Origin of the sequence: Idiomarina xiamenensis 10-D-4, assembly GCF_000299895.1 — a bacterium.
Taxonomy (GTDB): domain Bacteria; phylum Pseudomonadota; class Gammaproteobacteria; order Enterobacterales; family Alteromonadaceae; genus Idiomarina; species Idiomarina xiamenensis.
This window is the reverse complement of the sequence record NZ_AMRG01000010.1, coordinates 1-57,671: the sequence shown is the minus strand read 5'-3', so window position 1 is coordinate 57,671 and position 57,671 is coordinate 1. Positions and strand designations below refer to the sequence as shown.

Genomic DNA, 57,671 nt, shown 5'->3' with positions numbered 1-57,671 from the left:
CACGCTTTTCTTTATCGAGTAACTTATAGTTTGCCTGTAATTTCACCAGTCGCGGATCGGTCATATGAGTTATCTTTCCCTCATCTTGATCGAGCTTTTCGAAAAACGCTTGGTAAGGTACGCCTAAACTTAATAATAAGCGCCGCGTTAAATCCACCGACGGTTGCTGATCGCCACGCTCAATACGCGAGAGATTACCACCATCGGTTCCCGCTCTATGCGCCACGTCTTCTAATGTGAAGCCCGCCGCTCTTCGATATTCTCTTAATAACTCACCGACTTTCATTCTCGATACACTTTTCCCGTAATCTGAAATATAGATTCCAGTACAACTGCAGATTCTGCAAAGCGGAAACGCAATAAAGAAAAAGTCTTTTTTGCGTTTCCGCATTACCGATTCGTAGAGGAAACAAGTAAGTAACTGCTTTTCGGTATACAATATTGTTATTGACATTATGCGTATATGCATACTAATGTTGCGTATACGCATAAATAACGTTGTTAATCATGACTTATCGGCAGACATTGCTTTATATCCTGAGCGCCATGAACAAGCAGGATATTGGAGTGCGCTTTCAACCCATCGTCAGCACCTTTCAAAACCAGACGATATGGTCCTATGAAGCTTTAATGTGGTGGCCTGACGCTATTGATAAGGGCTATCATACCGAGCAAATCATTGAGCTTATTGAGGCTCATCAGTTAACTTTTGATTTTGATTTGTATATTTTCGAATGCGTTTTGAAACAACTCACTCATTGGCAACTGACTGGCCAGTCAACACCCCGTATATCGATTAATTTATGTCCCGACTCAATAGCCAACAGCAACTTTATTCCAGCTGCTCATCGATTATTAGCACAATATGCCAACATCCAACCACAGTGGTTATCTTTTGAATTAACCGAGCGTGTATCATGGCGCAATTACCAGATCATGCAGCACAACTTAACTGCAGTTAAAAACCTCGGCATTCGTATCGGCATTGACGACTTTATGACCGGCTACGCCAATTTTTCTACGCTTATAGATGATACGGTTGATTACCTGAAGATAGATCGTTCGGTGATTGCACAAATTGAAAACAGCGAGAATACCCGTATCTTCTTAAGTGGGTTTCTTGAGCTTGCCAAACGCTTAGGTAAGGCGGTAGTCGCTGAAGGTGTGGAGAATAATCAACAGTTCAACTTTTTACAGCAATGCGGTTACCGTAAATATCAAGGTTATTACTTTGCAAAACCACTATTAGCCGATGAAGTTTGGGAGTTTACGCACTTTTGGGATCAGCAAGATCATGACTTATCGTTGCTCAATCAGGTTCATCTTCACAGCAACGTTATGCAGGGTTATCTTAACTGATCCCAGACGTAATACGCGTTACTGACTTAGCGCCTCCAACACGTCGGCAGCGAACTGATGTTCTTGAAAGCTTGGTTTAGCGGCTAAGTCGTAACCACGTCGCACAATGATCAGTTGCTTAGATGGGATAACAAATAAAAACTGACCCCGATTGCCGCGGGCAGCGATGGTATCATCAGGCAAATCGGCAAAGCGCTGGTTATATAACCACCATTGTGCACCATAACCTGGGATCGGTTGTCCCTGACTGTTCTGTTCCGGAGGCTGTGCCGGTGCCGCTGCACTGACGTAAGCCAGCCAATCCTTTGGCAGTATTTGTTCCCCCTGCCATTGACCCCGCTGCAAATATAATAAGCCTAAGCGCGCCAGATCCCGTGAGGTTGTCCAGACCTGCGAGGACATCACATAATCGCCCTGCCAATCGCTTTCTAAATGGGTATGCTGCATGCCAATTTTGTTCAACAACGCATTGTGCGGAAAAGCCAAGTAAGCTTCGACGTTATCGAACCGCTCGCGCAAGCTGCGCATGGCTAACAAGGTATCGTTGTTAGCGTACTTCCAGCGCGTACCGGGCGCAGCCTCTAACGACCGCGCCAACGCGGTATCAACCAAGGCACCGCCACCAACATATAAACGGTCGGTACGGTTACCAGCAATATTGCTGTCTAATCCTGAACTCATATGCAGTAAGTGCTCGACGCTAATTGCGCCACGCGGGTCTAGCGCATGCGACCAACGCTGGATAGCCGTCGGCGCTTTCACATCAATCAGTGCTTGCTGCACCGCCGCACCAACCACCGACACCGCGATACTTTTAGCCACTGACCACGTACGCTGTGAGGTTTCCGGCGTAAAGCCAGGCTGATAGCGTTCGGCGATAATGGCATCGGGAGTTGCAATAAGCACCGCAGAAGTCCGCGCCCCGGCACCATAAGCTTTGCTAAACGCCTTATCGATAACCTTGTCTAAAGCCTGATTGCCACTGCTACCATTGACCTCGGCACGCTGCTGCCAGGGTTCGCCAGTATCAGTTGCTGGCTGTTCGTCGGCGGCGATTTGTGGCAAGAAGTGGGCTTTACTCAAGCTCGCTCCAACCGGCAACTGCACACAACCTAACTGTGGTCGCCATAATGCAATACGTGGTGGCATCTGCTCGCTATAAGTCACTGTAACGCGCTTATGTTGATGGTCGACTTGTGCGTCGAACTGCTTCACCCGCTCGCTCAGCGCCGGATAAATACCGGTTAATTCATCTCGCTCAATGGCCTCTAAAGACTTACCGGCGTTAAATACCGCACTGCAGGTAAACGCCGCGCGATAACCAGCGGCATAAGCATCAACGGTGGCGGGCATTTTCTCGGCAACCTGAGCCAGCGCTGGCAATGTCACCGGCAAACTCAACGCGCTCGCCAACAACCACCGTAAGCCGTAACGACCAGCCTGATTTACCATCACTATCCCCTCTTAATTTGGGAGCTATGCAGTGGCCTTAGGCGCACTACACACTCAATAATTGTTGGCCAACAAGGCCTACGCTAAAACCAGCAACCGCACCCAATGTCGGTAACCAATGTCTGGGCATCGACGCTTTTGGCGCGATGTCCTGAAAAACTAAATAAATAATGCCACCACCGGCAAATGTCATAATAGCCGCAGTCACTTCCGTAGCATCACGTAAGGTGTAGTAGCCCAGCAATGCCGCCAACGGCCCCAGCAAGCTCATCAGCGCAAGTAAGGTTAACACCCGACCCGAACTGCGTGCTGCCTGACCCTGCGTACTTTTACCGCGTAATTCGGCAAAGGCGTTGAAGCCCTCAGGCAGATTCTGCGCGCCAATAAATAAAGCCAGTAAAATTCCTGTCTGCGGCGAAACCGCAAATACCGCCCCTAAAGACAAGGCTTCAGGAATAAAATCCATTAACATGGCTAAAAACTGGGCGTTATTACTGCCACGCCGAGCCAAATAAATATCTAACGCGCAAAAGGCCGCGCCACCGGCCAATAAACACAATAGCATTAGGCCTAAAGGCAACGACTCAAGCCCCTCGGGTAACAACGCGTAAACCACCGCAGCGAGTAAAATACCGCCGCCGAAGGCAACGATGGCATGCCGCAACTCTTCGCCGCGGCGATGCTGGTCCCGGTCAAAAAGACTGGCAAAAAAGCCGCCAATAACGGCACATAAGCCGGCAACCCAAGTCATCAATATAATCGTCAGCAACGTCATCGCAATTCCTTTTGTGTTGGCGAGCACGTCCACTCCACCCTACCGAACGGTAGTCAAAACCAACTCCGTTCAGTGTAACCCGCTTAATCTTCACTGCAAGCGCTAAGCCGAGAACGGGCTTATGATTGGCGTTGGTAAACTCGTATCTGAAAATCGACACTTAGCGCTAACTCGGTTAACAACGATAAGCGTTGCAACCCGGTTTGGCTGGCGCGATGACGGTGCGGCGTCATACTCAGTAAATGCTGGATAGCGCTGTTGGAGGTTAATTTAACGCTGTAATACAAACGTTGTTGCTGCAACAATTGAAAGCCCGCAGGCGCACTATCCTCAGGCGCGGCTTTATTGATGATTTGTGGGTAAATAATCTGCCGTAATTGCTGCAAGTGCTGCTCGCCGGTATCGACTTGTATATAGATGCCTGCCGATTTTAGAACACGCGCAAACTCGCGATAAACCGGAAAGCCAAATAACGATAGCAAGCCATCAATACTTTCATCGTGTATTGGCAGATTCGCATTGCTCGCCACTAACCAGCGTATATCGGGATTTTTATCGGTTGCCGCAGCGGCCTGCACCGCCAATTTAGAAATATCGACGCCATAACCTCGCTGATGACCATCACTAGCAGCCACGATGCCCGATAAGTAATAGCCTTCGCCGCAACCAGCATCAAGCAAACGATAAGCACCGCGGTTAACCGTAGTCGCCTGATGAGCCGCTAATAGCCGTGCTATCTCATCGCGTAATGGTCGATAATGGCCGAGCGCTAAAAACTGGCGTCGTGCCATCACCATATCGCGACTATCGCCCGGTTGCTTTGATCGCTTTTGTTGTACTGGCAGTAAATGAATATAGCCTTGCCGTGCGCGGTCAAAGCTGTGCCCCTGCTGACAACACCATTGTCGTTGTTGCGCATCAACTTGCAGCGCGTGCTGGCAGAGAGGGCATCGTAAGATATCGTCAAGCGCAGAATATTGGCCGACGGCATTGTCATTTGGCATAGCAGGACCCTGCGAATAAACGAGTTAACGAGCTGGTGCAATCAGTCGGCGGAATGTTAACATGAACAACGGATCACGGACAGATCAGGACGGTTAACAACACTATGTGGAAGCGTGTAGGCATCAGTCTAGCGGTCTTGTTTGGCGGCATTATATTGCTGTCGGCCGCCGCTGTTGTTTACGGTTACTACGTTCTGTTACCCAGTTATCTGAACCAGCTTGGCGTCAGCAACCTACAGTGGTCGTTGCAAAGTGCTGGCTGGCGTCACCTTTACCTCAAACGGCTGGCGTTTGATTATCAACAAGGCGCTTGGCAAACGCCGGTTGAACTGAACAATTTACGCTTAACTTGGCAATGGCCACAACAAGGCTGGCAACCTCAACTACAAGCCGTTGAAGCCTCACGGTTACAGCTAGCCTTGAGCCACTCGGCGGCAGCCACCGCCGACCAAGGTAACGCTTCATCTGGCTGGCAATGGCCTAGCAACTGGCACTTACCCGAGGTCTTACCCCATAAACTGTCGATTGCGCAGCTGCAGCTCAGCCTGCCCTGCCAACCTACGACACAAGTCAATGACGACCGCTGTCACTATCAAGCGTCATTACATGTTATCCGACGCTCAACCGGCGCAGCGCAATTACAAGCTCAGCTTAACGTTAACCCGCACACTCCAGCGAAAACAACGGTTTCAGCGCTGCCGCAGTTAACCGTGATGCTAAATTATCAAGTTGTCGATACGCTGCCCACCATTGCGATTGACGTTGACCTCGAGCAACAGCTCACGCTCAAGCTGCAACAACAGCTCGCCAATCGCGCAAATGCTGAGTATCAGCTAGATGGCAGTAGCCAATTGCGGCTGTTGCCACCGCAACCAGAATTAGTTGAACACCTGCAACGCTGGCAATTACCGCTGCCGGCGGCCATGGATGACTGGTTAGTCGCCGTCGATAACCCGATAAGCATCGATGCCGAATGGCATTTACAGCTACCACAAAGCCGCGTACAAGAGGCCATTAAACGGGGCTCGGCGCCACCACGCGAGGCGCTCTCCGGTGATGTGCAAATTCGTCTGGATAGCAGCAGCCCACTGACCCTTAAGCAACAGTTGGCGTCGACGCTGCAAGCGCAGATGCAACTCTCGCTAGCCTCTGGACAGCCACAATCTTATGCCATAACCGCCAGTGGGCATGTGGCCGCCGACAGTTTAGCAGCGGCTTGGCGACAGCAATTGCGTCACGCACAAATTGCCATTGACGGCGTCGACTGGCAGCTACAAAGCGAGCAACAACAGCTTGATTTTCAGCGCTGGCCACTGAGCCTTAAACTGACGACAAAAGGTGCTAGTCAACTATCACTGCAAGGCGACACCACCATCAAATTAGCTCAGCCGCTTTGGCAGCAAGGCCGCTGGCATACGCCACAACTGATGGCTGCTGAAGTTCGAGCGCAACAACTACAACTCGCTTGGCAGCAGCCACGCTGGCAGTGGCAGGACTGGCAATTAACGGCGCTTGATGGGCAGGGTTTGTTCGAATTTCAATTCGCTGCTGACGAATGGCACTTACGCAGTTTAGCTCCCGCCAGTTTACAAGCTGGATTGCAAAGTAAAGATATCGACAGCCCGCGCGTGAGTCTAAGTATACCGTCGTTAACGCTAAGCGGCGGCGGCTTTGCCAAACCAAACCCCGAACATCTACAAGCAAAATTGTTTGCCGACGTTAAACAATTGAATATAGCCGCTATTGATGCCCAAGTTAAGCCGTTAAATTGGTCGTGGCAAACACAACTAGATAGTCATCTAAGTCGCCAACAACTGACCCTTACCGGCAATCTGAGTAATAGTGCGGGGTTATCGTTGAACCATCAGCTCACGCTCGACCCTAAAACGCTGCAAATGGAATGGCAGCTCGACAAACTCTACTGGCTGGCTGGTAATGCCATTGCCAAATGGTGGCGCCATTGGCCTGCTGCATTGGTGCTGCAACGCGGTAGCAGCGCTGCCCATGGTCAATTGAGCCTGCCATTGCAAGATCCTCAGCAGTGGCAACTCAGCGCCGCTGTTAACCTAAATGATGTCGACGCGGTTTACGACACCAGTCAATTAACGCAGCTAAACGGTGACCTTGAGCTCAATCTCAATGCGCAGCAATTTACCTTGCAATCAGCAAACCTCAAAGCAGCGTCGCTGAGTCAAGGCGTCAGCAGCGGCCAGCTATTATTGGCGCTGGCTTATCAAGCACCATGGCAAGCCCCATTACAAGGACAATTGACCCTTCACGACAACCAGCTAGCCGTTTTCGGTGGTGAACTGCACGTGCCCAATCGGGTCTATGACTTAGCTCAACCGATCACCGTTAGAGTACAAATCAGCCGCTGGCAATTGGCACAAATTTTACAACAATATCCGGCCGCCGAGATGCAGGCAAATGGTGAAATATCGGGTTACCTGCCCATCCAGATTGGTGCTGGCGGCGTATCTATTGCGCAGGGTGAAGTATCTGCCTTACCTCCGGGTGGGGTGCTGCAACTGCAATCTAACAAAGCTAAGCAGTTAGCGCAGTCTAATCAGGGTGTGAAAGTTGTCGTTGAGGCGTTAGAAGACTTTCACTATTCTGTATTGACCAGCCAAATTCGTTATCAGGATGACGGCACATTGGTCTTAGGGTTGGATTTACAGGGTTATAATCCGCAATTAGAAGGCGGCCGTCCGGTAAAGTTGCGGATTAACATTGAGGAAGATCTGCCCGCTTTAATTACTGGCTTGCAACTGACGAATAGCGTCAGTGAGTTGATTCAGAAGCGAGTGCAGGAACGCGTGATGCAATTGCGCAAACAGTAATGTCATTAAATAAGCGGAAATATCGTCAAGCAGTAGCTATAACACGCTGTTGACGGGTCATAGGAAGCTAACCACAGAGGGACATATGAAATATTTACTGTTATTAACCGCCGCGGCGGTCACCACCTTATGGGGCTGTACCCCAACAGTGCAGGTGGCGGCGCCGAAAGAGCCGATCACCATCAACTTAAATGTTAAGATCGAGCATGAAATTTATATTCGTGTTGATAAAGAGTTAGATAAATTGTTCAGCGAATCCAGTGGTTTATTCTAACCATCTAGGCACTCGTTGAATGATCAATAGCGCATTACAGAAATTAATTAAGGAAATCCCCATGAAAACCACTATACAAACCTGCCTGATGGCGTTGATGTTAGTGCTTAGCCTGCCCGTTGCAGCGCAATCGATGAATTTACAACAAGCGATGTCGGCACTAAGCGAAGCCAAAACGGCTGGTACCGTTGGCGAAAAAGCTGATGGTTATTTAGGCGCTGTCACTAACTCAGCACGCGCCGAGCAAATTGTTGAGTTAATTAATGACGCTCGTCGTCAGGAATATACCCGTATTGCCGAAGAAAACAATATCGCCGTCGCAGATGTTGAAGCAATGGCAGGTAAACGCGCCATCGAGCGTACGCAATCGGGATATTACGTACAAATCAACGGCGATTGGGTTAAAAAACCGTGACCCAAAAACCGAGCAATGTGCTCAAACCGACCGCCATCGCGGCTAGCGACCCTTGCCCTTGTCGGCGAGGGTCAGCGCAACCGTTGAGCTACGCAGACTGTTGTGCGGCGCTGCATCAAGGTCAGCACTTGGCTATCGACGCCGAACAACTGATGCGATCACGCTACAGCGCATTTTACCTTCATTTGACCGATTACTTGCTGCAAAGCTGGCATCCACAAACTCGCCCAGCGCATTTAGATGGAAACGATTCTCCCGCTTGGCGGCGGCTACAAATCCTACACCACGAGATCATCAATGAAACGCAACAAAAGGTTCATTTCCGGGCGTTTTACTTAGTTCAAGGGCAACTCGATTGGTTAGAAGAAATCTCGGATTTTGAGCAGGTGGATGGCCGCTGGTTTTACCATAGCGGCAACATCCTCAATTAGCGCGTTAGTGAGCGCCTAGCCTGCTGCACCCGCTTTAGCGTTGGGTTGACGTTGCCATAACCCCCAGCAAACTAGCACTAATAACAAGCTGAACTCCAACCATTGCCAAACCCAATCGTTAAATAGCCCTTGCGGAATGCACGATAGCCAAGCGCTAGTAAAAGCGCCGACAAATAACCAAACCGCACCAGCTACAAGACGCTGACGACTGGCAGCAATGTGATGACTTAACCCAGCAGGAAAAACCCGACTACGCATGAACCACAATAGATAGAGATAGCCTAAAAATAGCCACGGCAAACTTTGCCAACTTAATTCAGTAGCGGTCAATGCGTAAGCACAATAAACGCCCAGCGCCACCGTGAGCAACGCAATACATAGCGCTACAGCGGTTTCACGACGAATGATAGGCATAACAGGTATCCTCGAAATAATGGCATAAACAATTTGCTCAGCTAAGCTCGGCTGCCAATCACCGAGCTTAGCCTATTTATTGATTAGAAAATGTAATGTGGCTAAAAACGTGAGTGCCGTGATGCTGCTTGGCGTTGCATCACGCCAAAGCGATAAATGACAATGCCGCAGCGAAGTGCAAACGCAAAAATCGTACTGTAAATAAATGTCGGCACAAACCAGCTGACGATATTGTCACTCAGTAAATCCCAGCGCGTGGTTGCCACTCCACCGTAGATATCACGAACCAAACCATCCGGATTTTCCAGCCAAAACCAAGCGCTGAAGACCAGCGATAACACGGCCGCAAATTTAAACGCTGCCACCACCGCCCATTTTATACTGCTCGCTACATGATTGAATACTTGCATAACGTGTCCCTACCCATTTTGACGCTGACGAATGGCGTTAACTAACTGCTCTTTATTCATATTGCTACGTCCGGCAATCGATAACTGCTTAGCGCGGTTATACAGTTCCTGACGCGTACGCTCGGGTAACGGCGTATTCGGATTACCACTGCCTTGTGGTGTCGCATTATCGGTGCGACCTTGTTGCTGACGCCGTTTATTGACCGTGCGCGCAGCAATTTCCTCAGCCTCATCGTTAGTTTTACCGTCATCTCGCATTTGTTGCTTAATATGCTGGTACTGACGCTCGTCTTTATCGCTCCATGCATCTGGCATTTAACACCTCCTTGTTAGTTAAATGGCTAGCTTTTCACTCTTAAGTTTACGACGCTTTTGCAAAAAAAGTTTGCTGCAAACGCTAACGTTCATGAAAAGATCACGTAAAATATTCGGGTCAAATTGATGCAGGATATTAAAATCATGTACTTATCTGCAGAAGCTATCGCGGCCATGCCCGCAGAACAAAAAACTCACTTTTTAAATCCGTTAGCGGTACGACTAAACAAGTCGTTGGGCGATGCCGGTGGCTTAAAAAATATCGGCGTGCATATTATCGAGGTTGCGCCCGGACACTTCTCTACTGAATTTCATCGCCATCACTTTGAAGAAGAATGTATCTACGTATTAGCAGGCAGTGCTCGCTTACGACAAGGCAACAATATTCATCAAGTCGGTGTCGGCGACTTTATCAGCTGTCCGATTGATGGTAGCGCGCACGACCTGTTCAATAACGGCAGCGAAACATTGCGTTGCTTGGTTATCGGGCAACGCTTGGCACAAGATGTATCAGACTATCCAGAAAAAGGTAAACGCCTATATCGCAATCTGATCGGTGCGCATAAACAGTGGGATTTAGTCGCTATAGACGACATCGAATCCATCGCACGCTAACGCTCGCCCTCCTGCACCACGGTTACTTGCGCATTGAGCGCCGCTTCGCCGTTCATCAACACCTGCAACCGAATCGGCTCGCCGCCAGCGGCGCCGGTTTAAAAATCCCATGCCAACGATAACCACAGGCGTCGACCATCTTCGACGTAACCATAGGCTTGCTCGGTAATGTCTTTGTCGAATAAGTTGTAAATACCTACACCTAATTTCCAGTCATTGTTGATGCGGTAATTAACCCCCAGATCGGCCAAGGTATAGGACGGCGCGACCAAGCTGCCACTCGAAGGACCGGTAGTTGGTTGGCTTTCCTCGCCACGGAAGTGCAGCCGAACCCAGCTTTGCCACGCGTCTGATATTTGCCAGTTAAGGTTGGTTTGTAATAAGTGCTTCGGTAATTGGTTAAGCGGCTCGCCTTGATATTGACCCGTTTTTTGCTCTGAGTCGGTAAAGGTATAGTTACCGCTCCAGCTTAGCTGGTCGTTCAGCTGTGCATTGAAAGTCAGCTCTATTCCTTGCGTAATAGCTTCGTCGACATTGATATAGGTCGTGGGGTCTGAACCAAACTCGTTAGGACCGTCGGTACATTGTGTCGCCGGGCACTGTACGCGCGAGATCTTATCGTCAAACTCGTTATAAAAGATGCTGGCAGAGGTACTAAAATCAGCCGTCCAATTGGTATACCAACCGAGTTCGTAGTTTAGCGATTTTTCTGGTGCTAAATCAGGATTACCGTAGATATTACCGCCACGGCTCACTTGCCCCCATTGCGGCTCGGTCTGACGCAAGCTCGGTGCGCGATAGCCGCTAGAAATACCACCTTTAATGACGGTATCGCCTGACAACGTATAAACACCGTATAAGCGCGGACTAAAATGACCAGAAAACTGCTCGTCGCGGTCATAGCGTAAGCCTAATGTCAGCGCAAATGCAGCATTCATTTTCCATTCATCTTCGGCAAACAACGACCATTGGTCATTGCTGATGTTTTGTAAATCACTAATACGGTTGCTGGTTTGGTCTTGCAATTCTTCTTTTAAATAAGCCGCACCAACGCTGGCACTATGAGAGAGCCCTAACGGCAACGACCACAACGTCTGAAAGTCGGTATTTTTTATGGTCATTAAGCGCGATTTGTTATCAAACTCGTCGTACTTGAGGTAGCTACGTGAACTGCCGATATCCCACAAGCCATTATGTGCGATAGAAAAGCTCTTGCTATCGTATTCAGTATAAGCGGTCGCCGGACAACTACGGCCACAGCTCTCGCCCTCGGCGAGCGGTTCGACGGTTTTACCCAGCGTCGAATCTAAGCGTTGTACAGCCTGTCCAGCCTCGAACATAAACTCGTGTTGATGAGATGGCGTCCATGCCAGTTTAGCTTTCACGTTGTCAGCCTGACGACCACGAAAGCCTTCGTAGATGTCATCTTCCTGACGCTGCGTCCACTGTCCATATAACTGTAAGCCAAGGGTATCGGGGATCAGTGTACCGGCGGTATAAAAATTAGCTTGGTAACGGTCACCCGACTCGTCCCGTTGGTGCAAGGTGGCATCGACTCGCACTTGTCCACGCCATTGCTCGGGCGTTTTCTTGGTAATGATGTTAATGACACCGCCGATGGCATCAGAACCATACAATGACGACATCGGGCCACGAATAATTTCGATACGATCGATCGCCGCTAATGGCGGTGTCCAACCGCTTTCGACACCGGGGCCATCGCTGTTGGGTCGGGTTTCACGCGACGATTGCCGCTGACCGTCGATTAAGATCAAGGTGTATTGGCTACTCATGCCGCGTAGACTAATGTCCTGACGGTCACCGCCGCCGGTTACGATAGCGCCGGGGACATCGGCCATCGCATCGGTTAAATCTTGATAAAAACGCGCCGACAACGCCTCTTGGTCGATGACGGTAATAGATGCCGGAGCATCCTTTAACTGTTGCTCAAAACCCGAAGCCGTGACCACGATCACTTCCATATCCTGCGCCATATCGGCAGCCGCGGCATAAACTGCCGGGCTGCTGGCGGTCGCTAATAGTGCGGCAACGGCGCTCGCCAGTTTTGTGCGAACCGTTCGCGTTTGCTTATCCATTGTTTACCTCTGCTTAAAGATAGGTTAATATCCAAATGATAATTATTTTCATTCGCAAGATAAACTGACAGTTCTTAACACTCAACCGAGTTATTTTTAACTCTGTTTTTAACGGCTCTTAACGTTATGAATAAAAAGTTAATGCGCACCCTATCGGTGTTCGTAAAAACGGTCGAATCGGCAAGTATGAGCAACGCCGCCAAACAGCTTTACATGACTACATCGGCGGTCAGCCAGCACATTCAAAAGCTGGAACAAGAGGTTGGGTTAGCGCTATTTAATCGCAATACGCGTACCCTAACGCTGACCGAAGCAGGCGAGATCTATTACAAAAGCAGTGTCAAACTACTAGCAACAGCCAATCAAACCGAGCAACGGCTACAGCAATTACAACAGACACCCTCGGGTGAATTAAAAGTCATTGCGCCGGTTGGTTTTGGCGGTGGCTTATTGAGTCAACCGCTGAAATATTTGATCGACGAATTCAGCCAGATCCAAATGCAAATCACGCTCACCGACGAACCGGTCGATATCATTGCCAGCGGCGCCGACATCGCTTTATGCATCGGACCATTACAGGACTCTAGTTTAGTTGCCAGACATCTGGCCGACTGGAATATGGTGCTATGTTGCAGTAGCGATAGCCCACTCACAAAGTCGTCAGTGGATATACAAGCACTCAGCGAACAGCCGCGTATTAGCCATATCAGCGAAACACGCCAGCTATTAACCAGCAATAATAAGTCGCAGGCGCAATTACCAGCGCCACGACTCACCCTGAACAATATGAATGGCATGATCCAGCTAACCTTGGATAATGTTGGCTATGCGTTATTACCAGAGCCGGAAGTACGTCATCACCTACAGGCCGGCCGGCTTTGTCAGTTGTCGCCCGCTTGCGGTTGGCAAGCACCGATGTTCAGCGTCTATGCGGTAACACCACAGCGCCACTCGGTGCCGGCTAAAACTAAAGCAGCGATTGCTAGCTTAAAAAAATGGTTCGATAAAGTCGGTCAAGCACAAGCCGTTAACCACTGATTAGTGACCATCACGACAGTTCGGCCATATCCTCGCGTTTATCGACTTTATGGCCTTCCTCAGTACGCCCTGCGCGCCAATAGCTACTAATATACATAGCCTGCCGGTCAAGCCCGAGTTGTTGAGTAAGGTAGCGTCGAATAGCGCGCATGGCGTCAAATTCGGTCGCTACCCAAATATTACTGTGCGCATTGGGCGCGGGTAATTGCTGCGCCATTTTAGCTTGCTGTTGGCTATCTGCGGTGGCGCTAACCAGCCAGCGAATATCGATACCAGCAGGTGCATTTAACGATTGAATATCAGCCTCGCTGTGCACTTGAATCAAACAATCACCACGCGCATCTTTAGGCAACTGCGCCAATAAAACGCTTAATGCCGGTAACGCGGTCATATCGGCGATTAACCAATAACGTTGCTGGGCTTGATAGGTTGGATATTGGCTATGCCCCGGCCCAGCGATTTGCAACTGATCGCCGGGCATTACCGAATTTAACCAACGTAGCGCCGGACCCGCAGGTCCGGCAAAAGGCGTGTGCCGCACTAGGTCGATACTGAGTTGCTGCTGTTCAGGGTCGACCGTGCGCAAGGTATATGTGCGCATGATGGGCCTGTCACCGTTCGCCAGCATCGTACTAATGTCGGTACCGCCCTGCTGGTTAAAGAGTAACTTTACGTAGCCGCCGGCATCCGCAGCGATTAACGAATGGCCTTGGTAACGGCAATGAATACGCCGCATATGCGGGGTAATGTCCTCAATATTAAGCACTTTAAGCTGAGTCAATTGCATAATTTTAAAACGACTATTATCAGCGTTATGGTCGTTCCATCTTACGCCGCTGAACGGGCGTTGTCGAAGCAGTTCTGCTGTAAAATCAATTTATCTTTGCTTGATAAAAACTCGCATTAGCACTCTCTCACTGTATTTAAAAGCTGACTTTAAAAACTATTTAGAGCAACCCTGAGTATTTGTTTTTAATCAATAAAGACTCTATGGTTAAGCATAAAAACCGCAACTTTGTTAAGGACTTTGATGTATGCGTAAGTCGGCACTTTATCTCTCTTTGATTGTGACCATTTTGGCCGCAATTGGCAGCTACTATAACTACCACATTGGCTGGCTGTTATTGATCAGCATTCCAGTACTGGTTATAGCCTTCAGTGACCGTTTGCAGAAATCACATTCGCTATTACGCAACTATCCCTTTTTTGCGCATGCACGCTGGCTTACCGAGGCCATACGTCCTTATTTTCGTCAATACCTGATGGAATCAGAAACCTCAGGACGGCCCATTAGCCGCATGTACCGTTCGATTGTCTATCAGCGCGCAAAAAACAGTTTGGATACCATTCCTTTTGGTACCAAAGTCGACACAAATCGCGTTGGCTACGAATGGATAGGACACTCCATCACCGCTCATAGCCCTAAAGAAGATCCCCATCATAATCGTGTACAGGTGGGTAACCAGCAATGTCAGCAGCCCTACTCTGCTAGCTTATTAAATATTTCGGCAATGAGTTTTGGTGCGTTGAGTAATAACGCCATCCGGGCGCTAAATAAAGGTGCCAAAATGGGTAGCTTTTATCACAACACGGGTGAAGGTGGCCTTAGTGACTATCATTTGGAACATGGTGGAGACGTAGTTTGGCAAATTGGCACGGGTTACTTTGGTTGCCGTAATAAAGACGGTAACTTTGACGCCGAATCGTTCAAAGAAAAAGCACAGTTAGACGCCGTTAAAATGGTCGAAATAAAACTTTCGCAGGGCGCTAAACCCGGTCACGGCGGTATTTTACCAGCGGCTAAAAACACCCAAGAAATCGCTCGTATTCGGCAAGTTCCCGAGGGTACCGACGTGTTATCACCACCCTCGCATACCGCATTTTCGACACCGCAGGGCTTGCTGGAATTTGTCCAACAATTACGTGATTTAAGTGGTGGTAAACCGGTTGGTTTTAAATTATGTGTCGGCAATAAATCAGAATTTATCGCTATCTGTAAAGCCATGCGCGAGCGACAAATTTATCCTGATTTTATTACCGTAGACGGCGGTGAAGGTGGTACCGGCGCGGCACCATTAGAGTATAGCAACTCCATCGGCATGCCACTGCGTGACGCGCTGGTTTTTGTCGATGATTGCTTACGTGGTTTCGACTTACGCGAGCACGTTAAAATCATTGCCTCAGGTAAAATTTTTACCGCCTTTCACATCGTCAAGTACATCGCTTTAGGCGCCGATTTATGTAATAGCGCACGCGGTATGATGTTTGCCTTGGGCTGTGTGCAATCCCTGACCTGTAATACCAACCGCTGCCCAACCGGCGTGGCTACCCAAGATCCGCGCTTAGCTAAGGGCCTAGTCGTTAGCGATAAGTCGGTACGGGTGAAAAACTTTCATGAGAAAACCGTTAAAGCCACCAACGAACTATTAAGCTCGGTCGGCTTGCACAGTGTGACCGAAGTGAAACGTAAGCATATCTTTCGCCGCGTAACCGCCTCAACGGTACTACGGTTTGACGAGATTTACCCTGTACAAGCCGCCGGTTGTTTTTTACGCGATGAGATACCTGATAAGTATCGGCTATACTATGATGAGGCTCAAGCCGATAGCTTCGCGCCACTGGAGGTGTCAGCATGAATAAACGCATCGCTTGCTTACTGGCGGCAGCTATTGCTAGCGTACTTCTTAGCGCGCTACTTTGGCTTAAAGCATATTGGCAAATTTTACCGCAACTGAACATCATCAGCGTCATTGCCGCCCACCTAGAAATTGCCGATGGCGCCGCTTGGTGGTTGCACGGCGTAGTCGCTACCCTACTTTACAGCGTGCTGTTTTATTGGTTAAACGCACACAGCGCAGACAATAACTATGTGCTTCGCGGTATTGTCGTCGGCTTATTAGGGTGGCTGGTGATCATGTTGTTTATTATGCCTGCATTAGGTTTTGGGCTATTTATTGCCGATATTTCCCAAGGCCCCTTACCAGCGGTAGCCACCTTAATTGTGCACTTATGCTATGGCGCTTGTTTAGGAACCTGCTATGGTTATTTTATCGGTTGGCGGCCTGCACCAGAATGAGCGCAGCGCGTTATCGGTACCGATGTTGTGATCCATTTTGGTCATTAACCACTATTGATAGACAGTGCGTTAGCAACACAGGCACTGCAACGGACGTTAGCCTGTTTTAGAGTTCATAAAACGTTGCCAAAATTGCGGCAATATTGAGCAAAGTTTAAAGCTATCGTAAATGTTAAGCGCCTCTAAGCTAACCGCTATATAGTAAAGATGTGGTCGCAGGATGACCAACAAACAAGATTCATTGACAAAACAGGAAGGTTGACCGATGAAACAACGTAGCAAACTTTTAACCAGTGGTGTAATGGCATTATCGGTATTAACGCTAGCAGCGTGTTCTGAAGCACAGCGCGACTCTGCTGAACAGAAGTCTGAGCAAGCCATGGAATCTGCTGAACAAACCGCTAATGACGTTGCTGATTCAGCCAAAAAAGGTATGAACGAAGCGGGCGAGTACATTGATGACTCAGTTATCACCGCTCGTGTTAAAGCAAAATTGATGGACGATGATAATCTGGATAACTCAGACATCAGCGTCGAAACTACCGATGGCGTGGTTAGCTTGACCGGTACAGTCGCAAAAGAGGCTGATATTGATACCGCCGAAAACTTGACCGAAATGGTCGAAGGCGTGAAATCAGTCGAGAACGAGCTGAAAGTTGGCAATTAATTGCTAAGCACTGACTAAAAAGCCACGCCTCGCGTGGCTTTTTTTATGCTAATTTAAGCTGATCTGGTATTTACTAGAGAACAACACATATGCACATAACCAACATTAACCAATGTGCTGCCACGTTAAGTCAGTATTTGCAAGCTCACCGGCCACTCACCGTTCTAGCCGGTGCCGGTTTAAGTACCGCCTCCGGTATCCCTAGTTATCGCGACGAAAATGGCAACTGGCAACAATCGCCACCGGTGCAGCATCAACAGTTCATGCAGCATCACCATGTCCGGCAACGCTATTGGGCTCGTAGTCTTCATGGCTGGCCTAACCTTTATCAGGCGCAACCTAATCTCGCCCATAAGGCCATTCAACAGCTACAACAGGCTGGCTATATCGGCACCATCATCACTCAGAATGTCGATGGTTTGCAGCAACGCGCGGGTAGCGACCGAGTCATTAATTTGCATGGCGATGCCAACCAAATGCGTTGCATGCAGTGTGGTCAATTGACACCACGCTTAGACATGCACCAGCGTAGCTTGCAGCTTAACCCAACTTTTGCTGATCATGAGGCATCCGTGTTAGCCGACGGCGACGCCAATCTTGAGGTCGACTTTAGCCAGTTTCAGGTGCCTGCTTGCCGAAGTTGCGACGGCATTTTAAAGCCCGATGTGGTGTATTTTGGTGACAATGTGCCGCGCGACCGGGTTGAGCAAGCGCAGCAGGCACTGGCACATAGCGGCGGCTTATTGGTGATTGGTTCGTCATTAATGGTGTTTTCGGGGTATCGCTTTGCCCGTCAAGCGGTGCAAGCTCAGCAACCACTAATTTTACTCAATCGCGGCAAGAATCGCGCCGACGATATCGCCACGGTCAAACTCGACAGCGATCTCAGCGCTACTTTACTGAGCACGGTTGAGCGGTTGTTGCGGCCGCCCGGGGAACGACTCGGTGAGCCTGAATTAACCAATTCCGAGGGGTCAACTGCGGCGCACAAAAACGTCGCAAGTTAACTTCATAGCCCTGTTCTTGTAAGAATAAAACTCGATCCAGCAACAGCCATAATTCCAAAGGCTGCCGAAATAACTGCTGCACCGACTCAATTTGTCGGATCAAGGCAACTTTGGCTGCAGCGAGCTTTAACAATGCCTCGCTGACTATCGGTGTGGTCACGCTTAAGCCTTGCTGTGACGCCGCCCAAGCCACAAATTCGCTGAGCTCGCCATGTAATTGCGCAGCTCGCACGGCACCAAGCGGCCGGTACTGATTATCGCCGCTAGCGCTTTGCCGCCAGCACTGATAAGCCATACGCCATAACAATTCACGCTGACGTAAACGCTGCGCTCGCTGACCGCCAGTCACCACCCCTTGCACCGCCAACTTCAAATCTAAACGCGATAACTTTAGATCACGCTGTTTGCCAGCCTGCGACAACGGCTGATAACTATCGCCGTCAATCAGGTGGTAACAACAAGGGGCAATGTGTAACTCGGCGGTCTGTGCGCTTACCGCCTGCTGCAACAAGCTTAGGTGTAGCTGCCCACAGGCATGTAGCGCCAGTACCCGCCGGTGTTGGCTTAACAACAGACGACTGTCGTTGCTAAGCACATCCATAGTCACAAACCGTTGTGCGACTTGATGTTGTTCAGCCAGCTGTTGCCCTTGCTGACACAAGTCGTCTTGCCACTCAACACTGGTGACCGCCTGCTGCCGCTGGAAACTCAATAAACGCCCCAAATGACCTTTACCAGCACACCACTCTAGGGTGTCAGCTAGCGCCGAGCTAGTATTTAACGGCGTTAACGGCTCGTCTACCGCATCCAAAAAAGCAGTAATTTGTGCTAACTTACGCCCACCAATACCGCTAGTCAGCCAAAACGGCCAACGCGCTTCGCTAGTTTTGATAGCGCTAGCCGCGTCGTCGTTGCAAGAGCTGATAGCCGGTAGTGACTGTAAAGCGGGAAAAAAGCGCAACAGCTCAGCGTCGCTAACGACGCCCGACGGCTGTTGTATATATCGACATAACTCGGTGTTATGCCAAGGCAATTGCGTCTGCTGAAAGCTGGCAAGCTGCCAATAACCGCGGTATTCCAGCAAAACATCCGTGTAATGCCGGAAAAGCTGTCGAAACTGACCCAATTCGGTTTGCTGAGCGTTGTTGATGCGCATAACCCTGAATAATCACACCGCCAAAGTGAACCAGAAAGTGCGCCAGATTATACGCTTGCATCACGCTCGCCACCATAACAATGGTTATTTGGGGGTGTCAGCCTTACTGATTTTTACCCAAAAATAAATCGCATAAAACATGCATAAACCCAGCACTATCGCGAGTCCGGTAAAGGAAAAGAAAATCACCGGGTCTTGCATAAACTGTTGCCATAAACTCATGACACACCTCCTCAATAATTGACTGCCAACAGTATGCCAAATAGCGCCGACACAATTCCCTGACCCCGATCAACAATTCCCGCTAACACCATTCAGCCAAGCAAGTTGCCGCTCAAATAATGCAAAAAGAATGTAAAAAAACTGGCAATCGCCACTAAAGGCTGCCTGAATGTTAACCAGTCGTTATTGGAAAATGACTACAGCAGCCCATCAAGCTAATGAAAATAATAAGGATAAGTTATGTTCTATAACAGGCGACCTACGCTTAAACGCGGTTATCTCACACTTTGTTTATGCGCTGCTTTAACTGGCTTAAGCAGCACGCCGGCAGCCATCGCCCAACAAACCGAGCAACAACGCGACAATGCCGATAATGATCCAGACGACATCGAGAAAATCACCGTGGTAGGTAGTAATATCCGTGGTGCACAAGCCGCTGGGCGCTTGCCGGTAACGCTGCTCAGCGAAGAAGATATCGAGAACACCGGCGCCATCACCGGCGACGACTTGTTACGCTCGATCCCGCAAGTCGGCGATGTCAGCTTTAATAACGAACGTTCCATCGGTGGCGTCAACGATGCCCGCGGCGACGTTGCCTCGATCAACTTACGCGGTATCGGCACGGGCAATACCCTCACGCTATTAAATGGCCGTCGCTTGGTGCTGCACCCGGGCACACAAACCGAAAACTTTGTTCCGGTAACAACAGTCAACTCAAATACCCTGCCGGTGGCCGGCTTACGCCGCTTAGAAGTATTGCGTGACGGCGCTGCCGCGCTGTACGGCACCGATGCCGTAGCCGGTGTGGTGAACTATGTATTGAAGAAAGACTTGAACCAAAGTCAGTTAACGGTCAATGCCGGTGATGCCAGCGGTACCGGCATGAATCAATATTTAGTCAACGGCTCGACCGGCTTTTATTTTAATGACAATAAAAGTCATTTGAGTTTATCGGCAGCCTACTATACGCGCGACGAGATTGGCGCCAATGAACGCCCTTATTCCGCCTCCGAGGATCGCCGTAACAACCCTCGCGTGCCCGCCGGATTTAGCGGTGATTCACAACTTGATAACCGTTCGCTGTCTAGCCCCTGGGCCATCTTTGACGGTGACACCATCGGTCGTTTTCATGTTCGGCCGGAAGCCATGGGCGATTGTTTTCAAACGCTCGGCGACGGTGTTTGTGCAGCGCCAGGCTCACTCCCAGACAATATGCAGTACGATGCGCCGCAACAGGATCAAAGTATGACCTCGGCCATCGACCGCTTTAACCTGTTTGGCTATTACACCCAGCAACTCGGCAGCAATATGGAGTTATTCGCCGAGGCGCTGTACTACCAAGCCAACTCCAAACGCCGCCGTGAACAAAATGCCAACCTCACTGCGCAACGCTTTACCATCAGCCCAGATGCCTACTATAACCCGTTCGGGGAAACCGTGACTTTGCGCAACATTCGCCCCATGGATGTCGGTCCTCGACGCATTGAAGTAGAAGATACCAGCTACCGTTTACTCGCCGGTCTGCGTGGCTATATCGATAGTTGGGAATGGGAATCGGCACTGCTGTACTCCCGCGCCGATACCCTCGATACTGGCTACAATCGCATTCGCGTCAGTGCGTTACAGCAAGCCATTAACGCCAGCGATGCTGCCAATGCTTATAATCCCTTTATTGGTGGCGATCCAAATAACCTCAATAGTGGCACGGCGGTTTACAACGACGCTGCGGTCATCGCCGGCTTAACTGCCGATATTACTCGCGATAGCAGCACCGAACTGGCACTGTGGGACTTCAAAATATCTAACCCGATACTGACCTCTTGGTATGCGGGAGATATCGGCCTGGCCGCGGGCATTGAATACCGCTACGAATCCTATGCCGACGACCGCCATGAGTTGCTGGATGGCTCAACCCCCTTTTACGATCAAATCACCGGCGAACTGCTGACCGATTCCGATGTACTGGGTAGTAGTGCAACCCCCGATAGCCGAGGTAGCCGCAACGTGTTCTCGGCCTATACCGAATTATTGGTGCCATTGATGGATGATATGGACGTGCAGTTGGCGTTACGCTACGAGCGCTTCTCAGACGTCGGTGATGTGCTTAAACCGAAAGTCGCCTGGAGTTGGGCGCCCAGCGATATTATTCAGTTTCGAGCCTCATACTCTGGCGGCTTTCGCGCCCCCAACCTACCGCAAGTGGTCGAACAAGGCGTCTCGCGCACCAACTCGCGTATCGACCCGGTATTGGATGACAGCTATAGCATCACCGAGGTGCGCGGCGGCAACCAACAACTCGAGCCTGAAGATGACAAAATTTATAGCTACGGCGTCGCTATCGCACCACTCGACAACTTATTGATCAGTATCGACCAGTGGCATATCAAGCAAGAGGGTGTGGTGGGTATACTTAATAGCCAAACCCATCTGCTGTATGATTCGCTATTACGGGCACAAGGTTCTGCTAACCCGGCGGTGGTTCGTGATGATGACCTCGAGGTAATTTACGTTAATAATCAATATGCCAATCTCGACGAACGCCGCATCGCCGGTACCGATATCAGCATCAGCTATCGCTTAAACGACACCCCGATTGGTCAATTTGATTTCGCCATTAATGGCGCTTATCTGGCTAAATTTGAGCAAACTCCCGATCCGATCAGTGCCGAAGTATTAGCCGAACAAGCCGCAGGCAATCCAGCAGTGCCAATCGACATTACGGTGGTGGGCGCTGGTGATTTACGGCAAATGGATGGTAATCCGAAATGGCGTGCGTTCAGCCGTTTAGATTGGGACTATGGTAATTGGGGCGCGGGCATTCGTGTTAATTACGTCGGTGATTTTTACGAAACCAGCGTTACCGATAGCGACGGAAATATGATGCCAATTGCCAGCTGGACGACTACCGACGCTTACCTAGATTATCATTTTGACGATTGGTTAAACGGCGTCAAATTACGTATTGGTGCGCGCAACATTGGCAATAAAGCGCCACCGTTAGCAGACGAAAGCTTTGGTTATTTCTCCAATGTACACTCCAATTTAGGTCGTTATACGTATGCTACATTAACATGGAGCTTTTAATGACACAGGAGTGCGCGTATGGAGTTAGTGGTAACGGCTACCTTGCTGACTCAGGTAACACTGGCACAGATTACGCTACCTGAGCCGTTAACCGAAAAGCAGCAACCGCAAAATTGCCAGTTTGACGAAGTCAGCTTTACCACTGACTTCGCCGCTGGTCGCTTGCACCATTGCCAAGCCGCTGATGACAACGGTTATATACTTTACTTGCGCCCCGAACGCGAACAAATCAACCCGAGTCCCTGGTACGCTTTTCGTATCCAAAACCATGCCGAAAACACCACTACCTATCAGTTAACCATCGTCGCCAGCCGTGGTATTGGTCGCTACACGCCAAAGCGTAGTGACGATAAAAAAACCTGGCAAGCGTTATCATTTGAAGAAGGTGACGGCCGTATTAGCTTCGATATTACCCTAGCGGGTGACAGTGAAGTTTACGTCGCCGGGCAAGAAATCATGGACAATGTCGGCTATATCGACTGGCTCAGTACCTTGCTCAAAAACCCACAACAGCAACAAGTCATCTCTTTGGGGGTATCCAGCGAGGGCCGTAACTTGGCCGCGATAGAGCACCGTGCCCCGGATAGCGAGCGCTGGTTAATTTTGATCGGACGCCAACATCCACCGGAGATCACCGGCGCCCTCGCGCTGCAACACTTTGGCCAATTACTGTTTAGCGACGATGCTAACGCGCAAGCCTTTCGGCAGCGCTATAATATCTTGCTGGTTCCCAATATGAACCCCGATGGGGTTTATCATGGCAACTGGCGACTAACCGCCACCGGCGTTGATATGAACCGCGACTGGCAAGCCCGCACGCAACCCGAAACCCAAGCCTTATTTAAGTACTTAGAAGCCCTTTATGAACGCGGTGAACGGATTGAATTGGCGATTGATTTTCACTCGACCCGGCGCGATGTGTTTTATACCATGCCCAGCGACTATAAGCCGAGTACCGGCATTCCGCTGAAACAGCCGGAGCGCGTACGCGAGTGGCTGGATGAAGTCATCAATATGGTGTCTAAAACGGTCGAACTGGACTACAAGGCCGGTAGTCACCCCAAAAGTGGCGTTTTTAAACAATTTATTACTGACCATTACGGCGCCCCCGCCGTCACCTATGAGGTGGGTGATGATAGTGACCGAGATAACATCAAGATCGTCGCTGCAGCGGCGTTGCAGACCTTGATTGAACGCCTGATGCCCGACCAAGCAGCAGACGATAAAAACCTGATAGAGGTCGATGACACCGATATCGCCGTGGATGAGGAGCAAAATAATGGCGGCAGCGACGCAGCAGACGCTAAGCAAGCCGCGCCAAAGCATGACCGCGCGAGTACGGACGATAGCGATAACGACAATCAACCATCAACACCAGCCGCGCCCACAGATAATCCACTCAGCAAAGCAATACAGGAGCTCAATTGGTCATGACATTACCCTTTTCCCAAGCCTGCGAGAATAACAAAGCAGCCATTTTAACCTGCCTAAAAAATACCTTTCAGCAAGCTAGCAAAGTACTTGAGGTCGGCAGTGGTAGCGGCCAGCATGCCGTTTACTTTAGGCAGCAGTTGCCGCACCTGCAGTGGCAATGCAGCGACCGGCAGATCAACCTGCGCGGTTTACAGGCACGATTAGATGCCGAAGCCCCGCAATTACCCGCAGCGAAGGCGTTTGATGTCATGCAGCAAGCACCGGTCACCGATGTTGACGCGCTATTTAGCGCGAATACCTGTCACATCATGCCAACCACCGCAGTAGAGGCATTATTTGCTCATTTCAGCAGCGATTTAGGTGCCGTTAAACGCCTGTGTATTTATGGTCCATTTAATGATGATGGCAATTATAGCAGCGCCAGTAACGCCGATTTTGACCGTTATTTACGTTCGCGCGACGTTCAGATGGGGATCCGTGACCAACAATGGATAGCCGCGCTGGCTCAAGCACAAGGCTTTCAGCTAGTGGCCAATAACGCCATGCCAGCCAATAATCGTTTGCTAGATTTTAAACGTGATTGAATGCTGGGAAAGACAAGCGCACCAGCAAAGCAAATATGCTGATGCGCTGCGACCGATCACACCCCAATAAGCTGGGCTGCGGTTACGCCGATAATGTAGGCAAGAATACCGTAAGCGGCATAGAGCCCCCAGGCAATTGACGATTTACCCGTCTCACCCTTTAACACAGCAACCGTTGCTACGCACTGCAACGCCACCACGTAAAATAGTAGTAGACCGATACCCGAACCTAGGCTTAAACCGTCGGCTTGAATGTTGGCTGCCAGGCCGCTGATATTCTCGTCGGCACCGGCAATACCGAACAACGTGCCCAGAGCACCAACAAACACTTCACGCGCCAAAAATGACATTAATATGGCGACACCGTAACGCCAGTCCAGTCCTAACGGCGCAAAAATGGGCTCGATGATGTGTCCAATTTTACCCAGTAACGAATGCTCAAGATCGGCACCAACCGGAAAGTAACCCAACACCCAAATACCCAACGACACCATGAAAATAATCGGTGCTGCACGTTTAATAAATTGCATGCCACTGTTCCAAACACGATGGATCAGGGGCTTCCAATGCGGTAAACGATAAGATGGCAATTCCAAAATGAATGGCATATCGGTCAGATTCTCGTCTTTTTTGGTAAATACGTTGAGTACCAAACTGACAATCAGAGCCATACAAATACCAAACAAATACAACCCAAAAAATGCGGCACCTTGTAAGTTAAAAATGCCTAAAAAGGTCGCGTTTTCGGGAATTAATACCGCCACTAATAGCGCATAAACCGGTAGCCTTGCCGAACACGACATCAACGGAATGGTCATCATGGTGATCAAGCGCTTACGCGGTGACTCAATAGTGCGCGCCGCCATGATCGCCGGAATAGCGCAAGCGTGCCCCGATAAATAAGGAATAAAGCTGCGCCCGGAAAGCCCGAAAAAGCTCAACGGTTTGTGACAAATAAGCGCCGCTCGCGCCAAGTAGCCACTGTCTTCCAAGATACCGATAATTAAGGTGAGTACCATAATTTGTGGTACAAACACCAAAAACGAACCGATACCACCAAAAATAGCGTCATTGAGAAAGTCGGTAATAATACCTTCGCCGGTAAAGCTGGTAATAACGTGCGCCAACTCGGCTAAGAGAAACTCAACGCCATCCATTAACGGCGTCGCCCAAGTAAAAATACTTTGGAATAAAAAGAACATGATGGCTAAAAACGCCACACCACCCAACACATTATTGAGCATGAATTTATCGATACGGTTTTGGCTTTTCAGCACTAAATCCGCCTTCATACCAAAGCGCTTACTCAAGCTCTGCGCGCGTTGTACTAATTGCTGATCATCATCGGCATCGATATCTAGTTGTTGTATCGCCGGAGGCTGCTGGCCCAGTTCACTTAACGCCTGCTTAAATGCCGCTACACCCTCTAAGGTTTTCGCCGACAACGCATACACCGGGCCACCTAACTCGGCCGCTAACTTTTCGGTGTCGATAGATTCGCCATAACGATGCACCTCATCGATCATGTTCAATACAAACACCACCGACTTGTTGTTCTTGCGCGCTAACGCTTGTGCTTGCAAAGCAAACACTAAACTACGTTCCAGCCGCGTAGCATCGAGCACACAGACAACCAAGCTGGTTTGTTGATCGTGAACCGCTTCGCCGAGTTTATCGATAGCGATTTCTTCATCACGTGACAAACTGTGCAAGGAATAAGTACCCGGGAAGTCAATGACCTCCAGATCTTCAAACTGCCCGCTTTTTAGCTCTACGGTGACGCCGGGAAAGTTAGCGACTTTTTGTCGTAAACCGGTTAACTGATTAAATAATAAACTCTTACCGCTATTCGGCTTACCAACCAAGATGATACGTTTCATAAACAACCTAAAACTGTTTCAACTGAATGCATTACGCGCACATCGATAGCACCGCCATGGCGCTACAGGATCATGACGCAGCGATAACGGCGTTCGCCGTCAGAGTAACTCATGATTCGCTTTATACGAACAAGGCTTAGCTAGCGGCGGACTGTTCCAGTAATACCGCTTGAGCAACTTCTTGCTCGAGTGAATACACGCAATCGCCCACCTGCACCACTAACGGTCCTCGTAATGGTGAACGGCGTAGGCACAAAATGGCTTGGCCGGCATTAAAACCCATTTCATGTAAGCGTCCAGCCACCGCTGGCGATAGCTTAGCGCTCAATGAATGAATCAGTGCTTGTTGTTTTGCTTTCATTTCCCACAGTGTCATAAACCGCGACTCCATGCTTCAAGTGATAAGCATTATCAACTAAGCGTCAGAATGAAACAAGAGGTGGCTGCCCAAGATTCCACCATTAGTCGTAATTTCTATGCAATTCGTCTGCTATTTCAAGGGCTTGCTGGAAGGTCTTTAGTTGCTAAGCGCCATCTTAACCGCCACCTGCGCATGCAATGCGGTGGTGTCATATATCGCAACCGCGGTGTGCTTCGGTTCAACTAACAAGGCTATTTCGGTACACCCTAAAATCACAGCTTCGGCACCGTTACTGGCTTGCTGTTCGATAATATCGACAAATTGCTGGCGTGACTCTGGCTTAACCACGCCATGGCAAAGCTCGTCAAAAATAACCCGATGAATCAACGCCTGCTGCGCCTCATCAGGCACGCTCACTTGCAAACCAAAGCGCTGCTGTATACGCGCTTTATAGAAATCCTGCTGCATAGTATAGCGCGTGCCCAGTAATGCCACTCGTTGCACCTTATCGCTTTGTAACTGCGCGGCTGTGGCATCGGCAATATGCAATAGCGGTATCGCTACCGCACGCTCAATTTCATCCGCCACCTTATGCATGGTGTTGGTCGCCAAGATGATAAAGTCGGCGCCAGCGGCGGCCAACGAACGCGCCGCCGCCGCCAATATTTGTGCGGTTTTTGGCCAATCACCTTGATGTTGAAGTGCCTCGATCTCCGCGAAGTTAACGCTATAAAGCACAATTTTCGCCGATGATAAGCCGCCTAAACGTTGTTGTACTAAACCGTTTAAGGTGCGGTAGTAAGTCACTGTCGACTCCGCACTCATACCGCCAATGATACCGATGGTCTTCATTTATCGACCCTCACCACACAAATCGCCATAGCCCAAGCTAGACTGTAAAACGATTAGTCAATGCACTCAAGTTTTCGGCCAGACGCGCCAGTTCGCGACTTGAGGCGCTAGTTTCGTTAGCACCAGAAGCGGTTTCGGTAGCAATATCTTTAATGGTTAACAAGTTCTGGTCGACTTCTTTGGCAACATTGGCTTGTTGTTCAGATGAACTCGCAATTGCGGTGGTTTTATCGGCAATGCGAGCAATAGCCGCGGTGATGGCGGTTAGCGCTTCTCCGGCCCGAGCGGCCATTTGCAAGGTTTGTTGAGCGCGTTGATGGCCCTGCTCGATCGACTTGACCGTGGTATCGGTATGGTTTTGCACGGCAGCAATCATGCTTTCAATTTCGCCGGTTGATTGCTGGGTACGATGTGCGAGCGCGCGAACTTCGTCGGCAACCACCGCAAAGCCACGCCCTGACTCACCGGCACGCGCCGCTTCAATAGCCGCATTTAGTGCTAATAAGTTGGTTTGCTCGGCAATACCTCGAATCACATCCAAGACTTTGCCAATATTGGCCACCTGTTCGGCTAGCGTGCCGACGCCCTTGATGGTGCCGTCGAATTCGTGCAATAAGGTTTCGGTAGTGGTGATGGTATCCTCAACCTGAGTTTGTCCGTCACGTGCCGTACCATCGGCGCTATCCGCTTCGCGCGCGGTCTCTTCGGCATTGCGCGCCACATCTTCTACCGCCGCGGTCATTTCCGTCACCGCCGACACCGCAAGCTCCAACTGCTCATTTTGCTGATGAATCCCCTGCGAGGATTGTTCGGTAACCGTACTCAGTTGCTCCGACGTTGATGCCAGCTGATTAGCGGAATCCTGAATTTGATTGATAGTATCGCGTAGCTGGCGGCGCATGACCATTAGCGCCCTTAACATGGCGGCGGTCTCATCGTGACCCTGATCGTGTAATTCCTGCGTCAAATCACCGTCGGCAATCTGTTGTGCAATCGCCAACGCTTGTGCCATCGGCTGAGTCAGGCTGCGGGTGAACACCCAAGCAAAGAACACCATTAATAATAATGCCGCCACGCTGATCACGATCAGAATTAATCGCGAGCTATCTAACAACTGATCGGTGCGGGTATTGGCATCATCAATACGTTGTTGCTGAAACGCCACCAATGAGCGTATATCATCGGTCAGATCTTCGCGCACAGTTTGTAAATCGCCGTACTGCAACGCATCAGCCGCGCCGCTTTGACCGCTGTCGATTAAGCTAAATAATTGTCGCTGTAACTGATGATAAACGTCAATATCGGCCTTGATATCGACGAGCAGTCGGCGCGCCTGTTCAGCTTCAGCTAATTGCTCTAACGAATTCCGGGTCTGTTCAAAGTTAGCCTCGGCTTCTCGCAATAATTGCATAAAGTGTTCGCGCTGCTGACCGGTTTGCGCCAATACGTTAGCGGTTTGCAAGCGTATATTCAAAAACGATGCTAACAACGCCGAAGCGTCATTAAGCGCCGGCACTCGATGTTCAGCAATAACGGTTACTTCATCGTTTAGTTGCATCAATTTTAGCAACGAAAAAGTAACCGTCGCGATAAAAATGACACCCAATAAACCAAAAGCAATAGCGGAACGTTTAGCGATAGAAACACGGCGAATGATCATGGTCGTTATCCAATAAAAGCGAATGAGATGAAACTCCTATCACTTATAATGTTCGATCGAATTGCCGTCCAGATTTTTAACAAAAAAATATTTTAATTAGTCAATCTTGAGTATTAAATAAACAATCCACTCATTACCCTAGCGTTTATCTCAACTATTCAATTAATACTCGATTTCGACCGGCTTGCTTTGCTTGATAAAGCAAATTGTCAGCGCGTTTTACAAATGACTTTGCGGTGTCCTGTTCACGTAAATAGGTTACCCCGATACTGACAGTCATCGGCGGTACATTGTCCACCTGCAATTCTGCCACATTTTGTCGAATTCGTTCGGCTAACAGGCGTAAATCTGGCGCTGAATTAGTACGAGTTAAGACCGCAAACTCTTCGCCGCCAAGTCGAAATAACAGACCATCCCGGTTTAATAGTTGCTCAATTTTTTGAGCCAATACGATTAATGCTTTATCACCAACATCATGACCAAATTGGTCGTTGATTTGTTTAAAGTGGTCAACATCGATAATTAAGACTGCTAAGTTATTATCGGCAGTCGCTAAGCTGATCTCTGTTTTTAGTAAATCATTCCACTTATTGCGATTATAAACGCCCGTCAACGCATCTTTAGTTGCTAATTCAACTAATTCTTGCTCTGCTTGATCGCGGTTTATCAGTTCTTTTGAGAGGCTCTCAGAAAGCGTTTTTAAATTCTGCTGTAGCTGCTGTAATTCGTCCTCAGGTTTTAACCAAGAATGTTCAGGCAACGGTGTTTGTCGAAAGGCATTACGAATACTATCGAGTTGCTGGTGTAAGGCTCCTATCGCGGCCCGGAATGAGCGAATTATATGAGCGGTCAATAACAGGCCGACCAATAATGCGGTGACGCCAAGCAAGGTATTTATTAATAAAAACTGACGTTCATGTTTTTCGGCATAATGAGCTATTTCGGTGGTTAGCTGCTGTAGTTGCAGCACGACCGTCTCAACTTGTTCATCTAACTGACTATCTAACGCCTCCAACTGTTGCCATTCTGACTCATTCAACAATCGTGCTTGCTGGAAGACCGACAACAACGTTTGTTCGTAGGTTTCGTGCAGACTCTCAATTTGCTCAATGGCTTTTAACGCGCGCCGATGCTCAACCATTTTGTCGACGATATCACCATCCGCTAAGCCCTGCTGAATGATACGCTGTGTTGCTGCCGCACTGTCCACCAGGCGCTGGCTATAAGATTCTAGCTCGTTAAGTAGTTGCCCCTTTTTATGTTGCTGCTCGACGTGCTCAAGCTGACGTCGGGTCATTTCCATTAATAAATGTTGATGCAATTGAATCAGCGCGAGCTGATCCATTTGTTGTGACAACGGAATATCGACATTAGCCACTTCGCGCATTTCGGCATCAATAGCCCGCAACTGAAAAAAGGAATAGACAATAACCACAAACAAAAACAATAACAGCACACCCGACAGGCTGCGGATTTTATCGACCAACGAACGTTGTGACCAAGGCAAGTGAAAGCTCCCTATCGATCAAGTTTCAGCTGAGCAAACAGTATAAGTGATAAACGCGGGCTTATCAGGTTTTGACTATCGACATTAGCAACAACTAACTTGATCTGCCCTTGCGAACAGGTCAGAATCGATGCGCTAGCCGTCAACCGGACTCATCATGTTATACGCATTTGGTAAAAATTATCGCCACAGTAGCTACATCGGTATGCTATTGCTGATCGTGTTTGCCTTATGCTGGGGACAACAACTCGGTGTTTGGCAAGGTTGTACAAAAGCCTCGACACTACAACACAGCTCGCAGCTTGCGGCTGCGGCAGCGAGTGACACCTCACAACACGACTGCGACAAGACCAGTCACCTGCTGAAACAGAATCAACCCGATAGCAGCGCAGCGCTGCTTACTATCCTATTGTTATTACTGCTGCCACTCATCATCGACAGTCGGCAGCAGCGCCCCTGGCTGGCGCCTTTATGGCGGCCACGGCGACGACCACATCTTATCTGTTGCTGTTTCCTTGAATAACGAGTGACTGGTTTCATTACAAATCACTTAATTATTCAAGGAATTAGACAATGAAAAAAACAGTAATACCGCTGCGTACACTGATGCAGAGGCTGGTGCTGTCGGTGTTGCTTATCATCGGCAAGCTATCGCTGGCGTATGCAGACGCCCCGACAACCGGTTGGTTAAGTAACCCCGATCATCCTCCAGTACAGCTAGAGCTGGCTCTCACCGGACAGTATGAAGCCGAGCGGCGCTTGCTCCCCGCAATCTTACAGGTGAAACTTGATCAAGGTTGGAAAACCTACTGGCGTGCGCCTGGCGAAGGCGGTATCCCGCCGACGCTGGACTGGTCCAAATCAGGCAATATCGAGGCTATCAATTGGTTTTGGCCAGTGCCGCAACATTATCAATTGCAAGGTATCAAAACCGTCGGCTATCAGGGCGATATCAGCTTTCCCCTGCTAGTTAAGCTATCCCCCAATAGCACCACCGCGACGTTACGTGGCACGCTAACGCTCTCATCTTGTACAACTATCTGCGTCCTTACCGATTATGCCATCTCAATCGATATCGACCTGAACACGCTCAGCCTTGATAGCGTTCGTGCATTTCGCTTTAGCCAAGCGATGAGTCAGGTACCACAGCCTTTATCCGAGGTCAGCGTCAGTCAAGCAGACTGGGATGCCGAACAACAACTGTTGCAATTACGCATGCAGCGACAACAGGGATGGCAACAGCCCGAGCTATTTTTTTATAACGCCAGCGAGCAGCTTGAGGATGTGGCTTTCGACTTGCAAAGCATGACCATTGACGGCAACCAACTGCAAGCCACCGTAGCCCTATCACACTGGCTAGAAATGCCCAACTTAAACGGCGCGCAACTGGGTATTACGGTCAGCGATGGCGACTTTGCAGGTGATTATCGACAGCCCTTGCGCGCGCATGCGGTAAACCTAGCCAATAGCACGCCATCGCAGGCTATGCCGGGGTTAGTCATGATATTGTTGCTGGCGCTAGTCGGCGGCTTGATCTTGAACATCATGCCCTGCGTGTTACCGGTACTGGGACTTAAGGTTCACAGCCTAATTGCCGCTAGCGATAGTCCGCGCGGGCGGGTTCGCGGACAATTTGCAGCCACGGCGGCGGGTATCATCGTATCTTTTTGGCTACTGGCAGCGTTGCTCATCGGGTTACGAAGTGCTGGCGCCAGTATTGGCTGGGGTATTCAATTTCAAAACCCTTATTTTATCGCCACAATGGTGGTCGTTACCGCGCTGTTCAGCCTCAACTTACTCGGCTTATTCGAAGTGCGCTTGCCCAGCCACCTCAGTAGTTGGGCGGGCAGCCATGGTGAGCAACGTCACTATCGTGGTCACTTCTTGCAAGGCATGCTGGCAACGCTATTGGCGACACCTTGTAGCGCCCCTTTTCTGGGCACCGCTGTGGCGTTCGCATTAGCCGCCAGCAACCTCAGCATCGCCTTGGTGTTTAGCGCGCTGGGTATCGGTATGGCCTTCCCCTGGCTGGTTATTGCCAGCCGCCCCTCACTGGCGCGTTGGCTCCCCAGGCCCGGGCCCTGGCTGGCCTACGTTAAACCGCTGCTGGCACTGCCATTATTAGCGACCTGTGGCTGGTTATTGAGCTTGATGGTACGGTTTATCGGACTCTCCAGCGTACTCTTGATCGCCGCCGTCTTCGCGTTACTCGTGCTGCTGTTGTTAGCTTGGCACTATGGCCGCAAGGGCTTCCTGCTCGGCGTCAGTGGCTTGTTTCTCAGCTCCGCCACATTGAGCTTGGTGTTATTGCTAAACACTAGCAGTTGGGCGCCGTCATTACCGCCAGAGCAGGATTGGCAAGCGTTACCAGAAACCGATATTAGCGCGGCCGTGGACGCCGGCTATACGGTGTTTGTCGACGTCACCGCCGATTGGTGTATTACCTGTAAGGCTAATAAGCTCGGTGTGCTACTACAGCAGCCGGTTTATCAAGCTTTAGCGGCCGATAATATCATTCGTGTGCGCGGCGATTGGACGGTGCCAAGCGCCGCCATCACCGGTTATCTGAAGGACAACAATACCTTTGGCGTGCCCTTTAACAAGGTTTACGGTCCCGGCGCACCGGAGGGTATTCAACTACCGGTCTTGCTGACCGAGCGCGCGGTTATGGACGCCTTGGAGCAAGCCAATGGCCGACACTAAAACCCGCAATCGGCGCTGGCGCCAACTGCGCAACCTTGCTGGCTACCTGTTGCTGATGGCAGTAGTGGTGGCCGCAGTGGACGCTTGGCGTAATCGTCAGCTCGTCAGTGAAATCCCCGAACTTGATGCTGTTTGGCGTGGAGTAGACGGACAAACCTACAACTTGCGACAACTCAGCGCAGATCAACCCGTACTGGTTTATTGGTGGGCAACGTGGTGCCCAGTGTGCAAAGTGGTTTCACCAAGCGTCAATGCGCTGCCCGATGAGGCGACCATTATCAGTGTCGCCATTAGCTCGGGTAACGACACCGAATTACACCGTTATCAACAACGCAACGGTTACCACTACCCGGTGATTAACGACCAAAACGGGCAATTAAGTGCTACTTGGGGGGTGTCCGTCACCCCCACCATCATGATCATTCAGCACGGCGAAATTGTATCGGCCACCAGCGGTGTCACAACCTCTGCAGGCTTACGTTTTCGGCTATGGCTTCAGCAAATTATTAACGATTAGGAAAATACCATGCAAAACATTATTCGTACCTCATTAAGTGCTTTATCGCTCTTATTGGCTTGCGGCTTAAGCCTGCCCAGTCAGGCGCAATCGATGACTCAAGAACAAACTCAGGCGTTAGCCGAAATAAACGCGTTGCTGCACGAGCATCCGCAAATCATTGCTAGCGTCAACAGCAGCCTACAGGCCTACGTCGAGCAGCTCAGTGCACAACAAGCAGCGTTAGATAAGCAGCAGGAGTGGTTATTTAACGAACCCTCACACCCGCGGTTAGGTGACCCTAACAGTCCTCATCAAGTGGTCGTCTTTACCGATTACAATTGCCCTTACTGTAAACGCTTAGAGCCCTCTTTAGAAAAGCTGGTGACTGACTATCCATCGCTGCAAGTCATTAATATTTATGTACCTTTAAGACAACAGCAGGTTGCCGGTTTAAACACCAACTCAGCCAGCTATGCCTTGTCGGTTTGGCGTGACGACCGCCAAGCGTTCCAACAAGTGCATGAGTTAATGATGAAGAAATCGGGCATGCACGATGCCAAATCTCTAAAACAAGTCGCTAGCACAACACAAACGGAAAGCTTACTAACCGCATCGAAACACAGCAACGAGGTAATTAAGAAAAATCTGGAAGCCTTTAGCAGCCTAGGTTTTCGTGGTACGCCAACCGTCATCATTGGTCAACAAGTGATACCCGGTTTTGTCCCTTATGAGCAACTACAGCAAGTCGTTGAGCAGCAATTTCAGCTAGGTAACAGCGACTCTTAATCGCAAAAAGCCGGGCGAAAACGCCCGGCTTACTTGCTTATAGCCTAAAATGAAAGGCCTAATTAGTAGCTCACCGCATTGTCATAAAACTGCTCTAAGTCTTTGTGTAAATCGACCAAGGCTTTTTCATTTAAGTAAATCATATGACCTGACGGGTAATACTCGATCTGCACATTTTTTTGCAATTGCGGCTGTAGTTGCATGTGTGCTAAATCGTACTCGGTGGCGTGAAATGGCGTCGCTAAGTCATAATAGCCGTTTGCCGAAAACACCTTCAGCCCGGGGTTAGTGCGCATAGCATTGCCCAAATCATCAACCACATACGGCATTTGTACTGGCCAGCCCGAGCCCGGCACTTGATGCGACCAATCCCAAGTCATGATGGCATCACGACTAAACACCTGATACGGCCGATCGGCGTGATAATCGAGCTGACCGGTCAAATAGTTGTTGAAGGTCGAAATAAATGCTGACGAAGCCGCGGTATCCGATGGATCGCTATCGGGGCGCGCACCAATCGCATCTTTATCCAAGCCCATGTAACGCGTATCAAAACGACCCAGGGTGGTATCGCTATCGCGCATTAGCTCTTTACGGAAGTGAGACTGATCAACACGTAAGTTAGCGTTAACCAGATAATCGACACTCAGGCCAGTGTATTGATGCACTCGCTCGGCAATTTGTCGCTGTTGCTCGGCCGGTAAATTGTGACCCTGCGCCAGTGCTTGCGCGTAATCACCCTCAGCAAACTGACGAACTTCATCCAAAAAGCCTGCCAACTGTTCTGGTTTTTGTGGCAACTGATTATGATACCAAGCGGTCGCGGCAAAAGTCGGCAGTAACCCCACATACTCGCGATCTAAACCGGGAGCATCGGCACCGTAGTTGAGGATACTCGATACCAAAATGACACCGTTAAAGCCCATGCCCTGATCTTGCAGATGATTAACCAACGCCGGCGCACGCACCGTGCCATAAGACTCACCCAGCAAGAACTTGGGTGAATTCCAACGTTGATTGACCGTCACATAACGCGTGATAAAGCGAGCAAAACCGTCAACATCTTGGTCAACGCCCCAGAATTTAGACGATGGATTTTTGCCTTTGTCGTCACCTTCTTGCGCCAAACCGCGAGAAAAGCCAGTGCCAAAGGCGTCGATAAAGACTAAATCGGTTTTATTTAACAAGCTGTAAGGGTTTTGCTTCAGCTCATAAGGCGGTGGTGGCGTGGGCGCAGCATTCTCGGTCGCTACCCGCACCGGCCCGAACGAGCCCATATGCAGCCAAAGACTGGCCGAACCTGGGCCGCCGTTAAACAAAAAGGTGACTGGACGCGGTTCGTCGTCGTCGCTAGGCACCGTATAGGCGACATAGAATACACTCGCCGATGGATCGCCTTTATCGTCTTTGATAACCAGATTACCGGCAGTGGCTTTGTAATCAAAACTATCACCGTTAATACGCACCGAATGTTCGGTGGTTGAGGCTTCTTCTGCCGGTACAGCGCTTTGCGAGGTAGCCGCTTCGGTCGCCTCGCTAGCGGCAAAGACGGGCTGGCTGAGAACCGGGGTCATGGTTAACGCACACGCGCAAAAGATAGCGCTGGCTGTCATTCTAGCCATGATAATCTCCCATTACTGTAAGTGTTGTTATGGTGCTTAAAAGCACATCATGAACTCATGAAAAAACAACAGCAGACGCCGCTGCCAATCCTGAGCAATATCAGTTATAACATAACAACAATGGCAATAGGCTAGTCTTAAAATGTTACAAAGCGTGATAAGCATTGTGACTGTAACGCTGATTTGACAAAGGCCTTAACTTTTCTTTACACAGCCGGAGCTTCACCCTCTTGCATCATGCCGGAGGCCATCACCACACGATCACGGCCATCCTGCTTGGCTTGATAAAGCGCTTGATCGGCACATTTTAAGTTATATTGATAGTCTGGATGACCAGCATAGAGAGACACGCCAATGCTTGCGGTAACCTTAATCGATTGTTCTGGTTGTAAACGGAAGACTTCATTAGCAATTTGTTGCCGAATTTTTTCGGCGATGGTCATGCAGACCGTTTCGTCGACATCCACCAGCAACACTAAAAACTCCTCGCCACCTAAACGGAAAGTATAATCACCACTGCGGGTCACATTAGCAAGCAGTAACGCAAATTGTTGCAGCACCAAGTCACCGTTATCGTGACCATAACGATCGTTGATCGACTTAAAATGATCGATATCAACGGCCAGTACCGCAAAACGTTCATTACGCTGCCGCGCCATCGTTAATTGCTTGGTCATCACCGCGGGTAGAAATTTACGATTAAGCAGCCGCGTCAACACATCCTTACCGTTTTCCAGTTCTTCACTGCGTTGGAATAAACTGTCCAAACAAAACAACGTCGTCTTTAACGCTGCACGTATATCAAAAATCGCACTGAGCCGATCACTATGACCCGCCTCGCTACGTAATAAGCGCGGTAATAACTGCGTATCGATCTGGCTGATCTGCTGCAAGACCTGGTCACACTCTGGCGCCCCTTCAAAGGCATGGATGCCCTTGTGCCGGAACCATAAGCCAAACTCCGACTGCGCTAACAGCAAATGCCGACTCGAAGCGTTACCCACGGCTTGTTCATAAAGCAGATGGTTCTCCCAATCTAGTAGCGCCGCTCGCTGTGACTCTTTCTCACGACCGATATTTTGTGTGATCGAAAACAACCGATAAGCTTCTTCGGTCCGAGTATTGCGCTGATCATTTTTGTGGTAAGCGATAGACATGACTTCAATCGCAATATCAACCATCTGTGAGAAAAATTGATATTCAGCAAACGGCGCTTGGTAAAGCTCGCTAAATGTCCGTTTAAGCATACGCCCGCCGCGCTGCACCAGATGCACCGGAATATCGATACGGCCATGTACTTCACCGATGTTAACCTGGCAAGCAATCAACGCTTTGATATCTTCGTCGCTATCACGGGCTTGAAATAAATCCTGCAACCAATGTTGCAATGAGCTTGATAAGCGTTGATGCACGATATCGTTATTGAGAAATACCGAGGCATCGGCTTGCGCCATCATTTCGCGATAAAAGCTTGCCGCCAACGTCGGCGCTGCTTGTCTGACCTTCTCACGCACCGCGTCATGCACAGCCTGATCAACCTGCCTTAAGGCGCTACTCCAGTCTTGTTCTAAACCCTGTAAATGCTCGGCAAGCATACTGACTCCCTACGACTGTAGCGTCAGTAGTCGGCTATTGCGCTGACGCTAATAACAAATACAATTTGCCCGTTATATTACCAGCTTTACCATTAAAGTCGTATGCGACCAACGGCTTAACTCGGCTAAGCTTCAATCGCTTCGCAATAAACCGGCAAGTCAGCGGTTGTTTACTGACTTGCCGGAATCATCACTATGGCTGCGTCGTACGTCGACGTTCTAACCAGTAATACAGTGCCGGCAGCAACACCAAGGTGAGTAAGGTGGCAGAAATGATGCCACCAATCACCACCGTTGCTAACGGCCGTTGTACTTCAGCACCGGTACCGCTGTTAAAAGCCATCGGCACGAACCCTAAGCTGGCAACTAAAGCGGTCATCAACACCGGTCGTAAACGCTGTTGCGCGCCCTCAAATACGGCGTCTGCTAAGTTGTGCCCTTGCTCTCGCAACTGTCGAATAAACGACAGCATAACCACACCGTTCAGCACTGCAATGCCGGACAAGGCAATAAAACCGACCGCCGCCGAAATCGATAACGGCATATCCCGCAATGCCAGTGCAAAAATACCACCGCTTAATGCCAACGGCACGCCGGTAAAAATCACCAAGGTTGCGCTGAGCGAGCTAAACGCGCTGTACAGCAAAGCAAAAATTAGCAGTAGCGCCAGCGGCACCACCCAACTTAAGCGTTGCGTCGCCGACTGTAACTGTTCGAACGAACCGCCATAACCGATCCAGTAGCCCGCTGGCAGCGTTAACTGCTGCCTCAATGCCTGCTGCACATCGGCGACAAAAGAGCCCAAATCACCGTCGCCAACGTTGGCGCTTATGATGACATTACGTTTGCCGCTTTCACGATTAATCTGATTCGGCCCATTGCTCAGCGTCAGATCGGCGACTTCGGCCAATGGCACATAACGTAAATCAGGGTCAGCCGATGCCGGTACATCAACCGGCAAACGCCCCAGTCGTGACAAATCACCACGCCAGTCGTCGGCCATTCGGATGATCAGCGGAAAGCGTTTGTCGCCCTCGTAAATCAAACCAACCTGAATACCGCCGGTGGCTTGCTGTAGGCTTTGCTGAATATCACTGACCGTTAATCCTAACAGCGCTAAATGATCGCGTTTTGGCGTTACAGAAAGAGTCGGCAAACCACTCATTTGTTCGACCCTAACGTCTGTCGCGCTAGGCAGTTGACGTATAATCTGTGCCGCTTGCTCACCCAACTCTTTCAGCGTGGCTAAATCATCACCGTAAATACGTACCCCTAAATCGGCACGGACACCGGCGATCAGCTCGTTAAAGCGCATCTCGATGGGTTGGGTAAACTCATACTGGTTACCGGGTAAATCTTGCACTTTGCTACGCAGTTCTTGCACCAACTGTGCCTTCGGCTTATCCGGCTGCGGCCATTGTGAACGCGGCTTTAATATAATAAAGGTGTCAGCGACACTGGGAGGCATCGGGTCGGTAGCAATATCCGGCGTGCCAATTTTAGAGTACACATGAGCCACCTCAGGCAAGCTGTTTACTACTGCCTCTAAATGCTTTTGCATGCTCACCGACTGTGTCAGGCTAGTGCCAGGAATACGTAACGCGTGCATAGCAATATCGCCCTCATCCAACTGCGGCAAAAACTCGCTACCCATTTGTTCGGCTTGCCACAACGACAATGCAAACACCAATGCGCCCGCACCGACCATCAACAGCGGCCAGCGCAACGCGAGTCGTAATAGCGGTTGGTAGCCGCGTCGAGCTTGCCGCATGACCGGGTTCTCGGCGTGCTTAATACGGCCCCTCATCAACACCGCCAGCGCCGCCGGCACCGCAATGATAGCCAGTAATAACGCACCGAGTAAGGCAGCCACCACGGTAAACGCCATCGGCTGAAACATCTTGCCCTCGACCCCGTTTAAGGCAAATATCGGCAGATAAACGACCATGATAATAAGCACCCCGAACACCGCCGGATTAAACACCTCCCGGGTACTTTTTATAATCGTGCTGAGCCGTTCTTGAGGTGTCAGCACACGGCCAACCTGCTGCTGAGCTAAGGCCAGTCGACGCAGGCTGTTTTCCACCACAATCACCGCACCATCGACAATCAAACCAAAATCAATAGCGCCCAGGCTCATCAGGTTGCCAGAGACCTTATTGGCAACCATGCCGGTCATTGCAAACAGCAGGCTAAGTGGAATTACGCAGGCGGTGATCAACGCGGCACGCAGGTTGCCGAGTAAAATGAATAACACCACCACCACCAATAGCGCGCCTTCGAACAGGTTCTTTTCGACCGTCGCAATGGTTTTATCAACCAACCGGGTGCGATCGTAAACCGCTTCGATGCGCACCCCGTCAGGCAAGCTTGGTTGAATCTGCTCAAGCTTGTCGGCAACCGCCTGCGCCACCACGCGGCTATTTTCACCCATCAACATCATCGCGGTGCCTAACACCACCTCCTGCTCGTCGGCAGTCGCCGCACCGGTGCGTAATGGCTTGCCATAGCTAACCTCGGCGATATCAGCCACCCGAATCGGTGTATCGTCACGCTTGACCACCACCACATCAGCAATGTCAGACAATGTTTTCAATTGCGCCGCTGAGCGCACCAACCACTGCTCACCGTTGTGCTCAATATAACCAGCACCGGCGTTACGGTTATTCAACTGCAGCGCCGTCGCCAATTGCTGTAACGTCACCTTATAGGCGAGCATTTTCGCTGGGTCGGGTAACACTTGGTACTGCCGTGCGTAACCACCAATGGTATTGACCTCGGTAACACCAGCCACGGTGACTAACTGCGGCTCGATGATCCAATCCTGAATGGTGCGCAGATCTTCGGCGGTATAGGGGCTGCCATCGGCTTTGCTAGCGCCAGCTTCGGTGGTCACCAGATAATTGTAAATCTCCCCCAAACCGGTGGCGATGGGCCCCATTTTGGGTTTGATATCGCGCGGCAGTTCGGCACCGAGCTGTTGTAAACGCTCGCTAATTTGCTGGCGCGCCCAATAAATATCGGTGCCTTCCTCAAACACCACGGTTACTTGCGATAAACCATAACGTGATAGTGAGCGGGTATAAGCTAATCGCGGTAACCCAGCCATCGCCGTTTCGATGGGATAACTGATACGTTGCTCGGTTTCCAACGGCGAGTAGCCGCGTGCTTGCGTATTGATTTGTACCTGCACATTAGTAATGTCGGGCACCGCATCAATGGGTAAACGCAGCGCGCTATAAACGCCGATGCCAGCCATGATCAAGGTCGCCAACAAAACCAGCCAACGCCGCTCAACCACAACCCGAATAAGGTTATCGATCATGTCGTTCTCCTGTTAGTGGCTATGGCTTGCGCCCTGTTTCAGTAAATCGGCTTTGAGCAAATAGCTGTTGCCGTCGACATATTCGCTACCCACGGCTAAACCATCTGTCACCTCGACCCAATCGCCGCTTTGTATACCCAGCGTGACCGGTTGTGCGATAAAACGCTGATCTTGTCGGACAAACACCACGGTCTGTTGCTCGAGGGTCTGAATAGCCGCACGCTTGACTACCACCTCAGCGTCTCGCTGCGCAACTCGAACGTTAGCGCTAACGTGCATACCGGGGCGCCAATGACCACTCTCGTTAGCCAGCTCGATGCGCGCCTTAGCAATATGACCAGCACTCATTTGTGGAGAAATGTAAGACACGGTGCCGTTTGCCTGACGATGTTGATGCAAGTCGTTCAGGGTTGCCGTTTGACCAACTTCGAGTGCTTCGACGTCGGCAGGAAATGCCGACAACTCGACCCAAACCCGTTGGCTATTAAGCACCTCGAACAACACCGCTTGCTCGACAATCTCACCCACATTGGCCTGCCGTGAGACAACCTCGCCGGCTATCGGCGCTAGCAGTTGAAAACGGCTACCACTGACAAGGTTTTCTAATAACGCTAGCTGCTGGCCAGCATCGACGTGCTGCCCCTGTTGTACGGTGACCTTGATGATACGTGCTCGATAAGGCGAGCTCAGCGCAACCAAGTCACCTTGTCGTGGCACCACCACACCATACAATTGGCGCGTTAGTGCCAACTGCCCGGCGGTGGCCTTGGCCGTGCTGATTTGCATGCGCGTCATCGCAGCCTGCGACAACTCGGTATGTGCCAAAGCTTCGGCATGGCTATCATCAGCGGCCGCTAACGAGTTCGTGCTCAACGCACTGATAGTCACTAATAAACCTACAATCAGGCTCGCCTTGCTGGTTAACTTAATCATGTCGAACTCCTAGCAACGGCGTAGCGGTCAGCCGTTCTAATGCAATGAAAGTGGTAAAAATGAGGTGTTGTTGCGCCAGTTGTTGTTGCTCTAACTGCGCCAGTTGTTGCTGCGCATCTAGCACATTGAGCAATGAACTGGTGCCACGCTGATAATCTTGACGCACCTGTTGTAGTAACTGCTGTGCCAGCGGCAATAGTTGCTCGGCGATGCGTTGTAACTGTTGTCGGGCGTTGCTAAGCCGATACCAAAGTACGTTAACGCGAGCTCTTAGCTGTTCGCGCAGCAACCGTTGCAGGGTCCAGTTTTGGCGTTGCTGAATGCGTTGCTCGGTGAGCCGACCGGCGTTGGGGTTTTGCCATTGCCAAGGCATCGAGGCGCGCACTATCACATCGCTAGCATCGACGTCGTTGTTATAGCGCACACCGACACCGATGGTTAAATCGGCACTAGCGTCGGCTTGTAATGACGCTAACTGTGCCGCCAACAAACGCTCGGAATCGAGTAACCGCAAATACTCCGGAGCTTGGTTGACCGCTTCGAGTAATTGCTGTTGCCTCGGCCAAACCGACGGTAACTGCCACTGGCCTTGCACCACGGTTACCGGTTGGCTACTGGCCCACATCGCGGTTAAACGCTGCTGGCCCTGTTCGCGTTCGGCTTGCAGTTGTTGCTGCTGTAATTGCTGCTGCTGATGTTGCAACTGCATCCGCGTTAATTGCGAGGGTAGCGCCACGCCTGCATCAGTGCGTTGTTGAGTGATACTTAGCAATTGCCCGGTTCGGTCAAGTTGCTGTTGCTGCAACTGTTGCTGCTGCTGTAGAAACAGCAAGTCATAAAAGCGTTGCGTGGTTTCTGCCAGCACCTCGATTTGCTGATAGCGATACTCGGCCTGACGCGCACGTTGTTCGGCATTGGCGGCAACGACACGTTGCTGGCGTTTATCGCCCAACTCGAGCAATTGACTGAAGGACACGGTGATTTCGGCTTGCTCTAAGCCTTTTTGCTGACCGTTAACGGTTAACTTTTCGAGCTCAATACCCAACTCTGGATTTGGCCGTAATGCGGCTTGTTGCAAAAGCCCTTGCGCCGCCTGCTGCTGGTAGTCGGCACGGGTTAATTGCGGATTACTGCGCAGCGTATATTGTAACGCCTGCGCTAGCGTCAACTGGGCATCTGCCGCATCGGCTGCCGCAGTTAGGCCAAACACCATCGCCCAGCACGCCACTTGGGAATGCTTCATGGAATTCTCCATTGAAAAAGACGGTTAGAAATTACTTAACGTTTTAATCAGATAGAGAAATCGTGGTTGGGCGGGGGCACCGGTGGTTGGTGGGTTAAACTATTACGCTGTACCGTGAGGCGGTTGTTGTGCGAGAACATGGGTGTTATCGGTGATAAACCAATCTGATACCCAATAAAGCAACTGACGTGAGCATGATAGGTGTGTTGATGCGGCTGCTCAGTGTCGGAATGACTGTCGAACTGGCTGTCGGAATGACTAACGGCCTGACGATCAACCTGAGCGCAGTTGTTCTGAGCCGTTGCGCTTAAGCATAATAAGCCAATGTCATTGCTCAGGTTATGATCGCTATCAAACACGCTGTCAACGCTATGTAGCGGGTCATCAACATGACCCACAGCCTTAGCGCAGCTAAAAAAGCTGTGCAAAAGCATCACGATGATCAGCGCATAAGAAAGTTTCATGCGGCTATCATAAACGGTTAGCCGTCGGCCGCCAACCGTCGGCGTCTAAGCAGGCACGTTGCGTTTGTCAAAAAACCATAAAAAAACGGCTCCGTAGAGCCGTTTAGCTGAACAATTTAACGCTTACGCTAAGTCAAAACGATCCGCATTCATGACTTTTACCCAAGCGGCAATAAAGTCGCGCACGAATTTCTCCTGATTATCGTCTTGCGCATAAACCTCGGCGTAAGCACGTAAAATCGAGTTAGAGCCGAACACCAAATCAACCCGACTGGCCGTCCACTTGGCTTCGTCGGTGGCTCTATCGACCAGCTGGAACTGGTTCTTCGACAATGCTTGCCAACGGTATTTCATATCGGTCAGATTAACAAAAAAGTCGTTACTGAGCACACCGACGCGATCGGTAAAGACGCCCTGCTGATCATCGCCATGGTTGCTACCCAGCACTCGCATGCCGCCCACTAACACCGTCATCTCGCGTGCGGTTAACCCCATTAATTGAGCGCGGTCGAGTAACAGCTCCTCGGCCGCTACCTCGTAGTCTTTTTTCAACCAATTACGAAAACCATCATGCAAAGGCTCAAGCACAGCAAAGCCTTCCACATCGGTTTGCTCGGCAGTGGCATCGCCACGGCCAGCCGCAAATGGCACGTCAATATCCACGCCAGCCGCTTTTGCCGCCTGCTCTACCGCCGCCGAACCTGCCAATACGATTAAGTCGGCCAGACTGACTGGCTTGCTCAGCGTTTTTTGCAAGGCGCTTAAAGCCTGTAACACCCGTTGTAACCGCTCAGGCTCATTCGCCACCCAATCTTTTTGCGGTGCTAAGCGAATGCGCGCACCGTTGGCGCCACCGCGGAAATCCGAGCCACGGAAAGTCCGTGCGCTGTCCCACGCGGTGTTGATCAAGTCACGTGGGCTCAGTTCAAGCGCCAGTAATTGCTTTTTCAAATCAGCAATTTCGGCATCCGACAGCGTATAGTCAACCGCCGGTACCGGATCTTGCCAAAGTAGGTCTTCGGCGGGCACTTCTGGCCCCAAATAGCGACTTTTCGGCCCCAGATCGCGGTGCGTTAATTTAAACCAAGCTCGCGCGAAAACCTCGCTAAAGTATTCATGATCGGCGTAGAACTTCTCGATGATCTGACGATATTTCGGGTCCATTTTCATCGCCATATCGGCGTCAGTCATGATCGGGTTGCGGCGAATACTCGGGTCTTCAACATCGACCGGCTTGTCCTCTTCGCGCATGTTGACCGGTTCCCATTGCCAGGCACCGGCTGGACTTTTTTTCAGTTCCCAATCGTGCTCTAGTAACAGTTTAAAATAACCGTTGTCCCATTGCGTTGGATGCGTGGTCCAAGCACCTTCAATACCGCTGGTTACCGCATCGCGACCGATGCCGCGCGTTTTATGGTTATTCCAGCCCAATCCTTGTTCGCTGATATCAGCGGCTTCCGGCTCTGCACTCAAATTAGCCGCGTCACCATTACCATGACATTTGCCCACGGTGTGACCACCGGCGGTTAAAGCGGCGGTTTCCTCGTCATTCATCGCCATGCGAGCAAAGGTTTCGCGAATATCGGCCGCGGTTTTCAGCGGATCAGGATTACCGTCAACGCCCTCTGGGTTGACATAAATTAACCCCATCATTACTGCGGCTAACGGATTTTCTAAATCGCGTTCACCGCTGTAGCGCGTTCCCTCTGAACCAGACGGCGCCAGCCATTCTTTTTCAGAGCCCCAGTAAGTGTCTTTTTCAGGATGCCAAATGTCTTCACGGCCACCAGCAAAACCAAAGGTTTTCAACCCCATAGATTCGTAGGCGATATTACCCGCTAAGATCATCAAATCAGCCCACGAGATAGCGTTGCCGTATTTTTTCTTGATCGGCCATAATAAGCGCCGGGCTTTATCTAAGTTGACGTTGTCTGGCCAACTGTTTAACGGCGCAAAGCGCTGATTACCGGTACCGCCACCACCACGACCATCAGCCACCCGATAACTACCGGCGGAGTGCCAAGCCATACGGATCATGAGGCCACCATAATGCCCCCAATCGGCCGGCCACCAGTCTTGGCTGTCGGTCATCAACTGAGTTAAGTCGGCTTTTAAGGCTTGATAGTCGAGCTTAGAGAAGGCGTCGCGATAGTCAAAATCGTCATCCATCGCCTGCGTTTTATGGTCGTGTTGGTGCAGAATATCGAGATTCAGCGCCTTCGGCCACCATGCCGTTGGGCTTTCGTTGCTGTGGCTATGGCTGCCATGTAAAACCGGACATTGACCAGCCGGATGCTGTTGTTGCTTACTCATTGCAGGGGTCCTCACGGTACAGTTTATTATTCTATAACGGCGACTTTAAGAGGCTTCGCTTAGCAAAAAGCTAGGCCTAAAGCCGCAGAAGTTCAAGCAATCGTTAAACCTTTATACCGTCAAAGTAGCAGCCCAGATCCATCAGGCATAACGCAATTTACCAATAGTGGTTATCGGTTTTTTGGGTGAAAGAACGAATAGCTCATGAAAATGCAGCTTACTCGTGATGGCGGGCTTCTCGAAGGAATACCCTTCACAAATAGCACTAGAACATTCAATTTATTCAATGTAGTTACCCCGTAGTAAGATAACCTAAAAAAATCATCTGTCTTTCATGTTCGAGGAAAGATAATTTAACACAAAATCTATTCATTTCTTTCTGGAAAAATCTGCTAGTTTATGACATTTTGTTTTAAACAGACGTTAATAAACACACATAAATCTAAAGGCAATAGAAAAAATGACACAAACAGAAAATAACTCATTTTTAATTAATCGAATAAAAGATTTATCTGAGGTTCCACAGAACAACAAAACCAAAGTATTTGTAAATGGATTTTATGGTGGTTTTAGTGGAGGAGGTACTTTCTCATTCGATTCAAACTGCGAAAAAACGATGCATAATGGCGGAACTATTATTGCGCCTGAAGCACTAACTGACTGGAGCGGTGAACAAACAGACTTATTGAATTTTGTTTTGTGGAATGGCTCAGGAAATGGCTGCTGGATTAGATCAGAAAATAACAGCATAGTAGAAAGTAGTATATTTGGCGTCATAAGCAATCCAAACATCTATCAGTCAGAAATTATTCAACACATTTATGACTCAGTTACTTCTGGAGTTTTAATTAAATTACCTGAGGGAACGGTAAAGGTTTCCGGTTTTAATGGTTTACGAGATAATATCGGCTTCATTGGTCATGGAAAAGGAAAAACATACCTTCATATCGATCACTCAGATAACTCAGGAATAGGATTCAGATTTGGAAAGCGAATTCTAACAGATACCAGAAGTGATAACCTTCCTGTTTATGATGGAACTATAGACTATTTCGATGAAAATCAGTTTAGCCCAGCAGATAACGAAAATCCTAGGATTAAAAATCCTACGCTAAAAAATTTGACGGTTATAATGGGAGGAGCAGGTGGTACATCATATCTCGATTTTATGAGAGTTGATGGTGGGCAGCTTGATGTTGAATTTGAATGGCAAGGATCTCCTGTAGCATCAAATGGTTTAAGATGCTTTTTCTGCTCAAATTTAGATATTCCCAACCTCATCATGCCGAGAAATCTAAATGTCACATTTAGCGCGCTATGGTTCTGGTGTTATGGATTTAAGGGTGACTGTTGGGTAAGTAAAGGAGCGAAGACGACAGGATTAGAGTTTAAGCATGTCGTAGCATTTAATGTGAAAAATGCTAAATATCTGGGCAGTAATGACACTGAAGCTACTTTTGGCATCAGTATTGGCTACGGCTCAAGAAATAATTATTTTGGAAATCTACAATCAAATTTTGCAACAATACGATTTAAAGCATCTGAAGAGTTTGATGAGTCATGCGATTTAAAAATTAACCACCTAGAGATCGACAATCCCTTTGGTACGGGCTTAAACATTACTCACTTCCGTTCGCTATTTATTGACACTTATAAGATAAGGGCTAAAACACCACTAAACTTCAATTTTGAAGACTTTTACATGTTTAGTTCAAATTCCGAAATAGTTGAAAAAAGGAGCAGTGGAGAGTTTTCTTATGATGGTAATTATTATACAAAAATAGTAACTGGATCAATAACAAAATATTATGAACGACGACCAAACCCAATCCTCCGAGATGCCATCTTTGGCGTAGGCGAATTAATTTTTGTCGGTATGGCAGAAAGAGCTGTTTTCGGCAACATAGCTGGTGGTTACCAATCAACTTATGCTCTTGACTCACAAGGAAAATGGTTAACTTATTCATCACCTATTCGGAACGCTGGGTTCAATGAGTCGAAACGAACCTCGGTAACTTATTCATCAACCCGCCCCTACAGCATTGAGAATGTTGACTTTGGTAAAATGGCTATTATCGGTGAACAAAATTCATCCGTTTCTCAAGGAGCAATTAATATAACTCCACTTTTAGTTAATTGCTCAGGAAACATAAACATAAGAGATAGAGCCAGTAGTGTAGGCTATATGTTTTTCATCTTTAATAGCGAGCTAGAAATAAACTTAACAAACTTCCCTACTTCTCCAGGAATACCCACATTTAGAAATTGGGCGATGGTAGAATCGAAGCTTTCGGGATCGTGGGCATGTTATGGCTATCCGATTGAGCTAGGACAAGGTCCTACCTCACCATTCTTAGACGGATATATAGGTTCCGTTTTTAGTATAAATTTTATTTATCAGTCGGCGCCTAATAGCGGTCCGATAATCCGTACATTGCTCAATAAATCAAGGCCTGACGAACAATGGCCTCAGGCAGTTGGATTAAAGTTCTCAAATTGTCACAGCTATGCAATCGACGGAGCAAATACGGGAGGCTCTCCTATTGGTGGACAAAATTCAGCAATAATATCTCATGGTGAGGGTATTCCATCGTCATTCAGTTCGACGACCGGTGGGTGGGCATCAGCAAACAGCTTTATTGATCGAACACCATTTAGGCGAGTCTTTTCTAGCTCTTCAATATCCACCCCTCCTCCACAAAACCCGACCACTATCGGGGAGTTAGCCGAAAATATATACCCTAATTCAAATAAATGGTGGATCGCCAACTCATTGACGTCATGGAGTGAGCTATAGGCTGACTAATACTTGAGTCGGAGCTAAACCAAATAATTAGCTCCGACCAAACCGCTCATGTTCACCAATATCGGGGTCGTCTTTTTTAATATTAGCTTTCAAGATTTCGTAGAGTTGCAGGGCTTTGTTGTCATCGGCGCTCCACAGTTCGCCAAACTCGACATCGATTTCAAGCAGGGCCAGCTCTGGGTCATCGATACCTTGGCTAAACCAAGCTTCGACAAAAGCGCTCCAGTACTTTTCGATACGCTGACGGTCGTTGCTTAAGCGGGCACGACCCGATAGCGAGACATAGTGGTCGTGATGGCGGTCGGCAAAACTGACACAGACATGGCTGTCTTGCTGGGTTTCGATGACTTTCTCGGCACTGCGTTGGGTGAAAAACCACAAGCGTCCGTCATAATCGTCTTGCACCAGTTGCATCGGTCGTGCTCTTAACGCGCCATCATGCAAGGTGGTCAACATACCCACTTTGGCTTGCTTAATCAGTTGCCAAATTTTTTGCTGCTGTTCTGCGTTAGTCATGGTCACGCCTCCTGCGTCTATCAACTCTAACCGCTAGCATCTTCCTAGCGCCTATTTAAAGGCTAGTAAAGCCCGGCCAGAACGCAAAAATAGAAGCGTAAACTTGCTGTAAAATAGTTGCTCTACGTTAGCGCTGACTAGCGCTGCTCGTCCAAACGGCTGGCAAATGCTGACACGGCATCTAAGACTTTACGGGCACCCTCGCGGATTTCAGTGATCACCTGCGAGGTCTGCTGCACTCGCTCGGCGACGTCGCTGGCGGTCTGCTTGCCGGTATTGATGGTTTTTACCGCTTGCGCCGTTAAGGTCTGGTTTTTAGTCACCACCTCAACAATTTCGTCGGTGGAACGTGATGTGCGCGCCGCCAACTCACGGACTTCATCGGCAACTACCGCAAATCCGCGTCCTTGCTCGCCCGCTCGCGCCGCCTCAATAGCCGCGTTTAAGGCTAATAAGTTGGTTTGGTCGGCAATGCCGCTGATGGCTTGAATAATATTACTGATGGTTTTTGATTGTTGCTCCAATGCATCGATATTGTCTGACGCTTGCGCCATCTGCTCGGCCAAGGCGTTCATCACCGTTGCAGTTTGCTGCATCAGCTCAGCACCTTGTACCGCGTTTTCATCGGTTTCTTGAGAGCTACTGTAGGCAATATTCGCAGCCCGATTGACTTGCTTTTCCCGTTCCACATCGTCGCTCACGTTAGTGGCAAATTTGACCACCTTATACAACTGCCCATAGTTGTCGAAAATTGGATTATAAGTGGCCTCTAACCAAACCTCACGACCATTACTATCAATACGCCGGAAGCGCTCAGAGGCGAACTCACCACGATTTAAACGTTGCCAAAACTGATGATACTCGCCACTTTTTACCCACTCATCCGGACAAAACATCCGGTGATGTTTGCCCAACACCTGTTGTTGCTGATAACCCATAGTGCGCAGGAAAATGTCGTTAGCTTTTAGCACAATACCATCCATCGAAAACTCAATAACAGCCATCGACCGGTTAATAGCGGTGACTAAATTTTCGTATTCCCGAGATGTCGTAATTGTACGTGTGAGATTACTGGCAAATATATCAAAGCTTTCACACGCGCCATGCGAATTAAAAATCGGTTGCAAGATGATGCGTATCCAACAACCGCCCTCCTGACCATTATCCAACTCGACTGCGCCAGCCCAATGTTGAGCTTTGCTAATCGCGGCTTGCAGCTGTTTAAAGTGCTCGGTTTGGCGTCCCACCTCTGGTACCAAAGCAAGTAATCGCGAGCCACTAATGTTGTTCTCAAGTAACCCCGTTTCTTGCTCGAATAAACGATTCGCCGAAACGATATGACCGCCGCTATCAAGAGATAGGTGCAGCATTTCCGTTTCTAAGCTACGAAAAATCTGCTGATAAATCGTTAGCTGTTGCTGTGCTTGCTGCAATTCGCGTTTAAGTGAGGTGTTAAACATAATCAGTACCAGCCTTGGTAAAATCGAAGTTATCGCATCAAAACATACGGGGTAGATTAGGCGACAAGTGCCTACTTATCGACTTCAACGAAGGTTTTCTGAACACTATTGCTAAAAAATATCTATGAATATCGGCTATTGGCTGGGAATTCAGCAAAAGTCGTTTTAGATCAATAACACTTAACAAACGCTGATTTAAGCTACAGCGCATGACTGGTAGCGAACTCAATAAAACAACATGCTAAATATTTCTGAGCTGATACTGACCCTACGCGATATTACTAGTGGCTCGCGTCATACCCATTACTTTAAGCAAACCCGCAGCCATTATATTTATCGTCGTAGTCGCTTATTAGCCGGGTTGGTGGCACTGATGATGGTGTTATGGATCGCCATTGATGCGTTGTTATTACCACGTGAAATCTGGCAGCACTTAAGTTGGGCCCGCATCGGCTGCGGCATGCTATTGGCTAGCGTCGCGCTATGGCCAAGCTCGGCTTATCGCTTGAATAGTTCGCGCCTGCGCTTGCTAGCATTACTGCTGTTGGTTAGCCTCTTTCAAACTTATTCCGATTTATATTTACAACAGCAAGGATTGGTCGGTGAAGTCGCCGGTTATCAATTCTTTCCATATATGCTGGTCAGCTTACTGGCCATGTTTCCTTTGAGTATTGTCGAAGTCACACTGACCTTGTTAGCGCTACTGACCATTGAATTACTGACCCAATTTGGCGTTGGTGAGATATACAGCGTGCACGGTATTAATACCTTATGGCTAATGACCGTGCTTGGCGCCATTGCAGGCTGGGCCGCGTCTAACCAGTTGGCGATGTTGTTAACGCTATATCGACAAGCCACTCACGATCCGCTGACCGAATTGTGTAATCGGCGCGAATTACTCGAACATATGCACAGTGAAATCGACCATAGTCATAAAAATCAGAGCAGTCTCGCTATCCTGATCCTAGACTTGGATCGCTTCAAGCAATTTAACGATAACTTTGGCCATGCCGCGGGCGATTTAGTTTTGAAACAGTTCGCCAGTATTTTAAAGTCGCACGTCGATGGTGAGCGCCAACTCGCCGGGCGTATTGGCGGCGAAGAGTTTTTATTGATGCTGCCCGAGTTAACCCTATTAGAAGTCGAAATCTTTGCTGCCAAACTCCTGAGCGCCTGTCGTGATAGTCGTGTACGTATTCCTAGCGGCGACGACGTCGCCTTTACTTGCAGTATTGGCATTGCCATGTTGCAAACCGGGCAAAACAGCGCCGAAGTCATGGCCAATGCCGACGCCGCACTTTATCAGGCGAAAGACAATGGCCGTGACCAGTATTGGGTGTATCGTGAGTTACCGGTTAACACCAAAAATATGAAGTTGGCTTAACGGTTCGGACTGTCCTGTTTACCGCTTGGCTCGGGGTCATCCTGAGCTTGGTGAATCAAAATACGCGCGCCTGGCCCTTCTGCCGCCAAGACATCGTCTGGATTGCGCAATGGACAGTCGGCCAAAGACAAACAACCGCAGCCAATACAACCACCCAATTCATCGCGTAGCTGCAGTAAACTGGTGATACGTTGGTTAAGCATATCGTGCCAAGCCTGACTGATGTGTTGCCAATCTTCTTGGCTAATGGCTTTATCAGGTAGCTTATCCAAGTGCGCCTTGATGGTCTTTAGCGGTATACCGGCGCGCTTAGCAATACGAATAATGGCGATACGACGCAATACACCACGTCCGTAACGACGCTGATTACCATTGGAACGGGCGCTTTTTATCAAGCCCTTATCTTCATAGTAGTGGATCGTCGACACCGCCACCCCACTACGTTTAGCCACTTCCCCGACACTGAGTACCCGCGGCGCCGAGCTGACTTTCGGCATATGTTGCTCCTTAGCCTTATAGATTTTCGATTCACGCTATTGACCTCAAGTATACTTGAGCTAATAGTATCGTTTGCGACCGGTCTCAACAAGTCAGCCTGTTAACGAGACCAACCGCAGTCGCTAAGCTACAGCGGTTGCTAACCTTAAGTTCAACCGGAGTCATCATTATGAGTATCGAATTACCACCGTTACCCTACGATAAACAAGCACTTGAGCCCTATATGTCAGCAGAAACACTGACCTACCATCACGACAAACACCATGCTGCTTATGTCAATAAGCTCAATGAATTGATTGCCGGTAGCGAATTAGAGGATCACTCTTTAGAAGACATTATCTGGTCGGCAAAAGGGGTAATATTTAATAACGCCGCACAAATCTGGAATCACAATTTTTTCTGGCATTGCCTGACTCCACAGGGTGGCGGTGAGCCGCCATCAATACTGCTAAACGCGATTATGGATAAATGGGGCTCATTCGAGGCCTTTAAAAAACAATTTACCGAACAAGCTATCGCTAACTTCGGTTCGGGCTGGACTTGGCTGGTTAACAATGAACAAGGTAAACTCAGTATTGTTAATACCGCTAATGCCGACACACCTTTGACTCACGCGGGCATCACTCCCATTCTGACTGTTGATGTTTGGGAACACGCATACTACATCGACCACCGCAACGCTCGGGTAGACTACTTAGCAGCATTCTGGGCATTGGTAAATTGGAATTTTGTGCAGCAAAACTATGTAAGAGATTTGTCTTAAAAAGGACTTCATTAGATCGACAAACCTCTGCCGTGGCAAACTATCTTTTAGCCACGGCAGATGCTTTAACAAGTGATGGAGCATTGACGAAATACACTCACATCTTCTCCACCAGCTCTAATTGGTAGCCGCGATAACAGACTCGGTCGGTACGTGAGGTGACACCATGACGCGTGGTTCCGCCGCTATTGACACAGCGTTGACTGGTTTCACGGCGAGTGATTTTTACCACGCCCACCTCACCGTCGTTCAGTAAGCCTTGATGCACAACCGTTGTAGCAACATCAGAATTACCGTTGTATAAGTCTGTACCAACTACCGTGCCGCGCATATTCGCCTGTAAAATAAACAATGCGTAAGTGTTATCTTGCAAGGGTAAACGCTCCAGTCTACCCGAGGCGACCAATGGCTTATGCGTGGTTAACAGTTCACCGTAGCGCTGGACTGCCTGTTGCCGTGCTTCATTGACGCCCTTTTGCAACGTGTTGGTAAAAAACTGACCTCGTCGCGAGCTTGGAAAACGCAATAGGCCATCATCGTTCAGAGTAATATCGGTGCCGCGATAGAGTGTAAAATTAAGCGCATCAAAGCGCGTGTCACGGGTTAAATTAATATTCATTGCGCTACCGTCGTCAGCGATTTTGAACGACATCGGCGCTACCGTCTGAATCCACGGCGAGTCATAGTCATACATCACCAAGGATCCCTCTCCAATAGCTTCATCACCTGCTGGTAGCACCACTTCAAGCGCCATTTTTTGCGCGCTATTATTCGACCAGATGGCACCATTATTCAGCATCGGCCCAGTCGCCGACCAGGTGCCATTAAGCTGTTGCCGTAGTTGTTGAATCGCCGCCTGTCGTTTTGCTTGCGCTTGCTGTTGTGCTTGCAAGCGCTCCGCTTCGGCTTGCTGACGTTGTTGCTCGGCTTGCGCCAACAGGGTTTCATGTTCGCTAGAACCCTCCACGACAAAGCCATTCACGCCAAACTGACTCGCTGCATTACCGGGAATAGCGGCCATGTCCAAACGCTCGATAGTAACGCTCCAATTATCCTCCCCTCTAGGTGTCGAGCGAGTTATCAAAGAACCACTGAGCGTGTCGCCAGCTGATGCCACTTTTCTGACTACCGCCGTATCAGCCACACTCCCCACTCGTTCGAAAAAATCCTCATCAAAACGAATGCTGACGGTTGATCGCGTTCGCCATTTGGGGTCAATTTTGTCACCCACATTTTCTGTGACTTGAATCTCGACATCATCCACCGATAAACCCGCTTTTAAATCGAGCATCAAGGCCTTTTCGATATCGTCAGCCGATGCACCTTCGTTAGCCCCTGAACACCCAACCAGCGTTAAACAAGCGCAGAATAATAAGCCGATAGCTTGTTTCATTTGCTTCCCCTATTTCTTAATTAATAACATTAGCCATAAACTAGAGATACAAACCAACAAAATAACCACAATGTAAGGATTGCGTTAATTTTCTATAAAACAGCATTTTTTAGGTGATTTCGAGGAAATTTTGCTAAAAAACCATAAAAAATGATGAAGCGGTTGTTTTTATTATTATTTTGCTTTCTACCTGAGCCAAATAAACCAACAATTGTTCAACACAATAGAAGCAATAACGAACTAGTACGCCAACGGCTTGACTAGGGTGGGAAAAGTACAGCGTTAGTGTCGCGTTTGGTCGGTGCTAGTAGCTTGGTGACGGCATTGTTTGGCATATACCTAAGCGCCATAGCCCTGCTCTTGCCCGTAGTCAGTTTTACATGGTTGGCGTTAAGTGCCGCTATGGTTCTGCCTTATTGTTTTAACCAACGCTGCCAAGCCAGCGGCAACCATGCGCGACAGCGAGCATTAATCCGCGCCTCATGCTTCTGCCAAACAACGCCAAGGTAAATCACGAATAAGCCGATAACGGTCAATAGCAATGGGAACAGCCAGCTATCGGCGAATACCTGGTAAGATAAATAGCCAAGATAGCCGAAGCTACCCAACCCGCCGAGTACCACGAACACTCGACGAGCTAGTAGCACGCCGACACCGATCATCAGCAGATTAATGACAAAAAAGGTGGCTTTTGCCAGTTCGCTGTCAGACTCTTGCAGCGACAACCCGCCCCAGAAGGCCAATGCGCCGAACAAGTATAACCAAAACGCATAATCAGCCTGAGCGAGGTGACGACTACGTATGTCCACCCATAACGCCAACGCTATCATGGCTAAGCCGACATACATCGACACCTGTTTGCGCAAATCCCAATTGAGGTCTTGACCGTAAATCATGACTGCAACATCCATCGACAGATACCAGAGTGTCACTGCCACCGGCATCAATAAAAAACCATAACGATAGCGCCAAGCTAATAACGCAGCGACCAGCAAGGTACCGATTTCCATGTAAAACCACGACCAACTAACATAACGGTGATAATCACGGTAGTCACTGCCAGCGGGAATAGCCGTTAAATAGTCTTGTAAGCCATAAATCACCAACGGCGTTAGGCACACCACGAAGGTCGCGCAAATACCCGCCGGGATAGCCAATTGCTTCGCCCTAAACGATTCGGTCAGGATAATGCCGAGCACGGCGTAAATCAGGCCAATGCCGATCAGTGCCAAACCGCCAAAGCTCTGCCAGCCTAAATTCATCAGTAACGTCATGGCCGCGATAGCCAGTAAGCCGCCTAAATAATAGAGTACGTGGGTCGCGTTAAACTGTGGTTGCTGCGCCTGCTGCCGTTGTAAAAACTGCCACAACTCGCGAGCCTGCTCGGTCGATATCAGTTGTGCTTGTGCGGCACGCTCTAGCTGATTTTTACTGATTTTCATAAACATCCTTGTGCTGCTGATATCCGGCCTGGCGACAACCTGGGTTACAAGCTTTTAGCAAAGTAAATTTTTGCGTTATCGGGCGAACCGCGATGCTCGTAATCGACGATTTGATAACCGTTGTTGATCAATAAGCGTAGCATGTTCGGGTAGCGATTCATCGATTTTACGCGCATCGTTTGATAGCCGTGTTGCCGCGCCCACAGCTGCTGTTGCTCTAGCAACCGTTGCGCCAACCCGCTTTTCCGTTGCTCTGGCAGCACACCACCGAGCCAGCTATAGAAGGTATGCTGATCCCATTCGTAGCCCAATTTGCACGCTACTGGCTGTTGCTGTCGGTAAGCCACTAACGCCAAATACGGACGTTCGCCGATACGAGCCTGCAACGCGGCGACATCATTCAGCTGCTGCATTTCGGGAATTTGCGTCAATACCGCCAGCAGCTCGTCTAAGCTCGCCTGTCGAATCTCCATCTTGTTGCTCTGCCTTACTGTGGATAACGGTTATCAATAATGCCAGTCTGCATCGCGTGTCAGAATTTGACAACAACCGTATGGCGGTACGTCATTATTAATTATTTTTTCAGTTGTTCTATAGCGCACTTTTAACTACTAAACGCCTTATTTTTAGATCTTTTAAATTTAGTTAAGGTATTAATTAAGCAAAATAGATTACGAAATAAAAAGACCAAATTTAACAGATTGATTTATTAGCATTTATTTACAAGAATCGCAGATATCGCGGTTTAAGAAATTATCAATTTTCTCTTAAGAAAGTAATCTCTATGACTGATTTAAAAAAACATCACACGAAAATTCTACTTGCCGCTATGGCGTTTTGGTTGATTATAGCCGGGTTCGAAGGCGCGCTGTTTGCCCCCATATTGTTGTTACTGCCTGGATTGTTTTTCGTTTTTGCTATATTGATGGCGCTGAGCGGATACCTTAATCGCCCCAGTTGGCTATGCCCAGCTTATGCGTTATCAATCATTATTCTTG

Annotated in this window: 51 protein-coding genes (1 of these 51 running past the window's edge); 22 read left to right on the top strand and 29 right to left on the bottom strand. The window is 49.3% G+C overall.

Annotated elements, in window-relative coordinates:
- Positions 1-286, bottom strand: partial view of a helix-turn-helix domain-containing protein gene (locus A10D4_RS14095; RefSeq protein WP_008489022.1) — the 5' portion only. 44 nt of this gene lie to the left of the window's left edge; 286 of the gene's 330 nt are visible here — the first part of the coding sequence; its start codon is at positions 284-286; its stop codon lies beyond the left edge, outside the window.
- A 221-nt stretch (positions 287-507) separates the two neighbouring features.
- Here A10D4_RS14095 and A10D4_RS08710 point away from each other — a divergent pair, with 221 nt between their 5' ends.
- Positions 508-1,359, top strand: a complete 852-nt coding sequence (locus tag A10D4_RS08710; RefSeq protein WP_008489020.1) for an EAL domain-containing protein — start codon at positions 508-510, stop codon at positions 1,357-1,359.
- 18 nt (positions 1,360-1,377) lie between these two features.
- On the opposite strand, the gene A10D4_RS08705 is transcribed toward A10D4_RS08710, so the two are convergent.
- The 3 genes from A10D4_RS08705 to A10D4_RS08695 all read right to left on the bottom strand — a co-directional run bounded on the left by A10D4_RS08705 (position 1,378) and on the right by A10D4_RS08695 (position 4,590).
- Positions 1,378-2,811, bottom strand: coding sequence for a serine hydrolase domain-containing protein (locus A10D4_RS08705; RefSeq protein WP_008489019.1), 1,434 nt, complete (start codon positions 2,809-2,811; stop codon positions 1,378-1,380).
- 46 nt (positions 2,812-2,857) lie between these two features.
- Positions 2,858-3,586, bottom strand: a complete 729-nt coding sequence (locus A10D4_RS08700) for a ZIP family metal transporter (RefSeq protein WP_008489018.1) — start codon at positions 3,584-3,586, stop codon at positions 2,858-2,860.
- A gap of 119 nt (positions 3,587-3,705) precedes the next feature.
- Positions 3,706-4,590, bottom strand: coding sequence for a putative RNA methyltransferase (locus A10D4_RS08695; RefSeq protein WP_008489017.1), 885 nt, complete (start codon positions 4,588-4,590; stop codon positions 3,706-3,708).
- A 104-nt stretch (positions 4,591-4,694) separates the two neighbouring features.
- On the opposite strand from A10D4_RS08695, the gene A10D4_RS08690 reads away from it, so the two are divergent.
- The 4 genes from A10D4_RS08690 to A10D4_RS14250 all read left to right on the top strand — a co-directional run bounded on the left by A10D4_RS08690 (position 4,695) and on the right by A10D4_RS14250 (position 8,550).
- Positions 4,695-7,430 (top strand): intermembrane phospholipid transport protein YdbH family protein, encoded by a 2,736-nt coding sequence (locus A10D4_RS08690; RefSeq protein ID WP_008489016.1) that lies wholly within the window; start codon positions 4,695-4,697, stop codon positions 7,428-7,430.
- 85 nt (positions 7,431-7,515) lie between these two features.
- Positions 7,516-7,704 carry a YnbE family lipoprotein gene (locus A10D4_RS08685; protein WP_008489015.1) on the top strand — a complete coding sequence of 63 codons (189 nt, stop codon included), beginning with the start codon at positions 7,516-7,518 and terminating at the stop codon, positions 7,702-7,704.
- 61 nt (positions 7,705-7,765) lie between these two features.
- Entirely contained in the window at positions 7,766-8,119 is a 354-nt protein-coding gene (locus tag A10D4_RS08680) for a YdbL family probable chaperone protein (RefSeq protein WP_008489013.1), read from the top strand.
- Entirely contained in the window at positions 8,116-8,550 is a 435-nt protein-coding gene (locus tag A10D4_RS14250; protein ID WP_008489011.1) for a YchJ family protein, read from the top strand. Before A10D4_RS08680 ends, A10D4_RS14250 begins: the two co-directional genes overlap by 4 nt.
- Positions 8,551-8,565: 15 nt before the next feature.
- Here A10D4_RS14250 and A10D4_RS08670 read toward each other — a convergent pair whose 3' ends face one another.
- The 3 genes from A10D4_RS08670 to A10D4_RS08660 all read right to left on the bottom strand — a co-directional run bounded on the left by A10D4_RS08670 (position 8,566) and on the right by A10D4_RS08660 (position 9,689).
- A complete protein-coding gene (locus A10D4_RS08670; protein ID WP_008489010.1) occupies positions 8,566-8,964 on the bottom strand; it encodes a hypothetical protein in 399 nt (132 codons plus the stop codon).
- A 101-nt stretch (positions 8,965-9,065) separates the two neighbouring features.
- Positions 9,066-9,374 carry a hypothetical protein gene (locus A10D4_RS08665; protein ID WP_008489009.1) on the bottom strand — a complete coding sequence of 103 codons (309 nt, stop codon included), beginning with the start codon at positions 9,372-9,374 and terminating at the stop codon, positions 9,066-9,068.
- Positions 9,375-9,383: 9 nt separating this feature from the next.
- Entirely contained in the window at positions 9,384-9,689 is a 306-nt protein-coding gene (locus A10D4_RS08660) for a Rho termination factor N-terminal domain-containing protein (protein WP_008489008.1), read from the bottom strand.
- A gap of 144 nt (positions 9,690-9,833) precedes the next feature.
- Between A10D4_RS08660 and A10D4_RS08655 the strand changes: the two genes are divergently transcribed.
- Positions 9,834-10,304, top strand: coding sequence for a cupin domain-containing protein (locus tag A10D4_RS08655; RefSeq protein WP_008489007.1), 471 nt, complete (start codon positions 9,834-9,836; stop codon positions 10,302-10,304).
- A 98-nt stretch (positions 10,305-10,402) separates the two neighbouring features.
- Here A10D4_RS08655 and A10D4_RS08650 read toward each other — a convergent pair whose 3' ends face one another.
- A complete protein-coding gene (locus A10D4_RS08650; protein WP_008489006.1) occupies positions 10,403-12,400 on the bottom strand; it encodes a ligand-gated channel protein in 1,998 nt (665 codons plus the stop codon).
- Positions 12,401-12,526: 126 nt separating this feature from the next.
- Between A10D4_RS08650 and A10D4_RS08645 the strand changes: the two genes are divergently transcribed.
- Positions 12,527-13,438 carry a LysR family transcriptional regulator gene (locus tag A10D4_RS08645; protein ID WP_008489005.1) on the top strand — a complete coding sequence of 304 codons (912 nt, stop codon included), beginning with the start codon at positions 12,527-12,529 and terminating at the stop codon, positions 13,436-13,438.
- Between the two features lie 10 nt (positions 13,439-13,448).
- On the opposite strand, the gene A10D4_RS08640 is transcribed toward A10D4_RS08645, so the two are convergent.
- On the bottom strand, positions 13,449-14,225 hold the full coding sequence (locus tag A10D4_RS08640) for a siderophore-interacting protein (protein WP_040502794.1): 777 nt from the start codon (positions 14,223-14,225) through the stop codon (positions 13,449-13,451).
- A 247-nt stretch (positions 14,226-14,472) separates the two neighbouring features.
- On the opposite strand from A10D4_RS08640, the gene A10D4_RS08635 reads away from it, so the two are divergent.
- From A10D4_RS08635 to A10D4_RS13875, 4 genes are all read left to right on the top strand, one after another.
- Positions 14,473-16,074, top strand: a complete 1,602-nt coding sequence (locus A10D4_RS08635; protein WP_008489003.1) for an FMN-binding glutamate synthase family protein — start codon at positions 14,473-14,475, stop codon at positions 16,072-16,074.
- Positions 16,071-16,514: a DUF6789 family protein gene (locus A10D4_RS08630; protein ID WP_008489002.1), complete on the top strand. Its 444-nt coding sequence runs from the start codon at positions 16,071-16,073 to the stop codon at positions 16,512-16,514. The genes A10D4_RS08635 and A10D4_RS08630 overlap by 4 nt, the downstream gene beginning before the upstream one ends.
- A gap of 265 nt (positions 16,515-16,779) precedes the next feature.
- Positions 16,780-17,181, top strand: coding sequence for a BON domain-containing protein (locus A10D4_RS08625; protein WP_008489001.1), 402 nt, complete (start codon positions 16,780-16,782; stop codon positions 17,179-17,181).
- Positions 17,182-17,270: 89 nt separating this feature from the next.
- Positions 17,271-18,188 carry an NAD-dependent protein deacetylase gene (locus A10D4_RS13875; RefSeq protein WP_083849640.1) on the top strand — a complete coding sequence of 306 codons (918 nt, stop codon included), beginning with the start codon at positions 17,271-17,273 and terminating at the stop codon, positions 18,186-18,188.
- Here A10D4_RS13875 and A10D4_RS08620 read toward each other — a convergent pair.
- Complete coding sequence (locus A10D4_RS08620; protein WP_008488999.1) at positions 18,073-19,344, bottom strand: methyltransferase; 1,272 nt, start codon at positions 19,342-19,344, stop codon at positions 18,073-18,075. The genes A10D4_RS13875 and A10D4_RS08620 overlap by 116 nt on opposite strands.
- A gap of 84 nt (positions 19,345-19,428) precedes the next feature.
- Positions 19,429-19,566 (bottom strand): DUF3149 domain-containing protein, encoded by a 138-nt coding sequence (locus tag A10D4_RS14090; protein WP_156812120.1) that lies wholly within the window; start codon positions 19,564-19,566, stop codon positions 19,429-19,431.
- A gap of 240 nt (positions 19,567-19,806) precedes the next feature.
- On the opposite strand from A10D4_RS14090, the gene A10D4_RS08615 reads away from it, so the two are divergent.
- Genes A10D4_RS08615 through A10D4_RS08605 form a run of 3 tightly spaced genes read left to right on the top strand, consistent with a single transcriptional unit; the run spans position 19,807 to position 24,668 of the window.
- Complete coding sequence (locus A10D4_RS08615) at positions 19,807-22,650, top strand: TonB-dependent receptor domain-containing protein (protein WP_008488998.1); 2,844 nt, start codon at positions 19,807-19,809, stop codon at positions 22,648-22,650.
- 18 nt (positions 22,651-22,668) lie between these two features.
- A complete protein-coding gene (locus tag A10D4_RS08610; RefSeq protein WP_008488997.1) occupies positions 22,669-24,084 on the top strand; it encodes a M14 family metallopeptidase in 1,416 nt (471 codons plus the stop codon).
- Complete coding sequence (locus tag A10D4_RS08605) at positions 24,081-24,668, top strand: DUF938 domain-containing protein (RefSeq protein ID WP_008488996.1); 588 nt, start codon at positions 24,081-24,083, stop codon at positions 24,666-24,668. The genes A10D4_RS08610 and A10D4_RS08605 overlap by 4 nt, the downstream gene beginning before the upstream one ends.
- A gap of 56 nt (positions 24,669-24,724) precedes the next feature.
- On the opposite strand, the gene feoB is transcribed toward A10D4_RS08605, so the two are convergent.
- The 5 genes from feoB to A10D4_RS08580 form a co-directional block, all read right to left on the bottom strand.
- Positions 24,725-26,548, bottom strand: coding sequence for a ferrous iron transporter B (gene feoB / locus A10D4_RS08600; protein WP_008488994.1), 1,824 nt, complete (start codon positions 26,546-26,548; stop codon positions 24,725-24,727).
- 136 nt (positions 26,549-26,684) lie between these two features.
- Complete coding sequence (locus tag A10D4_RS08595; RefSeq protein ID WP_008488992.1) at positions 26,685-26,924, bottom strand: FeoA family protein; 240 nt, start codon at positions 26,922-26,924, stop codon at positions 26,685-26,687.
- A gap of 141 nt (positions 26,925-27,065) precedes the next feature.
- The gene (locus A10D4_RS08590; protein ID WP_008488991.1) at positions 27,066-27,761 is read right to left on the bottom strand and encodes an aspartate/glutamate racemase family protein; all 696 of its coding nucleotides are present in this window, start codon (positions 27,759-27,761) and stop codon (positions 27,066-27,068) included.
- Positions 27,762-27,798: 37 nt separating this feature from the next.
- Complete coding sequence (locus A10D4_RS08585) at positions 27,799-29,421, bottom strand: methyl-accepting chemotaxis protein (protein ID WP_008488990.1); 1,623 nt, start codon at positions 29,419-29,421, stop codon at positions 27,799-27,801.
- Between the two features lie 154 nt (positions 29,422-29,575).
- Positions 29,576-30,928 carry a GGDEF domain-containing protein gene (locus A10D4_RS08580; RefSeq protein ID WP_008488989.1) on the bottom strand — a complete coding sequence of 451 codons (1,353 nt, stop codon included), beginning with the start codon at positions 30,926-30,928 and terminating at the stop codon, positions 29,576-29,578.
- 157 nt (positions 30,929-31,085) lie between these two features.
- Between A10D4_RS08580 and A10D4_RS08575 the strand changes: the two genes are divergently transcribed.
- The 4 genes from A10D4_RS08575 to A10D4_RS08560 are packed head-to-tail and all read left to right on the top strand — an operon-like array spanning position 31,086 to position 34,916.
- Positions 31,086-31,451: a hypothetical protein gene (locus tag A10D4_RS08575; protein ID WP_008488988.1), complete on the top strand. Its 366-nt coding sequence runs from the start codon at positions 31,086-31,088 to the stop codon at positions 31,449-31,451.
- 50 nt (positions 31,452-31,501) lie between these two features.
- Positions 31,502-33,631, top strand: a complete 2,130-nt coding sequence (locus A10D4_RS08570; protein ID WP_008488986.1) for a protein-disulfide reductase DsbD family protein — start codon at positions 31,502-31,504, stop codon at positions 33,629-33,631.
- Positions 33,618-34,148 (top strand): protein disulfide oxidoreductase, encoded by a 531-nt coding sequence (locus A10D4_RS08565; RefSeq protein ID WP_008488985.1) that lies wholly within the window; start codon positions 33,618-33,620, stop codon positions 34,146-34,148. The genes A10D4_RS08570 and A10D4_RS08565 overlap by 14 nt, the downstream gene beginning before the upstream one ends.
- Positions 34,149-34,157: 9 nt before the next feature.
- The gene (locus A10D4_RS08560) at positions 34,158-34,916 is read left to right on the top strand and encodes a DsbA family protein (protein ID WP_008488984.1); all 759 of its coding nucleotides are present in this window, start codon (positions 34,158-34,160) and stop codon (positions 34,914-34,916) included.
- A 62-nt stretch (positions 34,917-34,978) separates the two neighbouring features.
- Here A10D4_RS08560 and A10D4_RS08555 read toward each other — a convergent pair whose 3' ends face one another.
- From A10D4_RS08555 to katG, 7 genes are all read right to left on the bottom strand, one after another.
- Positions 34,979-36,538: a S10 family peptidase gene (locus tag A10D4_RS08555; protein ID WP_156812119.1), complete on the bottom strand. Its 1,560-nt coding sequence runs from the start codon at positions 36,536-36,538 to the stop codon at positions 34,979-34,981.
- A gap of 206 nt (positions 36,539-36,744) precedes the next feature.
- A complete protein-coding gene (locus A10D4_RS08550) occupies positions 36,745-38,133 on the bottom strand; it encodes a diguanylate cyclase (RefSeq protein WP_008488982.1) in 1,389 nt (462 codons plus the stop codon).
- A 193-nt stretch (positions 38,134-38,326) separates the two neighbouring features.
- Positions 38,327-41,458, bottom strand: coding sequence for an efflux RND transporter permease subunit (locus A10D4_RS08545; RefSeq protein WP_008488981.1), 3,132 nt, complete (start codon positions 41,456-41,458; stop codon positions 38,327-38,329).
- Positions 41,459-41,470: 12 nt separating this feature from the next.
- Entirely contained in the window at positions 41,471-42,391 is a 921-nt protein-coding gene (locus tag A10D4_RS08540) for an efflux RND transporter periplasmic adaptor subunit (protein ID WP_008488980.1), read from the bottom strand.
- Entirely contained in the window at positions 42,384-43,634 is a 1,251-nt protein-coding gene (locus A10D4_RS08535) for a TolC family protein (RefSeq protein ID WP_008488979.1), read from the bottom strand. Before A10D4_RS08535 ends, A10D4_RS08540 begins: the two co-directional genes overlap by 8 nt.
- Positions 43,635-43,681: 47 nt before the next feature.
- Positions 43,682-44,098, bottom strand: a complete 417-nt coding sequence (locus A10D4_RS08530) for a hypothetical protein (RefSeq protein ID WP_008488977.1) — start codon at positions 44,096-44,098, stop codon at positions 43,682-43,684.
- 123 nt (positions 44,099-44,221) lie between these two features.
- Complete coding sequence (katG, locus tag A10D4_RS08525) at positions 44,222-46,411, bottom strand: catalase/peroxidase HPI (RefSeq protein WP_008488976.1); 2,190 nt, start codon at positions 46,409-46,411, stop codon at positions 44,222-44,224.
- A gap of 460 nt (positions 46,412-46,871) precedes the next feature.
- On the opposite strand from katG, the gene A10D4_RS08520 reads away from it, so the two are divergent.
- Positions 46,872-49,208: a hypothetical protein gene (locus A10D4_RS08520; RefSeq protein WP_008488975.1), complete on the top strand. Its 2,337-nt coding sequence runs from the start codon at positions 46,872-46,874 to the stop codon at positions 49,206-49,208.
- A gap of 36 nt (positions 49,209-49,244) precedes the next feature.
- Here the strand turns inward: A10D4_RS08520 and A10D4_RS08515 are convergent, their stop codons facing one another.
- Positions 49,245-49,733, bottom strand: a complete 489-nt coding sequence (locus A10D4_RS08515) for a pyridoxamine 5'-phosphate oxidase family protein (RefSeq protein WP_008488974.1) — start codon at positions 49,731-49,733, stop codon at positions 49,245-49,247.
- Positions 49,734-49,870: 137 nt separating this feature from the next.
- Entirely contained in the window at positions 49,871-51,193 is a 1,323-nt protein-coding gene (locus A10D4_RS08510; RefSeq protein ID WP_008488973.1) for a methyl-accepting chemotaxis protein, read from the bottom strand.
- A gap of 238 nt (positions 51,194-51,431) precedes the next feature.
- Between A10D4_RS08510 and A10D4_RS08505 the strand changes: the two genes are divergently transcribed.
- Entirely contained in the window at positions 51,432-52,577 is a 1,146-nt protein-coding gene (locus A10D4_RS08505) for a GGDEF domain-containing protein (RefSeq protein ID WP_008488972.1), read from the top strand.
- Here the strand turns inward: A10D4_RS08505 and soxR are convergent.
- Positions 52,574-53,074, bottom strand: coding sequence for a redox-sensitive transcriptional activator SoxR (gene soxR / locus A10D4_RS08500; protein WP_008488971.1), 501 nt, complete (start codon positions 53,072-53,074; stop codon positions 52,574-52,576). The genes A10D4_RS08505 and soxR overlap by 4 nt on opposite strands.
- Positions 53,075-53,244: 170 nt before the next feature.
- On the opposite strand from soxR, the gene A10D4_RS08495 reads away from it, so the two are divergent.
- Complete coding sequence (locus A10D4_RS08495) at positions 53,245-53,838, top strand: superoxide dismutase (protein WP_008488969.1); 594 nt, start codon at positions 53,245-53,247, stop codon at positions 53,836-53,838.
- Positions 53,839-53,935: 97 nt separating this feature from the next.
- Here A10D4_RS08495 and A10D4_RS08490 read toward each other — a convergent pair whose 3' ends face one another.
- The 3 genes from A10D4_RS08490 to A10D4_RS08480 form a co-directional block, all read right to left on the bottom strand.
- Positions 53,936-55,231, bottom strand: a complete 1,296-nt coding sequence (locus A10D4_RS08490; protein ID WP_008488967.1) for an LCCL domain-containing protein — start codon at positions 55,229-55,231, stop codon at positions 53,936-53,938.
- Between the two features lie 413 nt (positions 55,232-55,644).
- On the bottom strand, positions 55,645-56,673 hold the full coding sequence (locus A10D4_RS08485; protein WP_008488966.1) for a hypothetical protein: 1,029 nt from the start codon (positions 56,671-56,673) through the stop codon (positions 55,645-55,647).
- Between the two features lie 44 nt (positions 56,674-56,717).
- A complete protein-coding gene (locus A10D4_RS08480) occupies positions 56,718-57,146 on the bottom strand; it encodes a GNAT family N-acetyltransferase (RefSeq protein WP_008488965.1) in 429 nt (142 codons plus the stop codon).
- Between the two features lie 311 nt (positions 57,147-57,457).
- Between A10D4_RS08480 and A10D4_RS14380 the strand changes: the two genes are divergently transcribed.
- Positions 57,458-57,671 (top strand): hypothetical protein (locus A10D4_RS14380; RefSeq protein ID WP_008488964.1); only part of this gene is annotated, 214 nt, incomplete at its 3' end.

Bases quoted from the DNA above. Each gene is read 5' to 3' on its own strand.
- A10D4_RS08710 (WP_008489020.1), top strand. From the start codon at position 508: ATGACTTATCGGCAGACATTGCTTTATATCCTGAGCGCCATGAACAAG.
- A10D4_RS08705 (WP_008489019.1), bottom strand. From the start codon at position 2,811: ATGGTAAATCAGGCTGGTCGTTACGGCTTACGGTGGTTGTTGGCGAGC.
- A10D4_RS08700 (WP_008489018.1), bottom strand. From the start codon at position 3,586: ATGACGTTGCTGACGATTATATTGATGACTTGGGTTGCCGGCTTATGT.
- A10D4_RS08695 (WP_008489017.1), bottom strand. From the start codon at position 4,590: ATGCCAAATGACAATGCCGTCGGCCAATATTCTGCGCTTGACGATATC.
- A10D4_RS08690 (WP_008489016.1), top strand. From the start codon at position 4,695: ATGTGGAAGCGTGTAGGCATCAGTCTAGCGGTCTTGTTTGGCGGCATT.
- A10D4_RS08685 (WP_008489015.1), top strand. From the start codon at position 7,516: ATGAAATATTTACTGTTATTAACCGCCGCGGCGGTCACCACCTTATGG.
- A10D4_RS08680 (WP_008489013.1), top strand. From the start codon at position 7,766: ATGAAAACCACTATACAAACCTGCCTGATGGCGTTGATGTTAGTGCTT.
- A10D4_RS08670 (WP_008489010.1), bottom strand. From the start codon at position 8,964: ATGCCTATCATTCGTCGTGAAACCGCTGTAGCGCTATGTATTGCGTTG.
- A10D4_RS08665 (WP_008489009.1), bottom strand. From the start codon at position 9,374: ATGCAAGTATTCAATCATGTAGCGAGCAGTATAAAATGGGCGGTGGTG.
- A10D4_RS08660 (WP_008489008.1), bottom strand. From the start codon at position 9,689: ATGCCAGATGCATGGAGCGATAAAGACGAGCGTCAGTACCAGCATATT.
- A10D4_RS08655 (WP_008489007.1), top strand. From the start codon at position 9,834: ATGTACTTATCTGCAGAAGCTATCGCGGCCATGCCCGCAGAACAAAAA.
- A10D4_RS08650 (WP_008489006.1), bottom strand. From the start codon at position 12,400: ATGGATAAGCAAACGCGAACGGTTCGCACAAAACTGGCGAGCGCCGTT.
- A10D4_RS08645 (WP_008489005.1), top strand. From the start codon at position 12,527: ATGAATAAAAAGTTAATGCGCACCCTATCGGTGTTCGTAAAAACGGTC.
- A10D4_RS08640 (WP_040502794.1), bottom strand. From the start codon at position 14,225: ATGCAATTGACTCAGCTTAAAGTGCTTAATATTGAGGACATTACCCCG.
- A10D4_RS08635 (WP_008489003.1), top strand. From the start codon at position 14,473: ATGCGTAAGTCGGCACTTTATCTCTCTTTGATTGTGACCATTTTGGCC.
- A10D4_RS08630 (WP_008489002.1), top strand. From the start codon at position 16,071: ATGAATAAACGCATCGCTTGCTTACTGGCGGCAGCTATTGCTAGCGTA.
- A10D4_RS08625 (WP_008489001.1), top strand. From the start codon at position 16,780: ATGAAACAACGTAGCAAACTTTTAACCAGTGGTGTAATGGCATTATCG.
- A10D4_RS13875 (WP_083849640.1), top strand. From the start codon at position 17,271: ATGCACATAACCAACATTAACCAATGTGCTGCCACGTTAAGTCAGTAT.
- A10D4_RS08620 (WP_008488999.1), bottom strand. From the start codon at position 19,344: ATGCGCATCAACAACGCTCAGCAAACCGAATTGGGTCAGTTTCGACAG.
- A10D4_RS14090 (WP_156812120.1), bottom strand. From the start codon at position 19,566: ATGAGTTTATGGCAACAGTTTATGCAAGACCCGGTGATTTTCTTTTCC.
- A10D4_RS08615 (WP_008488998.1), top strand. From the start codon at position 19,807: ATGTTCTATAACAGGCGACCTACGCTTAAACGCGGTTATCTCACACTT.
- A10D4_RS08610 (WP_008488997.1), top strand. From the start codon at position 22,669: ATGGAGTTAGTGGTAACGGCTACCTTGCTGACTCAGGTAACACTGGCA.
- A10D4_RS08605 (WP_008488996.1), top strand. From the start codon at position 24,081: ATGACATTACCCTTTTCCCAAGCCTGCGAGAATAACAAAGCAGCCATT.
- feoB (WP_008488994.1), bottom strand. From the start codon at position 26,548: ATGAAACGTATCATCTTGGTTGGTAAGCCGAATAGCGGTAAGAGTTTA.
- A10D4_RS08595 (WP_008488992.1), bottom strand. From the start codon at position 26,924: ATGACACTGTGGGAAATGAAAGCAAAACAACAAGCACTGATTCATTCA.
- A10D4_RS08590 (WP_008488991.1), bottom strand. From the start codon at position 27,761: ATGAAGACCATCGGTATCATTGGCGGTATGAGTGCGGAGTCGACAGTG.
- A10D4_RS08585 (WP_008488990.1), bottom strand. From the start codon at position 29,421: ATGATCATTCGCCGTGTTTCTATCGCTAAACGTTCCGCTATTGCTTTT.
- A10D4_RS08575 (WP_008488988.1), top strand. From the start codon at position 31,086: ATGTTATACGCATTTGGTAAAAATTATCGCCACAGTAGCTACATCGGT.
- A10D4_RS08570 (WP_008488986.1), top strand. From the start codon at position 31,502: ATGAAAAAAACAGTAATACCGCTGCGTACACTGATGCAGAGGCTGGTG.
- A10D4_RS08565 (WP_008488985.1), top strand. From the start codon at position 33,618: ATGGCCGACACTAAAACCCGCAATCGGCGCTGGCGCCAACTGCGCAAC.
- A10D4_RS08560 (WP_008488984.1), top strand. From the start codon at position 34,158: ATGCAAAACATTATTCGTACCTCATTAAGTGCTTTATCGCTCTTATTG.
- A10D4_RS08555 (WP_156812119.1), bottom strand. From the start codon at position 36,538: ATGGCTAGAATGACAGCCAGCGCTATCTTTTGCGCGTGTGCGTTAACC.
- A10D4_RS08550 (WP_008488982.1), bottom strand. From the start codon at position 38,133: ATGCTTGCCGAGCATTTACAGGGTTTAGAACAAGACTGGAGTAGCGCC.
- A10D4_RS08545 (WP_008488981.1), bottom strand. From the start codon at position 41,458: ATGATCGATAACCTTATTCGGGTTGTGGTTGAGCGGCGTTGGCTGGTT.
- A10D4_RS08540 (WP_008488980.1), bottom strand. From the start codon at position 42,391: ATGATTAAGTTAACCAGCAAGGCGAGCCTGATTGTAGGTTTATTAGTG.
- A10D4_RS08535 (WP_008488979.1), bottom strand. From the start codon at position 43,634: ATGAAGCATTCCCAAGTGGCGTGCTGGGCGATGGTGTTTGGCCTAACT.
- A10D4_RS08530 (WP_008488977.1), bottom strand. From the start codon at position 44,098: ATGAAACTTTCTTATGCGCTGATCATCGTGATGCTTTTGCACAGCTTT.
- katG (WP_008488976.1), bottom strand. From the start codon at position 46,411: ATGAGTAAGCAACAACAGCATCCGGCTGGTCAATGTCCGGTTTTACAT.
- A10D4_RS08520 (WP_008488975.1), top strand. From the start codon at position 46,872: ATGACACAAACAGAAAATAACTCATTTTTAATTAATCGAATAAAAGAT.
- A10D4_RS08515 (WP_008488974.1), bottom strand. From the start codon at position 49,733: ATGACTAACGCAGAACAGCAGCAAAAAATTTGGCAACTGATTAAGCAA.
- A10D4_RS08510 (WP_008488973.1), bottom strand. From the start codon at position 51,193: ATGTTTAACACCTCACTTAAACGCGAATTGCAGCAAGCACAGCAACAG.
- A10D4_RS08505 (WP_008488972.1), top strand. From the start codon at position 51,432: ATGCTAAATATTTCTGAGCTGATACTGACCCTACGCGATATTACTAGT.
- soxR (WP_008488971.1), bottom strand. From the start codon at position 53,074: ATGCCGAAAGTCAGCTCGGCGCCGCGGGTACTCAGTGTCGGGGAAGTG.
- A10D4_RS08495 (WP_008488969.1), top strand. From the start codon at position 53,245: ATGAGTATCGAATTACCACCGTTACCCTACGATAAACAAGCACTTGAG.
- A10D4_RS08490 (WP_008488967.1), bottom strand. From the start codon at position 55,231: ATGAAACAAGCTATCGGCTTATTATTCTGCGCTTGTTTAACGCTGGTT.
- A10D4_RS08485 (WP_008488966.1), bottom strand. From the start codon at position 56,673: ATGAAAATCAGTAAAAATCAGCTAGAGCGTGCCGCACAAGCACAACTG.
- A10D4_RS08480 (WP_008488965.1), bottom strand. From the start codon at position 57,146: ATGGAGATTCGACAGGCGAGCTTAGACGAGCTGCTGGCGGTATTGACG.